The following is a 53,909-nucleotide window of genomic DNA, read 5'->3' as shown; positions in this document are numbered from 1 at the left end:
GTGAGCCTGCTCGCGATTGCGGATTAACATTCAACAGATTTGTTGACTGACCCACCGCTATCGCGAGCAGGCTCACTCCTACAAAGGTTTTGTGTGGACTCAGGCTTCCGGAGTTTGCTCGGCCAGGGCGACGGCGCGGAACATCGCGCGGCGTTTGTTCAGGGTTTCTTCCCATTCCAGTGCCGGCACCGAGTCGGCGACGATGCCGCCACCGGCCTGCACGTGCAGTTCGCCGTTCTTGATCACTGCGGTGCGAATGGCAATCGCGGTGTCCATGTTGCCGTTCCAGGCGAAGTAACCGACCGCGCCGCCATACACACCACGCTTGACCGGTTCCAGTTCGTCGATGATTTCCATCGCACGAATTTTCGGTGCACCGGACAAGGTGCCAGCCGGCAGAATCGCCCGCAGTGCGTCCATCGCCGTCAGCCCCTGTTTCAACTGGCCGGTAACGTTGGAGACGATGTGCATCACGTTGGAATAACGCTCGATGACCATCTTCTCGGTGAGTTTCACCGAACCGATTTCCGAAACGCGACCGGTGTCGTTACGACCCAGATCGATCAGCATCAAGTGCTCGGCGATCTCTTTGTCGTCCGACAGCAGATCTTCTTCCAGCGCCACATCGGCTTCTTCGGTCGCGCCGCGTGGGCGAGTACCGGCAATCGGGCGCACGGTGATCAGGTTGTCTTCGACGCGCACCAGCACTTCCGGCGAACTGCCGACGACATGGAAATCACCGAAGTTGAAAAAGTACATGTACGGCGTCGGGTTGAAGCAACGCAGGGCGCGGTACAGATCGATCGGTGCAGCCTTGAAGTCGATCGACATGCGCTGCGACGGCACGACCTGCATACAGTCACCGGCCAGGATGTATTCCTTGATGGTGTCGACGGCTTTTTCGTAATCGTCCTGAGTGAAACTCGAACGGAACACCGGATCAGCCGATTGCTGTTTGCTGAAGTCCAGACCACGGCGCGGGGTGATCGGCTGGCGCAGTTGCTCGAGCAATTCCTGCAAACGTGCCTGACCTTGTTCGAAGGCATCGGCCTGCGCAGGGTCGGCGAGGACGATCGCGTGCATCTTGCCGGCGAGGTTATCGAACACCACAACAGCGTCGGAAACCATCAGCAGAATGTCCGGCACGCCCAGCGGATCCGGGTTCGGGCACTTGCCTAGACGCTTCTCGACGTAGCGCACGCAGTCGTAACCGAAGTAACCGACCAGACCACCGTTGAAGCGCGGCAGACCAGCGATGGTCGGCACGTTGTAGCGCGCCTTGAAGGTTTCGACGAAGGCCAACGGGTCTTCAACATCGTGGCTTTCGGTTTCAACGCCATCAACGGTGATGCTGACGTGATGATCGTGAACGCGCATGACCGTGCGGCATGGCAGACCGATGATCGAGTAACGGCCCCACTTCTCGCCGCCCTGCACCGATTCGAGCAGGTAAGAGTTGGGCTGGTCGGCCAGTTTCAGGTAGATCGACAGCGGCGTGTCGAAGTCGGCCAGGGTTTCGCAGGCCAACGGGATGCGGTTGTAGCCGTCAGCGGCCAAGCGCAGGAATTCTTCGCGGATCATAAGGTGCCTCGTGGTGTGAGGGGCAAATCAGTCAGGTATGCAAACGCGCCGGCAGGCCGGCCAGGAACAAGTCAGGCGCGCCAACGCCAGCGGGCCAGGGCCTTGATGACTTTCATCCAGAGTTTGCGAGTGACCACCACGATGGCGTTTCCAGAAGGGGATTGAGAAGCGTCGGGCAACGTTATCTCAGCGGCCGTAACGAGGCAACCGGGAATTAGCTTGCGCAGATCGTCGATCACCAGTGCCGGCGATTCTTCGGCAATCGGCCGGCCATGGTTGTAGCCATAACTCAGCGCCACGCATTTGACCCCCGCCGCTTTCGCCGCCAGCACATCGCTGCGCGAGTCGCCGACGAACAACGATTGCGAGGCCGGGATGTTGGCCATTTTCATCACGAAGAACAGCGCCGCCGGATCAGGCTTCTTCTGCGGCAAGGTATCGCCGCCGATGATCCACTTGAAATAGCGGCCGATCTTCATCTGATCCAGCAGCGGCGCGACGAAACGCTCGGGCTTGTTGGTGATCAGCGCCATGGCTACGCCTTGTTTGTGCAGCCATTTGAGGGTGTCGCGCACGCCGGGATAGACCACGGTCAGCTCATGGCTGGCGCCGTAAGCTTCCATGAACACATCCAGCGCTTGCTCGGCCTCGACGTCATCCACCGTCGAATGATCGATGCCACCGGCCAGAGCGCGGCGCACCAGCACTGGCGCGCCGTTGCCTACCCACTCGCGCACCGCTTCGATGCCCGCAGGCTGGCGGCCGAGGGAGAGCAGCATGGTGTCCACCGCCGCTGCCAGGTCTGGAACCGAGTCGATCAGCGTGCCATCCAGATCGAACATCACCAGCCGTGGCAGTTTTCCCGGGAACAGCTGCTCAAACCCGCTCATGGGCGCGCCAGCGCCAGTTCGGAACGCATCTTGTCGATGACTTCCTGATAGTTCGGGGCATTGAAGATTGCCGAGCCGGCGACAAAGGTGTCAGCGCCAGCCGCGGCGATTTCGCGGATGTTGTTGACGTTGACGCCGCCGTCGATTTCCAGACGGATATCACGGCCCGAGGCATCGATGATCGCCCGCGCTTCGCGCAGCTTGTCGAGGGTGCCAGGAATGAATTTCTGCCCGCCGAAGCCCGGGTTAACGCTCATCAGCAAGACCATGTCGACCTTGTCGATCACGTATTTGAGCACGTCCAGCGGGGTCGCCGGGTTGAACACCAGACCGGATTTGCAGCCGCCTTCACGGATCAGTTGCAGCGAACGATCAACGTGCAGCGTGGCTTCCGGGTGGAAGGTGATGTAGGTCGCGCCGGCTTCGATGAAGTCGCCAACGATACGATCCACCGGGCTGACCATCAGGTGCGCGTCGATCGGCGCGGTGACGCCGTACTTGCGCAACGCGGCGCAGACCATCGGACCGATGGTCAGGTTAGGCACGTAGTGGTTGTCCATGACGTCGAAGTGGACGAAGTCGGCGCCAGCGGCGAGAACGTTGTCCACTTCCTCGCCGAGGCGGGCGAAGTCGGCGGAGAGAATCGACGGAGCAATTACGAAGGGCTGCATGACGCACCTTTTCTGAGCTAAATCACGATGGCGCGCATTGTAGCCTCATGCATTGCTGCGCGCACCGTGACCGCGATGATCAGTACGCCGCTCGGTAGATCTTCTCGATATCGACGGCGCTTAACTTGCGCGGGTTGTTGCGCATCAAGCGTTCGATGCCCGCGGCTTCTGCCGCCATGGCCGGGATCGCCTCTTCCGGGACACCAAAACTGCGCAGGCCCGCAGGAATTTCCACCGCTGTGCACAAATCGGTCATCGCCTGCACGGCTTTGTCGGCGGCTTCGGCGGCACTCAGATGAGCGGTCTTCACCCCCATGGCTTCGGCAATATCCTGCATCCGTTCGAGGCAGGCCATCTTGTTCCAGGTCATGACATACGGCAGCAGCAAGGCATTACTCACGCCATGGGCGATGTTGAAACGCCCGCCCAGCGGATACGCCAGCGCATGCACCGCGCCGACCCCGGCATTACCGAACGCCATGCCGGCCATCAGGCTGGCAGTAGCCATGTCTTCGCGGGCTTGCAGGTTGGCGCCGTTGGCGTAGGCCTTGGGCAGGGCTTTGGCGATCAGTTTGATCGCGCCGATGGCGAGGGAATCGGTGATCGGCGAGGCGTTCACCGACAAATAGGATTCGATGGCGTGCACCAACGCATCGACGCCACTGGCGGCGGTGACGCTGCGTGGGCAAGTCAGGGTCATTTGCGGGCTGACCAGCGCGACGTCCGGCAAGAGATAGTCGCTGACGATGCCTTTCTTCAGCTGCGCGACTTTGTCCGAGAGAATTGCGACGTTGGTGACTTCAGAACCAGTGCCGGCGGTGGTCGGGATGGCGATCAGCGGCGGGCCTTTGCGCGGCACCTGGTCGACGCCGAACAGATCTTCCAGCGCGCCGTGGTAACCGGCATAGGCGGCAACACTTTTGGCGATGTCGATGGCACTGCCGCCGCCGAGGCCGATCAAGCCGTCGTGTCCACCTTCGCGGTAAACGCGCATGCAGTCTTCGACGATGGCGATTTCCGGGTCGGGCAGGACGCGGTCGAAAATCTCGTACTCGCGCCCGCCCAATTGGCACAGCGCCAGCTCGACGGTGCCGGATTTGACCAGCGCGGCGTCGGTGACGATCAGTGGGTTGTCGATGTCGAGGCGTGTGAGTTCGGCGGCCAGTTGCTCGATGGCGGCAGCGCCGGTGATCAGTTTGTGAGCGATTTTGAACTGGGACAGACTCATCGTGCGCAGCCTCTTATAGATGTGGGAGCTGGGCACAAGATTAGCTGGGGATTTGGGGTTGTCTGCTATTCAGGTCATGAATAACCCAGTCGCGAGGACGGTACTCCCTGATTGTTCCCACGCTCTGCGTGGGAATACAGCCGGGGACGCTCTGCGTCCCATCCTCGAGCGGGAACGCGGAGCGTCCCGAGAGGCATTCCCACGCAGAGCGTGGGAACGATCAGCGTCAGACCTGAGCAGTACGCAGTTTTTCGCTGCGCCCACGCAACCATTCCAGGGTCAGCAGCAGAATGACCGAGAACGCGATCAGCAACGTCGCTGCAGCGGCAATCGTCGGGCTGAGGTTTTCGCGAATCCCGCTGAACATCTGCCGAGGCAATGTCGCCTGCTCAGGCCCCGCAAGAAACAACGTCACCACCACCTCATCAAACGATGTCGCAAAGGCGAACAGCGCCCCGGAAATCACCCCCGGCGCAATCAGCGGCAAGGTCACCCGACGGAATGCGGTCAACGGCGATGCACCCAGACTCGCCGCCGCCCGCACCAGATTGTGATTGAACCCCTGCAACGTCGCCGACACGGTGATGATCACAAACGGCACACCCAGCACCGCGTGCACCACGATCAGCGAGAAGAAGCTGTTGCCCAGGCCCAATGGCGCGAAGAACAGATAACTCGCCACACCAATGATCACCACCGGCACCACCATCGGTGAAATCACCAGCGCCATTACCAGCGCTTTGCCGGGAAAGTCGCCGCGAGTCAGGCCAATCGCCGCCAGCGTACCGAAGATCATCGCCAGCACCGTCGCCGCCGGAGCAACGATGATGCTGTTCTTCAGCGCGCGCATCCATTCCGCCGAGGCGAAGAAGTCGTGATACCACTGCAGCGAAAAGCCCTGCAGCGGGTACACCAGAAAACTCCCCGAGTTGAACGACAGTGGGATGATCACCAGCACCGGCAGAATCAGGAACAACAGAATCAGGCCGCAGAGGATCCGCAGGCTGTAGAACCACACCCGTTCGATGGGCGACATGTAAGGACTCAGCATCTCGAATTCCCCTTAGCTCAGGCGCAGGCGACTGGCGCCCACCAACCAGCTGTAAATCAGATAAAGCACCACGGTCGCCAGCAGCAACAGCCCGCCCAGCGCGGTGGCCATGCCCCAATTGATGCTGGTGTTGGTGTAGAAGGCGACGAAGTAGCTGACCATTTGATCGTTCGGGCTGCCGAGCAGCGCCGGGGTGATGTAGTAGCCGATGGCGAGGATGAACACCAGCAGACAACCGGCGCCGACACCGGCGTAGGTCTGCGGGAAGTACACCCGCCAGAAACTGGCGAACGGGTGGCAGCCGAGGGAAATCGCCGCACGCATGTAGGTCGGCGAGATGCCTTTCATCACGCTGTAGATCGGCAGGATCATGAACGGCAGCAGGATGTGCACCATCGAGATGTATACGCCGGTGCGGTTGAACACCAGTTCCAGCGGCTTATCGATGATGCCCATGGCCATCAGGCCGCTGTTGATCAGACCGCCCGATTGCAGCAGCACGATCCACGCCGCGACGCGCACCAGAATCGATGTCCAGAACGGCAGCAGCACCAGAATCATCAGCAGGTTACTTTGCCGCGATGGCAGGTTCGCCAGCAGATACGCTAGTGGATAGGCGAGCACCAGGCAGATCACGGTGATCACCAGGCCCATCCAGAAGGTGCGGGCGAAGATGTCGAGGTAAATCGCCTGATCCGGGGTGGCCGGGGCGATTTCGCCGAGGTCGTCGATGCGGTGATCGACCGCCGCCAGCAGGTAATACGGGGTGATGCTGCTGGTGTTGCGTTTGACCGCTTGCCAATAGGCCGGGTCGCCCCAGCGCTCATCGAGGCCTTCGAGGGCTTCTTTATAAGAGGCCGGTTCGCTGGCGAAGGGCAGCGCCCGGGCAGTTTTGGTCAGCAGGCTGCGATAGCCGGCCAACTCCATGTTCAAGCGCTTGGACAGATCGCCCAGCGTCTGGTTTTTGCGTGCTTCGGCGAGGTCTTCGCCAGCGGCTTTGTAGACCGGTTCAGCGGGCAGGCCACGGCCGTCCCAACTGGCGATGGCCGCCACAGTGCGCGGCATGCCGCCGACCACTTCGGGGTTGCCAACACTTTTGTAGAGCAGCGCCACGATCGGCACCAGAAACACCAGCAACAGAAACAGCACCAACGGCGCAATCAGCGCTTGAGCCTTCCAGCGGTTGACCCGCTCGGCGCGCTTGAGCTTCTGCTTCAAGGTGGGGCTGTTGCCCTCGTTCAGGGGAACGGCGATGGCCATGACGTACTCCGCAAATCTTTGATCGTTACAGAGGTGGCAAACCACCTTTGTTATTGATAGCTACACATGATCGTTCCCACGCTCCGCGTGGAAATGAATCCAGTGACGCTCTGCGTCACACAGGGACGCGGAGCGTCCCGGGCGGCATTCCCACGCAGAGCGTGGGAACGATCATCCGGAAAGGCGTCGGCCCGTATGCTCGGTTACTTCGCAGCCCAGGAGTTGAAGCGCTGCTCCAGTTGCTCGCCGTTGTCAGCCCAGAAGCTGACGTCGATCTGCACCTGGTTGGCGATGTTTTCCGGGGTGGTCGGCATGTCTTTCAGGACATCCTTGGCCAGCAGCGGTACGGCTTGGGTGTTGGCCGGGCCGTAGGCGATGTTTTCCGAGTAGGTCTTCTGCTGCTGCGGCTGCACGGAGTAGGCGATGAATTTCTTCGCCGCTTCGGCACGCTTGGCGTCGAGACCTTTCGGGATCGCCCAGGCGTCGAAGTCGTAGATGCCACCGTTCCACACCACTTTCAGGTTGGATTCTTTCTGCACGGCAGCGATGCGACCGTTGTAGGCCGAGCTCATCACCACGTCACCGGAGGCGAGATACTGCGGTGGTTGTGCGCCGGCTTCCCACCATTGGATGTTCGGCTTCAGCTCATCAAGTTTCTTGAACGCACGATCCTGACCACCCTTGCTCGCCAGCTCTTTGTAGACGTCTTTCGGCGCCACACCATCGGCCATCAAAGCGAATTCGAGGGTGTACTTGGCGCCTTTGCGCAGGCCACGCTTGCCCGGGAATTTCTTGGTGTCCCAGAAATCGGCCCAGCTGGTTGGCGCGGTTTTCAGCTTGTCGGCGTTGTAAGCCAGTACGGTCGACCAAACGAAGAAGCCCACGCCGCATGGCTGAATCGCGCCTTTGACGTAGTCTTCGGTCTTGCCGAACAGTGCCGGGTCGAGTTGTTCGAACATGTCTTCGTCGCAACCACGGGACAGTTCTGGCGATTCAACTTCCACCAAGTCCCACGACACGCTCTTGGTGTCGACCATGGCTTTGACTTTGGCCATTTCGCCGTTGTATTCGCCAGCGACGATCTTGCCGTTGCCCGCCGCTTCCCACGGTGCGTAGAAGGCTTTGACTTGCGCCGCCTTGTTCGCCCCGCCAAACGACACCACGGTCAAATCCGGGCCAGCGGCCATTGCGCTTGCCGCACCCATCAGGCCCAGGGTCAGGGCGGTGAACTTCAGGGATCTCAACATTTATTGTTCTCTCCACGTGCAGGGTTGGTGTTGGTATTGCCGGGGCGATTAATGCGCCTCTAGAAGTGGGTCGAGAGCACGTACGTGCTCGACCTGCCAGCCAAGCGGAACCACGTCACCGACGGCGAGCGCAGGATCGAGCTCGGCAATCGGTTGTTTCACGAAGAAGTCGGTCTTGCCGCAGACTTCCAGGCGCACCCGGACGTGGTCGCCCAGATAGATGAATTCCGCCACCCTCCCTGAGAAGCGGTTGACGCATTGATCGCTCGAACCGTTGAGGCTGACGCGCTCCGGACGGATCGACAGGGTCACCGGCTCGCCGGTCTGGCCGACGTTGACCGCCAGCGCCTCGACCTTTTCGCCACGGCCCAACTCGACCACGCAACGCTCGCCGCTCTGGCTGAGCAAGCGGCCGTTGAGCCGGTTGTTCTCGCCGATGAAGTTGGCGACGAAGGTGTTTTTCGGTTCTTCGTAAAGGGTGCGGGGCGGCGCAATCTGCTGGATTTCGCCTTGGTGGAATACCGCGACGCGGTCGGACATGGTCAGCGCTTCGCCCTGATCGTGGGTCACGTAGACCACGGTCACACCGAGGCGCTGGTGCAGGTGTTTGATTTCCATCTGCATGTGTTCACGCAATTGTTTGTCGAGGGCACCGAGGGGTTCGTCCATCAGCACCAGTTGCGGTTCGAACACCAGCGCACGGGCCAGTGCCACCCGTTGCTGCTGGCCACCGGACAACTGCGCGGGGTAGCGGGAAGCGAATGCGTCGAGCTGAACCATGCTGAGGACTTTCTTCACGCGGTCGCTGACATCGCTTTTGTTCAGGCCACGCACCGTCAACGGGAACGCGAGGTTTTCGGCCACGGTCATGTGCGGGAACAGCGCGTAGTTCTGGAACACCATGCCGATGTCGCGCTTGTGCGGCGGCACGTTATTGATCGAGCGCCCGGCCAGCAGAATTTCGCCAGCGGTCGGCGTTTCGAAACCGGCGAGCATCATCAGGCTGGTGGTCTTGCCGGAACCGGACGGCCCGAGCAGGGTGAGGAATTCGCCTTTGCGAATGTCCAGGTTGAGGTCTTTGACGATCAGGTTCTCGCCGTCGTAGCTCTTCTGCACTCCACGAAAGCTGACCAGCACATCACTGGCCCCTGCGTTTGAATCGACCTGGCTCATACCCACACCTTTGTTGTTGATGACTGCTTGTGGATTAAGCCTAGTGGTTGCTGACAGGCGCGCAAATCGGGGCGCAGGAGAGAATCGCCTCAGCCGGATGGAAGGTTGGGGGTAGGGATTGCCCTACAACGATGGCGCTAATGGATACGGCAGTGGCGAGTGACAAGCTGCGAGCCGCAAGAACAAGCAAAAGCGCCTGTCGCTAATGGATATGCCTGCATTCTCAGGCTACACAGAGAACCCTGTGGGAGCTGGCTTGCCAGCGATAGCGGTGAGTCAGCCGACATCGATATGACTGACATGCCCTTATCGCTGGCAAGCCAGCTCCCACAGGTTTTTGCGGTGTGTTTAGAGGAGTTTGTGCTCCATCGCGTATTTGACCAGTTCGGCCAAGGAGGTGATGTTGAGCTTTTGCATCAGCCGCGCTTTGTGGGTGCTGATGGTTTTACTGCTCAGGGCCAATTGCTGGGCGATGTCGTTGACGTTGGCGCCCTGGGCCAGGCGCTCGAACACCGAAAATTCGCGTTCGGACAGCAACGAATGCAATGGCCGGGCATCGGTCAGGCCGACTTCGAAGACCATGCGGTCGGCCAGATCCGGATCGATGTAGCGCCCGCCCGCCGCGACTTTGCGGATCGCTGTGAGCAAGAGTGCCGGATCGCTGTCCTTGGTCGCGTAACCGGCGGCGCCAACCTTCAGCGCTCGCGCAGCCATCTGCGCTTCGTCGTGCATCGACAACACCAGAATCGCTGGCGGGTTGTTCAATGCACGGATGCGCGGGATCGCCTCCAGACCATTGACCCCGGGCATGGAGATGTCGAGCAGCACCACTTCGCACGGTACATGGCGCAGGGTTTCGAGCAGTTGTTCGCCATTGCTCGCCTCGCCCACCACTTGCAGATCCTTGGCCAGGCCGATCAATTGCTTGATGCCTTCGCGGACGATGGTGTGGTCTTCGGCTACCAGTACACGGATCAAATTTTTTCTCCAGACTTCAGGCAAACACTAATCCCTGTAGGAGTGAGCCTGCTCGCGATAGCGTCAGCTCAAACACCACAGACTTTCAGACCTCACTCACCGGCACCCGCACCACCAGACTGGTGCCCTCCCCCGGCTCACTCTCCAGCTCCAACCGCCCGCCCATGATCAGCACCCTCTCACGCATGCCGACCAATCCAAACGACGTTGGCCGACCGGTAGCGGCGACAAATCCTACGCCATCATCACTGACCGTCAGACACAATTCGTCGCCCGCAAGCTCCAGTGTCAGTTCCACAGTATGCGCCTGGGCATGGCGCATCACGTTGGTCAGCGCTTCCTGCAAAATCCGGAACAACCCGATGGCCTTGGCATCACTCAGCGCTGGTAAATTGTCCGGCACCTGCACCAGACACGGAATCTGTGTGCGCGCTTCAAATCGCCGCGCCTGCCACTCGATCGCCGACGCGATCCCGGCATCGAGAATCGGTGGGCGCAACGCCGTCGCGACATCCCGCACCAACTGGAACAACTGGGCGATCAGGCGCTTCATGCTGTTCAGCCGTTCGTTCAGACCGGGGTCGAGTTGCGCGTAGGCCAATTCGCACATTGATGTCTCCAGTTTCAGCACCGTGAGCATCTGCCCCAGTTCATCGTGAACCTCGCGGGCGATGCGCGCCTTCTCTTCTTCACGCACGCTCTCAAGGTGCGCCGACAGTTCACGCAGTTGCTCGCGCGACGCCGCCAGCTCCAGCTCGATGCGTTTGCTTTCGCTGATGTCCCAGACGATGCCGTCCCAGACGTAAGCGCCATCCTCGAGTTGCCGGGTAATCGCCTTGATCTCGGCCCAGCGCTGCTCGCCCTGACGGGTGAGGATTCGCCCCTGCCACGACCAGTCGCTGTCGGTGTCCAGCGCCTGATCTTGAGTGCGGTGATAACTGGCCTTGTCGTCCGGGTGCACCAGACTGCGCAGGCCCATGTCGCGATGGGCAATGGCGGCGGGCGCGTAGCCGACCAGACTTTCGCTGCCCTCGCTGATGTAGGCAAAGTCGATCTGCCCGGTCACTGGCGCCCGCTCCAAACGAAATACCAACCCCGGCACGTTGGCGGCGATGCCTTGCAGACGCGCCTCGCTTTCCTGCAACGCCGCCAATGCCCGACGGCGTTCGGTGACGTCGGTGAGGTACACCACCAGGTATTCGCTGTCGCGAAAGCGCAGGAAACTCAGCGACACATCCGCCGGCAAAACACTGCCATCGGCGCGCACGCAACTGGTCTCGAAACTCAGCGGCCCCTCTTCACTGGCCCGTGCGCGCTTCCACAAATTGAGCCAACGATCCATGTGCAGACCCGGCTCGAAATCGATCAGCGGTCGCTCGATCAACCCGCCCGCGGGATAACCGAGCATGACTTCGGCCGCACGGTTGGCGTAACGCACATGGCTGTCCCAATTGACCCAGAGGATGCCGACGGTGCTTTGATCGATAGAAAACTGTGTCAGCCGCAAAGCCTCTTCGCTGGCGGCGCGCAAGGCGATGTCTTCCCGCGCGGCGAGCAAGCGTTGTTCAAGGCTGTGCTGCTGACGCCGCTGCCAGAACACAATCGCCACGCAACTGAGCAGCATCACCGCGAACAACAGGCTGAGGTTCTGCCAGAACCCCGGTGACTCTGAGAGTCGCGGGTATTTCGGTTGCAGCCATTGATTGTGCAGTTGCTCCAGATCCTTGGCCGGGATTGCGCGCAAAGCACTCTGGACGATGCCGGCCAGTTCCGGCCAGTCGCGGCGCGAGGCGACCCGCAACAACTGCGGCAGTCCGATATCACCGACCACCACCAACTCGGCGAACTCCGGTTCTGCGGACAGGCGCCCGAGCTGCGCCTCATCGACCACCGCGTAAGCCGCCTGCTGACTCAACAGCAACTGCAGCGCCTGACGCTCCAGCGGCACGCCTTGCAGGTTCAGATGCGGATAGTTGCCACGCAGGTAATCGGCCGTGGTACTCGGCATGCGCACGGCCACGCGGGTTTGGCTGTCGAGTTTTTCCAGATCGACTACAGCGCCGGCTTTCTGATCGCTGACAATCAGTTGTGGCACGCGCATGTACGGATCGGAAAACTGCCACAGGCGCAGCGCGCTCGGGGTCTGGCTCAGGCCGGGAGCGATGTCGATTTCGCCGTCGCGCAGCGCCGTTTCCAGTTGCGCCAGGTCTTGAAAATTGCGCCAGCTCAGCTCGACATTGAGCGCCTTGGCCAGCAACTTCATCAACTCGACGTTGGCCCCCGACAGCCGCTGCAGGCGTCGATCGTAGGTTGCATACGGCGCCTGCAACACCAGTCCGACGCGCAATTCATCGTGCTGCGCCAGCCATTGCTGCTGGCTCGCCGACAGCTGCGCCGCGTGTGTCGGTGGCGCAGGCGCCGCCCAGCCCATCAAGGGAAACCACAAACAGCCGATAACCCACAGGCAGCAAAATCGCTTCATTGAAGTCTCATACACTGACAAATTCTGACCAACCCATTAGGCTGCCGGGATACTTTCTGGCCTGGAATAACCGATGCCCTCTGTCTACCGCCTGGCAATGCCAGCATTGTGCCTGTCGCTGCTCCTGCCTTGTGCGTTTTCCGTCGAAGCCGCCGATCCGGCACCTGCCGCCACGGCGGAAAAACCTGCCGAAGAAAAACCCGCCGAACGCCAGCCACTGCTTGAGCGTAGTCAGGAAGAGGCGGCCGCACTGGAACGCAAGGTCCCGGCGCAAGAACAGCAACAATTGCAGGCGGGCAGCGATACGTTCCTCGCTCTGTGGAAACCGGCCAACACCGCCGAACCCAAAGGCGCGGTGATCATCATCCCTGGCGCAGGCGAAACCGCTGACTGGCCGCAGGCAATCGGCCCCTTGCGGCGCAAACTGCCGGACGCCGAGTGGAGCAGCCTGAGTATCACCCTGCCCGACCTGCAAAGCGATGCCATCGCACCGCGCGTGATCGAGCCTGCCGCTGCGCCGAAAGCGCCGGAAACCGGCAGCAAGGATGCCACCACCGCGCAGCCGATCGAGCAGGCTGCCGGCGGTGAAGCCGAAGTGGCCGATCAGGTCGTTGCCGAGACTACCGAAGAACAAGCCAAGGCCGATGCCGAACGGATCTTCGCGCGCATCGATGCCGCGATCGGCTATGCCGAACAGCAGAGTGCACGGAGCATTGTCGTGCTCGGTCACGGCACCGGCGCTTACTGGGCCGCGCGGTATCTGAGCGAGAAGCAAACCGCGCAGATCGAAAAGTTTGTCATGGTCGATGCGCAGACACCTGCCAAGGCCAAGCCAGAATTGGTTGAACTGACGCCAACACTGAAGCTGCCGACTGCGGATATTTTCTACATGGACAAACCGCTGGATCGCAACGCAGCGCTGGAGCGCATGCAGGCGAGCAAGCGCTTGAAGACTTCGGCGTTCAGCCAGGTGGCGCTGCAGGCGTTGCCGGATAAAAAGGCTGAGCAGGAGCAATTGTTCCGCCGGGTGCGCGGCTGGTTGAATCCGCAGAACACCGACTGATAAAAGCAAAAGCAAAAGATCGCAGCCTTCGGCAACTCCTACAGGAAACGCATTCCAAGGTAGGAGCTGCCGAAGGCTGCGATCTTTTGATCTTCAACGGTCAGCGAAAATCCCGCCGCTCACGAACCAACGTGTAGGCATTGTGCAGCTCGCGGGTCTTCTCGGTCGCCTCGCGCACCTGCGCCGCCGTGGCGCCAGAGCCGGCAACCTTGTCCGGGTGATGGCGGCTCAACAGTCTTCGATAGGCCCGTTTGATCTGCGCCGGTTCGCTGGTCGCCGACACCCCAAGCAAGCGCATCGCCTCCTGATAACTCACCGCCGCACTGACGATCGGGCGCTTGCCTGGTTCGTAATCGCTGGCCAGCGCTTGCACCTGATGCGTCGTCCAGCCCAGCCATTTGCCCCACTGCGCCAGCAACTCGCGCTCGCTGACACCGGCGCGGCCATCGGCCCAAACCATTCGCCAACAGGCGCGCAAGACACCTTCGGCAGCATGCGGTTGCGCACTCAGACGCTTCAGATAACCACGCAGATTATCGCTGCCAGACTTGCCGCGATTGAACGCGGCAATCGCCCGACGCGTTGCCGGCTCACCCAGTTCCAGCGCACGCATCTCGTTGCGCGCTTGATGGATATGCCCGTCGGTAACCCGACCGTCGCTCTTGGCCAGACGCCCGAGCAGCACAAACAACAACTCGTCGTTGCGCAGCATCGGCCGTCCGCCGAGCTTTTCGCGCAAATGCCCCCAGCTCTGCAAATGCAGACGCCGATCCAGCGCCTGCCCCAACAATGCCCCAAGCATGGCCCCCGGAATGCTGGCAATGGCAAAACCCGCTCCGGCTCCAATCAGAGTCCCTGGCCACAACATGTCAGCGACTCGCTTCTATCAGGGTTTCGGCTTCAGCGAGACGCTCGTGGGTGCCGACATCCACCCAGTGGCCTTTCAAGCGCTCGCCAGTGACTTCACCGTCCGCCATGGCTTTGCGCAACAACGGCGCGAGTTTGAAAGCACCGTCCACACAACCATCGAACAGTTGCGGATGGAGCACGGCGATACCGCTGTAGGTCAGGGTTGCTGCGTCCGCGTGGCCATCGCTGACTTGACCGTCAAGCAGACAGAAGTCGCCGCTCGGGTGATGCGCAGGATTATCCGCCAGCACCAGATGCGCCAGACCATTGATCGGCTGGTGCAGCACGCTGAAGTCGTAATCGGTCCAGATATCACCGTTGACCACCAGAAACGCATCGTCACCGAGCAGCGGCAACGCACGGAAAATTCCGCCACCGGTTTCCAGTGGCTCGCCTTCCGGCGAGTACTCGATGGTTACGCCGAACTGCGAGCCATCGCCGAGATAATCTTCGATCTGCTGACCGAGCCACGCATGGTTGATGACGATCTCGTTAAAGCCGGCGGCCGCGAGGGCGCGCAGGTGATACTCGATCAACGGCACGCCGCCGGCACGCACCAGTGGTTTTGGAGTGGTCAGGGTCAGCGGGCGCATGCGCTCGCCTTTGCCTGCCGCCAGAATCATGGCCTTCATGCTGTTGCTCCACCCCGCAGGCTGGTGAACAGTGCTTGCAGCTCGGCCAGTTCAGGACGACGGGCGATCACTGCTTCTATATAGGAGAAGAATCGCGGCACGTCGGCCAGGTAACGCGGCTTGCCATCGCGGTGGCAGATGCGCGCGAAAATGCCGATCACTTTCAGGTGGCGCTGCACGCCCATCAGGTCGCTGGCGCGCAGGAAGTCTTCGAAGTCCGGCTGCACCGGAATATTCAGCGCCGAGGCTTGCTGCCAGTAATTTTCCAGCCAGCCGCGCACGCGCTCTTCAGGCCAGCTGAGGAAGGCGTCCTTGAACAGGCACGTCACGTCGTAGGTCACCGGGCCGTAAACGGCATCCTGGAAATCCAGCACGCCAGGGTTCGGCTCGCTGAGCATCAGGTTGCGCGGCATGTAGTCGCGATGCACAAGGACTTTCGGCTGAGCCAAAGCGCTGTCGATCAACAGATCGCTGACCTGTTGCCATTGTTGTTGCTGAGTCGAATCGAATTCGACGCCGAGTTCGCGTTTCACGTACCACTCGGGGAACAGTTCCAGTTCACGGCGCAGCAGTGCTACGTCGTAACTCGGCAACTGTGCAACCATCGGCAACTGCTGAAAAGCCAGCAGCGCTTGCAGGGCGTCACTGAACAATGCGTCGGCATTTTCGCCATCGATCACGTCCAGATAAGTCTTGTTGCCCAGGTCATTGAGCAAAAGAAATCCACGTTCGAGGTCTTCGGCATAAATTTTCGGCACATTTATTCCGGATTTCGCCAGCAAAAACGCGATATCCACGAACGGTTTGCAGTTTTCCTGTGGCGGTGGTGCATCCATTACGACGAAGCTGCGACCGGCGCCTTCCCAACGGAAGTAGCGACGGAAACTCGCGTCGCTGCTGGCCGCGGTCAACGTGGCCGGGGGCACGGCGCCCCAGCCCTGATCCGCGAACAGGATTGCCAACTGCTCATCGAGCCAAACTTTCAGGTGTTGCAAGCGTACATCTTGGTCAGGCATTGCAAGGGTCTCCGACGGCGCTAGCCGTCAAGCGGGTCATGCTTTATTATCCAGCATCTTTTTCAGACCATCGAGAGGCGTGCGGCCCACACCGCGGGCAGATGGCACGCAGGAAGCCCGGACTAATAAGATGGCATTGAAATCCCCCGCGTTTCGTAAAAAATTTCCGTTGTTGGTAACCGGCAGTCTGCTGGCTATGCAACCTCTGGCCAGTCAATTCGTTGTTGCCGCCGAGCAGTATGACTGCTCCGTCTCGGCTTCGGGTGGTTGGGCCTGTGCGCCCAAGTCAACCGCTGCAGCCTTGCCGCCACGTCCAGTGCATGACGGCAGTGCCGTCAGCGCCACCGGCGAGGCGGCGAGCGAGAACGGTGCGGCTGCCGACACAGCCCCTAAAACGGCACTGGTCACCGAAGCCAAGGGCCGTGGCCTGAAATCCCGTAGCGAAGACTTCAGTCACCTCGACTGGGTTCCGCGCGAGAAACTCACCGCCGCCCAATTGGCCGAGACCGGCCCGTATTGCTCGGGTGCCTACATCGAGCCGACTCGTCCTGGCATGAATGACAAGACGAACAAAAGCGATGCTCCTACCTTTATCGGCGCAAAAGCCTCGCGCTATAACACCGATGATCAAGTCGGCAAGCTGGCCGGTGACGTGGTCCTGCGTCAGGGCAGCATGCAGGTCGAGTCCGACGAGGCCAGCCTGTACCAGGCCGAGAGCCGCGCCGAACTCAATGGCGACGTGCGTATCCGTGACAACGGCGCGCTGATCGTCGGCGACCACGCTGACGTGCAACTCGACACTGGTGAAGCCAAGGTCGACAACGCCGAGTACGTGATGCACAAATCGCGCATCCGCGGTAACGCGCTGTACGCCAAGCGCGCCGAGAACGCGATCATCCGCTTGAAGGACGGCACATACACCACGTGCGAACCGAACAGCAACGCCTGGCAGCTCAAGGGCAACAACATCACCTTGAACCCGGCCACCGGCTTCGGTACCGCGACCAACGTGACGCTGCGCGTAAAAGACATTCCTATCCTTTACACGCCGTACATCTACTTCCCGATCGACGACCGTCGTCAGTCGGGCTTCCTGCCGCCGACCATCGGCACCGGCAGCGACACCGGCTTCATGCTGGTAACCCCGTACTACTTCAACCTGGCGCCGAACTACGATGCCACGTTGTATCCGCGTTACATGAGCAAGCGCGGCATGCTGGTCGAAGGCGAATTCCGTTACCTGACCAAGTCGAGTGAAGGTCAGTTCGGCGCCGCGTATCTGAACGACGAAGATACTGATCGCAGCAAGCAGACCGATTACGAAAAAAACCGCTACATGTACAACTGGCAGCACAAGGGCGGCCTGGACTCGCGTGTACTCACTCAGGTTGACTACACCAAGATCAGCGATCCTTACTACTTCCAGGATCTGACCACTGATCAGATCGGCGTGAAGAGCGAAGATTTTGTCAATCAGCAGGGTTCGGTGACCTATCGTGGTGATAACTACACCGCGCGCCTGAACGCCCAGCAGTACCAACTGGCTACCGTTTCGAACATCACTCCGTACGGCCGACTGCCGCAGATCACCTTCAACGGTAGTCTGCCGTATCATCCGGAAGGTCTGAGATTCGATTACGAGACCGAGCTGGTTCGCTTTGACCGTGACCTGGAAAACGGCACCTTCACCGACGAAGATGGCAACATTTCGCCTCGTCTGGACACCAACGTTGTGGGCTTGGCCCGCGCTAACGGTGATCGTCTGAATCTGAAGCCGGGCGTCAGCCTGCCGATGAACTGGACGTATGGCTTCCTGAAGCCATCCCTGAAGTATCAGTACACCCAGTACCAACTGGATCTGGACGGCACCGGCAAATCGCAGATCGATGCGATGACTGCCGAGCAGAAGAAACTCAACGGTGAGTTCGACAGCAGCCAGAACCGCGGCGTACCGATTGCCAGCATCGACAGCGGCCTGTACTTCGACCGCAACACGTCGTTCTTCGGCAAAAACTACCGCCAGACCCTGGAGCCTCGTCTGTTCTACCTCTATGTACCCGAGGTTGATCAGGAAGACATTCCAGTGTTCGACTCCAGCGAATACACCTTCAACTACGCTTCGCTGTTCCGTGACAACCGCTTCTCGGGCTCCGACCGTATCGGCGACGAGAACAAGCTGTCGCTGGGCGTGACCAGCCGCTGGATCGAAGATGACGGTTTCGAGCGTCAGCGCATCAGTGTCGGCCAGGCCTATTACTTCAAGAATCGTGAAGTGCAACTGCCAGGTATCGACGCCAAAACCCGTGACGACGCCAACGCGAATGTCTCGCCATACGCGCTGGAATACGAATACCGCTGGAACCGCGATTGGCGCACCACTGCCGACTACAACTGGGATCCGGACAGCCGCAGCCCGCGTTCCGGCAGTGCGATGTTCCACTATCAGCCTGAAGACAACCCGAACAAGGTCGTCAACCTCGGCTATCGCTATCGCAACGACCAGGTCCGTTACGACCAGAACACCGGTAAGTGGTCGGTGGGCGGTGGTGACTACGGCACCCCGGGCACCCCTGGCTATGTGAAGGACTACTACAAGATCCAGCAGCATGATTTCTCGGTCATCTGGCCGATCGTTCCACAGTGGAGCGCGATCAGCCGCTGGCAGTACGACTACAACCGCAACCGTACGCTGGAAGCCTTCGGTGGTTTCGAGTACGACAACTGCTGCTGGAAATTGCGCCTGATCAACCGTTACTGGGTTTCCTACGACGAATTCAGTCAGGAAGCTCCGCAAAACGAAAAAGGCGACCATGGCGTCTTCCTCCAAATTGTTCTGAAGGGACTCGGCGGCCTCACTGGCGCCAAGGTAGAGAGCTTCCTCGACAAAGGCATTCAAGGTTATCGTGAACGTGAAGACCAAGCTTTCTGATTGTCTGCGCCCGCTGATGCTGGGCGCGCTGTTCCTGGGTACGGCGGCCAACGCCGCCGTACAGTCCATCGATAAAGTGGTTGCCATCGTCGACAACGACGTGGTCATGCAGAGCCAGCTGGATCAACGTGTCCACGAAGTTCAGCAGACCATCGCCAAACGTGGCGGTGGCTCGCCACCTCCAGGCGTGCTGGATCAGCAGGTGCTTGAGCGCCTGATCGTCGAGAATCTGCAACTGCAGATCGGTGAACGTTCCGGCATCCGCATCACCGATGAAGAACTGAACCAGGCTGTCGGCACCATTGCTCAGCGCAACAACATGACGGTTGAGCAGTTTCGTGGTGCTCTGGCTCGTGACGGTCTGAACTATGACGACGCCCGTGATCAGATCAAGCGCGAAATGATCATCAGCCGTGTGCGTCAGCGCCGTGTGGCAGAACGCATTCAGGTATCGGAACAGGAAGTGAAGAACTTCCTCGCCTCCGACCTGGGCAAGATGCAACTGTCCGAAGAACTGCACCTGGCCAACATCCTGATCCCGACGCCGGAAAGCGCCAACTCTGATGCAATCCAGAGCGCTGCCCGTCAGGCCATGGAGGTTTACCAGCAGCTCAAGCAGGGCGCTGACTTCGGTCAAATGGCCGTTGCCAAGTCCGGCAGCGACAACGCCCTGGAAGGCGGCGACATGGGCTGGCGTAAAGCCGCTCAATTGCCACCGCCGTTCGACCGTGAGCTGAGCAGCATGGCTGTCGGCGACATCACTCAACCTGCACGCACGCCGGGTGGCTTCATCATTCTGAAGCTGCTGGCAAAACGTGGTGGCGAAGCGCAGATGCGTGACGAAGTGCATGTACGCCACATCCTGGTCAAGCCGAGTCCGATCCGCGACGAAGCCAAAACTCAGGCGCTGGTGCAATCGCTGTACGAACGCATACTGGCCGGTGAAGACTTTGCCGAATTGGCGAAAAACTTCTCCGAAGACCCAGGCTCGGCCCTCAACGGCGGCGACCTGAACTGGATCGACCCGAATGCACTGGTGCCGGAATTCCGCGAAGTGATGGCCAAGACCCCACAAGGTCAGCTGTCCAAGCCATTCCAGACCCAATATGGCTGGCACGTTCTCGAAGTCCTTGGCCGCCGCGCCACCGACAGCACCGAACAAGCCCGCGAGCAGCAAGCCATGACCGTACTGCGTAACCGCAAATACGACGAAGAGCTGCAAACCTGGCTGCGTCAGATCCGTGACGAAGCGTATGTAGAGATCAAACTCCCTGGTGCAGACCAGGCAGCGCAGTGAAACCCCAGCGTTTCGCGCTGACACCCGGCGAACCAGCCGGCATCGGTCCCGACCTGTGCCTGCTGCTCGCCTCGCAAGCCCAGCCGCATCCCCTGATTGCCATCACCAGCCGCGACCTGCTCAAAGAGCGGGCCGCGCAGCTGGGGCTGGCCGTCAATCTGCTGGATGTCGGCCCGAATCACTGGCCGGACGCCCCGGCGCCCGCCAACAGCCTGTATGTCTGGGATACTCCGCTCAGCGCCCCCGTGGTTGCTGGGCAACTGGACAAGGCCAATGCCGCTTTCGTCCTTGAAACCCTGACTCGCGCCGGCAACGGCTGCCTGAACGGCGACTTCGCCGCGATGATCACAGCCCCGGTGCACAAGGGCGTGATCAACGAGTCAGGCATCGCGTTCTCCGGGCACACGGAATTCCTGGCTGACCTGACCCACACCGCACAGGTCGTGATGATGCTGGCGACACGCGGTTTGCGCGTCGCACTGGTCACCACTCACCTGCCCCTGCGTGACATCGCCGATGCGATCACGCCAGAACGGCTGGAGCGGGTCACACGGATTCTGCACAGCGATCTGCAAAACAAATTCGGCATCGCTCAGCCACGCATCCTCGTCTGCGGGCTCAACCCGCACGCGGGTGAAGGCGGACACCTGGGCCATGAAGAAATCGACATCATAGAACCCACCTTAGAGCGCCTGCGCGGCGAGGGCATGGACCTTCGTGGCCCGCTGCCTGCCGACACTCTGTTTACCCCAAAATATCTGGAGCACTGCGACGCAGTGCTGGCGATGTACCACGACCAGGGCTTGCCCGTGCTTAAGTACAAAGGCTTCGGCGCTGCCGTCAACGTGACCCTGGGTTTGCCGATCATCCGCACGTCGGTCGACCATGGCACTGCCCTGGACCTGGCTGGCAGCGGCAAGATCGACACCGGCAGCCTGCAAGTCGCCCTGGAAACCGCCTACCAGATGGCCGAGACCCGTTTATGACCGAGCAATACCAACACAAGGCGCGCAAACGCTTTGGCCAGAACTTCCTGCACGATGCTGGCGTTATCGACCGCATCCTGCGCTCCATCAGCGCCAAGTCCGAAGACCGCCTGCTGGAAATCGGCCCGGGCCAGGGCGCACTGACTGCCGGCCTGCTCAATTCCGGCGCGCAGCTCGACGTGGTGGAACTGGACAAGGATCTGATCCCGATTCTCAACCAGCAGTTTGCCGGCAAGAGCAACTTCAACCTGCATCAGGGCGATGCATTGAAGTTTGACTTCAATACGCTCAACGCCGCACCGAACAGCCTGCGTGTGGTCGGCAACCTGCCGTACAACATCTCCACGCCACTGATTTTTCACCTGCTGAACAACGCTGGCATCATTCGCGACATGCACTTCATGCTGCAGAAAGAGGTGGTCGAGCGTCTCGCTGCGGGTCCTGGTGGTGGTGACTGGGGTCGCCTGTCGATCATGGTTCAATACCATTGCCGCGTGGAACACCTGTTCAACGTCGGCCCGGGCGCGTTCAATCCGCCGCCGAAAGTCGACTCGGCCATCGTGCGGCTGGTGCCTCACGCTGTGCTGCCGCACCCGGCCAAGGATCACAAGTTGCTGGAGCGCGTAGTGCGCGAGGCATTCAACCAACGCCGCAAGACCCTGCGCAACACGCTCAAGCAACTGCTGAGCAATGCCGAGATCGAAGCAGCCGGCGTCGATGGCAGTCTGCGTCCGGAACAACTGGATCTGGCCGCGTTCGTGCGCCTGGCCGACCAGCTCGCCATTCAGGTCCCGGCCTCCCCTGCCGCTGACTGACAAACGATCAACGCTATCGGGCAGGACGCCACTCTGGTTTACTGCCCGATACTTGCCTAGACTGATTCCCCATCAGCTACGCCCCGCGTTCCGCTTCGTTTAAGGCCTTTTGCATGTCCGATTCCCGTTACCAGGTCGATGTCAGTGTCGTTACCCGCTATCTGGCAGACCAATCGCAACCCGAGCACGACCGCTTCGCTTTCACCTACACCATCACCGTGCAGAACAATGGTGAGCAGCCCGCGCGCCTGATGTCGCGACACTGGGTGATCACCGATGGCGACGGCCACGTGGAAGAGGTGCGCGGTGCCGGGGTAGTCGGTCAGCAACCGTTGATCGACGCCGGCCAGAGCCACACCTACAGCAGCGGCACGGTGATGACCACCAAGGTCGGCACCATGCAGGGCACCTACGAAATGGTCGCCACCGATGGCAAACACTTCGACGCCGTCATCAAACCTTTCCGCCTCGCCGTACCCGGAGCCTTGCACTGATGGCGACGTATGCCGTCGGCGACCTGCAGGGCTGCCTCGAACCGCTGAAATGCCTGCTCAAGCAAGTGGCGTTCGACCCCAAGCTCGATCGCCTGTGGCTGGTCGGTGATCTGGTCAACCGTGGCCCGCAATCACTGGAAACACTGCGCTTTCTGTATGGCATGCGTGAATCGCTGGTCTGCGTGCTCGGCAACCATGACCTGCACCTGCTGGCAGCGGCAAAAAATATCGAGCGTTTGAAGAAGTCGGACACCTTGCGTGAGATTCTCGAGGCACCGGACAGCGCCGAGCTGCTCGAATGGGTACGCCAGCAAAAGCTGATGCATTACGATGAAACTCGCGACGTCGCCATGGTGCATGCCGGTATTCCGCCGCAATGGTCGCTGAACCGCGCGTTGAAGTGCGCCGCCGAAGTCGAATCTGCCCTGCGCGACGACAATCTGTTCCCCGCCTACCTCGACGGCATGTACGGCAACGATCCGGCGAAATGGGACAACGATCTCAAAGGTGTGACCCGCTTGCGCGTCATCACCAACTATTTCACGCGCATGCGTTTCTGCACCGCCGAAGGCAAACTCGACCTCAAAAGCAAGGAAGGCCTAGATACCGCACCAGCCGGTTACAAACCCTGGTTCCAGCACAAAGAACGCAAGACCAAGGGCCTGCGCATCATCTTTGGTCACTGGGCGGCACTCGAAGGCAATATCCACGAGCCGGGCATTTCCGCGCTGGACACCGGTTGTGTCTGGGGCGGCAGCCTGACCCTGATGAACGTCGACAGCGGCGAACGCCTGTCGTGCAAATGCGACGATCACGGCGGACTCGCCCCAACCGTCGCACCATTTATCCCCGAAACTTCGCCAGCCAACGCACCGCGTTAAACTGCGCATTAAAAGCCGAGCAACAGGAACCCGCCATGAGCGAATTCAAACGAATCCCCCCTGAACAGGCCCAAGCCCTACGTGAACAAGGCGCGGTCGTCGTCGACGTTCGCGACCCGGCGACTTTCGCCGCCCTGCACATCAGCGGCTCGAAGCATCTGGACAATCACTCGCTGCATGCCTTCATCCAGGGCGCAGACCTTGATGCACCGACCGTGGTCGTCTGTTACCACGGCAACTCCAGTCAGGGCGCTGCGGCCTATCTGATCAGCCAAGGCTTTTCCGACGTCTACAGCATGGACGGCGGCTTCGAGCTGTGGCGTTCGACTTATCCTGCGGAAACCGCCCAAGGCACCGCCGAATAATTTTTTTGCAACGCGCAGGCCCCGGCTGCCGTGGGCCTGCGCGGGCAGACGAACGGTCTTGCCACAACTAATTACGTATCTCGCCTTTACCTCCCGAATTCCCAACTATCCTTAAGCCCAGGCCATCCAAAACAGGGGAGAGCCGGTACACCGGCGCACGGGTCATCGGGAGTGACTTTCGCGATTGTCGATCGTGGAAGTGTTCTGGGGGGTAAACAAACAGCTGCCAAAACGGTTGTTTGCCAGCATCGACTGAGTGATCCGGCGTCGGCTCCACGTATCGAGCGAGGTGACGTCATGAGTATCTTTAGCCACTTCCAACAACGCTTCGAGTCCACACGCCAGGAAGAACTCTCGCTGCAAGAGTACCTGGAGCTGTGCAAGAAAGACCGTAGCGCCTACGTTTCCGCCGCTGAGCGTCTATTGCTGGCGATCGGCGAACCGGAACTGCTCGACACCTCGACCAACTCGAGGCTGTCCCGCATCTTCTCCAACAAGGTGATCCGCCGCTATCCGGCCTTTGAAGACTTCCACGGGATGGAAGAATGCATCGACCAGATCGTCTCGTATTTCCGCCACGCCGCCCAAGGCCTGGAAGAGAAGAAACAGATCCTCTATCTGCTCGGCCCCGTCGGTGGCGGTAAATCGTCTTTGGCCGAGAAGCTGAAACAGCTGATCGAGAAAGTGCCCTTCTACGCGATCAAGGGCTCGCCTGTGTTCGAGTCGCCGCTGGGTCTGTTCAACGCCACCGAAGATGGCGCGATCCTCGAAGAAGACTTCGGTATCCCACGGCGCTACCTGAACACCATCATGTCGCCATGGGCAACCAAACGCCTGGCCGAGTTCGGCGGCGACATCAGTCAGTTCCGCGTGGTCAAACTGTACCCGTCGATCCTCAACCAGATCGCCGTGGCCAAAACCGAACCAGGCGACGAGAACAACCAGGACATCTCGGCGCTGGTCGGTAAAGTCGACATCCGCAAACTCGAGGAATACCCACAGAACGACGCCGACGCCTACAGCTACTCCGGTGCGCTGTGCCGGGCCAACCAAGGCCTGATGGAATTCGTCGAAATGTTCAAGGCACCGATCAAGGTGCTGCACCCATTGCTGACCGCCACTCAGGAAGGCAACTACAACAGTACCGAAGGTCTTGGCGCGATTCCGTTCACCGGGATCCTGCTCGCCCACTCCAACGAATCGGAATGGCACACCTTCCGCAACAACAAGAACAACGAAGCGTTTATCGACCGGATCTACATCGTCAAAGTGCCGTATTGCCTGCGTGTCAGCGACGAAGTGAAGATCTACGACAAACTGCTCTTCAACAGTTCTCTGGCCAAGGCCCATTGCGCGCCTGACACCCTGAAAATGCTGGCGCAGTTCACTGTGCTGTCACGCCTCAAGGAGCCGGAAAACTCCAATATCTATTCGAAGATGCGCGTCTACGACGGCGAAAACCTCAAAGACACCGATCCGAAAGCCAAGTCGATTCAGGAATACCGCGACTCGGCGGGCGTCGACGAAGGCATGAACGGTCTGTCGACCCGCTTCGCGTTCAAGATCCTGTCCAAGGTTTTCAACTTCGATCCGCATGAAATCGCCGCCAACCCGGTGCACCTGCTCTACGTGCTGGAACAGCAGATCGAACAGGAACAATTCCAGGCCGAAACCCGCGAGCGCTATCTGCGCTACCTGAAGGAATATCTGGCTCCGCGTTATATCGAGTTCATCGGCAAAGAGATCCAGACTGCCTACCTCGAGTCTTACAGCGAATACGGCCAGAACATCTTCGATCGCTACGTGCTGTATGCGGACTTCTGGATTCAGGATCAGGAATACCGCGATCCGGAAACCGGCGAGATCCTCAACCGCGTCGCGCTGAACGAAGAACTGGAGAAAATCGAAAAACCCGCCGGCATCAGCAATCCGAAGGATTTCCGCAACGAAATCGTCAACTTCGTCCTGCGCGCCCGGGCCAACAACAACGGCAAGAACCCGACCTGGCTCAGCTACGAAAAACTGCGCGTGGTCATCGAGAAGAAAATGTTCTCGAACACTGAAGATCTGCTGCCAGTCATCAGCTTCAACGCCAAGGCCAGCAAGGAGGATCAACAGAAGCACAACGACTTCGTCACTCGAATGGTCGAACGCGGCTACACCGACAAACAGGTACGGCTTCTTTCCGAATGGTACCTACGGGTACGGAAGTCGCAGTGAAGCAGCTGCAAGCTTCTAGCTACAAGCTGCAAGAACAAAGCGCGTAACCCAGTGATGCCCGGGAAACTGCTTTTACTTGCAGCTTGAAGCTCACAACTTGAAGCTGCCCGGAGGGCTTCCTATGAGTTATGTGATCGACCGACGTCTGAATGGCAAGAACAAGAGCACGGTAAACCGCCAGCGCTTTCTGCGGCGTTACCGTGACCACATCAAGAAGGCCGTCGAAGAGGCGGTCAGCCGGCGCTCCATTACCGATATGGAGCACGGCGAACAGATCAGTATTCCCGGTCGCGACATCGACGAACCGGTGCTTCACCATGGCCGCGGGGGCAAGCAGACCGTGGTTCATCCCGGCAACAAGGAATTCACCGCCGGCGAACATATTGCCCGACCACCGGGCGGTGGCGGCGGACGTGGTCCCGGCAAGGCCGGTAACTCCGGCGAGGGCATGGATGAATTCGTCTTCCAGATCACTCAGGAAGAATTCCTCGAATTCATGTTCGAAGACCTCGAACTGCCCAACCTGGTCAAACGCAATCTCAGCGGCACCGACACCTTCAAAACCGTGCGCGCGGGTATCAGTAACGAAGGCAACCCTTCGCGCATCAATATCATCCGCACCTTGCGCTCGGCGCATGCACGGCGCATCGCCCTGTCCGGCAGCAGCCGGGCGAAACTGCGCGAAGTCAAAGAAGAACTCGAACGACTGAGACGCGAAGAGCCAGACAATTTCGGCGATATTCAGGAACTTGAGGCAGAAGTTGAGAAACTCAGCGCGCGCATCCATCGCGTGCCGTTCCTCGATACGTTCGACCTGAAATACAACTTGCTGATCAAACAACCGAACCCAAGCTCGAAAGCCGTGATGTTCTGCCTGATGGACGTTTCCGGCTCCATGACCCAGGCGACCAAGGACATCGCCAAACGCTTTTTCATCCTGTTGTACCTGTTCTTGAAACGGAACTACGACAAGATCGACGTGGTGTTCATCCGCCACCACACCAGCGCCCGGGAAGTCGACGAAGAGGAGTTTTTCTATTCGCGGGAAACCGGTGGCACCATCGTCTCCAGCGCGCTGAAGCTGATGCAGGAGATCATGGCCGAGCGCTATCCGAGCAACGAGTGGAACATCTATGCGGCCCAGGCTTCGGACGGTGATAACTGGAACGACGACTCGCCTATATGCCGCGACATCCTGATCAATCAGATCATGCCGTTTGTGCAGTACTACACTTACGTGGAGATCACCCCGCGCGAACATCAGGCCTTGTGGTACGAGTACGAACGCATCGCCGAAGCCTTTTCTGACACTTTTGCCCAGCAGCAACTGGTCTCGGCCGGGGATATCTATCCGGTCTTCCGTGAACTCTTCCAGCGCAGGTTAGTGACATGACCGCCAAAGAGCAGAAGCGCCAACCCATTTCCACCGGCTCCGAATGGACGTTCGAGCTGATCCAGACCTACGACCGCGAAATTGCCCGTATCGCGGCCGGCTATGCGCTGGACACCTATCCCAACCAGATCGAAGTGATCACCGCCGAGCAGATGATGGACGCCTATGCCTCGGTGGGCATGCCGCTGGGTTACCACCACTGGTCCTACGGCAAACACTTCCTCAGCACAGAAAAATCCTACAGTCGCGGGCAGATGGGCCTGGCGTACGAGATCGTGATCAACTCGGATCCGTGCATCGCCTACCTGATGGAAGAAAACACCATCTGCATGCAGGCGCTGGTGGTGGCGCACGCCTGCTATGGCCATAACAGTTTCTTCAAGGGCAATTACCTGTTCCGCACTTGGACCGATGCCAGTTCGATCATCGATTACCTGGTGTTTGCCAAGCAGTACATCATGCAGTGCGAGGAACGCCACGGCATTGATGCCGTGGAAGATTTGCTCGATTCCTGCCATGCGCTGATGAACTACGGGGTCGACCGCTACAAGCGTCCGTACCCGATTTCCGCCGAAGAGGAACGCCGGCGGCAGAAGGATCGCGAAGAACACATGCAGAAGCAGATCAACGATCTGTGGCGCACCATTCCCAAAGGCGCGGACAAATACAGCGATAAGGACAACGCGCGATTCCCGGCCGAGCCGCAGGAAAACATTCTCTACTTCATCGAGAAGCACGCGCCGTTGCTGGAGCCCTGGCAGCGCGAGATCGTGCGCATCGTACGCAAGATCGCCCAGTACTTTTATCCGCAGCGTCAGACCCAAGTGATGAACGAAGGCTGGGCGACGTTCTGGCACTACACGCTGATGAACGACCTGTACGACGAGGGCCTGGTCACCGACGGCTTCATGATGGAGTTCCTGACGTCGCACACCAGCGTGGTGTTTCAGCCAGGTTTCGACAGCCCCTATTACAGCGGCATTAACCCCTATGCGTTGGGCTTCGCCATGTACCGCGACATTCGGCGCATGTGTGAAGAGCCAACCGAAGAGGATCGCCACTGGTTCCCGGAAATCGCCGGGACCGACTGGCTGTCGACCATCAAATTCGCCATGAGCAGCTTCAAGGACGAGAGTTTCATCCTGCAATATCTGTCGCCAAAAGTGATCCGCGATCTGAAACTGTTCAGCATCATGGATGACGACCAGAAGGATGACTTGTTGGTGCCAGCGATTCATGACGAACCCGGTTACCGGATCATCCGCGAGACCCTGGCCGCGCAATACAACCTCGGCAACCGCGAACCGAACGTGCAGATCTATAGCATCGATCGGCGCGGAGATCGCTCGTTGACCCTGCGCCATCAGCAACATGACCGCAAACCGTTGGGCGATTCCACCGAAGAAGTACTCAAACACCTGCATCGATTGTGGGGCTTCGACATTCACCTGGAAACCCTGCAGGGCGACCAGATCATGAAAACCCATCACGTTCCGCCACGCAGTGAACACAGCGAAGGGGATTATGGTCGACTGGACCTCGCCGTCATTCATCTTTGAAACGCTTCTGGCCTCCGAAAGTCCGACGCAAGGGTTATCCTGTCGGGCTAACGGAGGTTTTTTATGCAGATTTTCAAGGTTGGCGGTGCGGTTCGTGATCGCTTGCTGGGCAAACCGGTCACTGATATCGACTGGGTGGTTGTTGGGGCGACGACCGAGGAAATGCTCGCCCAGGGTTATCGCCCGGTGGGGTCGGACTTTCCGGTGTTTCTGCACCCCAAAAGCGGCGAGGAATACGCCCTCGCCCGCACCGAACGCAAGAGCGGTCGCGGTTATGGCGGCTTTACCTTTCACGCCAGCCCCGAAGTCACGCTTGAAGAAGATCTGATTCGCCGCGACCTGACCATCAATGCCATGGCCGAGGACGATCAGCAGAATCTGACCGACCCCTACCACGGCCAACGCGATCTGGAAGCCCGGATTCTGCGTCACGTTTCCCCGGCGTTCGCCGAAGATCCCCTGCGCGTACTGCGCGTTGCCCGCTTTGCTGCCCGCTATGCCGGACTGGGTTTTACCGTCGCGCCGGAAACGCTGGAGCTGATGCGTCAGCTCAGCGAATCCGGTGAGCTGGAAGCGTTGACCGCTGAGCGCAGCTGGAAAGAAATCTCCCGTGCACTGCTGGAAGATCAGCCGCAGGTATTCATTCAGGTGCTTCGCGATTGTGGCGCACTGAAAGTGTTGATGCCGGAAGTGGATGCGCTGTTCGGAGTGCCGCAACCCGAGGCGCATCACCCGGAAATCGACACCGGTCTGCACACTCTTAGCGTGCTGGAGCAATCAGCGCTGCACCAACAACCGCTGACCGTACGCTGGGCCTGCCTGCTGCATGACCTCGGTAAAGGTCTGACCCCGGAAGAAGAGTGGCCTCGGCATATTGCCCATGAGCACACCGGACTGAAGCTGATCAAAGCGGTCAACGAACGCTTCAAAGCGCCGAAGGATTGTCAGGAATTGGCCTTGCTCGTCGGCAAGTACCACACCCACGGGCACCGTGCCCTGGAGTTGAAGGCTTCGACGTTGCTGGAATTGTTGCAGAGCTTTGATGTGTATCGCCGGCCACAGCGCTTTGAAGAGTTTATCGCTGCGTGCGAAATGGACGCCCGAGGGCGCAAAGGGCTGGAACAGCGAAGTTATCCACAGGCGGATTATTTGCGCGGCGCTGCCAAGGTTGCGCGGGAAGTCGCGGTGCAACCGTTGCTGGAGAAGGGATTCAAGGGGCCGGAGCTGGGTGAGGCGCTAAAGCGTGAGCGGCTAAAGGCTTTGAAGTCTTACAAAGAGAACGCCTGAAGCAAGATCAAAAGATCGTCCGATCGCGGCCCGAGCCTGCGGCAGCTCCTACATGGGATTAAGTGTTTTCCTGTAGGAGCTGCCGAAGGCTGCGATCTTTTGCTTTAAAGATTCGACGGCGTGAGCTGCTGCCCGCGCCACTCGAACGCTACTGGCGCCAACACCTGCTCAATCTGCGCCTCTGCCCACAACGTCGCGAAGCTTTTTCCCACACCCGGATGCACGCGATCCGGCGCAATCAGCGACAACGGCCACAGCACAAAGGCGTTTTTCAGAATTTCTGCACGCGGCAACACCAGTCCGTCGAAATTGCCTGCCAGATCGCCATACAACAACACGTCGATATCCAGCGGCAGGCCTTTGCGATCCGGGGCATAGCGCCCGTTATCCGCTTCAATGAGTTTCAAGCGCCGATCCAGCTCTACCAACGGCAGGTCAGTAAACGCCGACACCACAAAGTTGAAGAATGGCCCGCTCTTGATCCCCACCGGCTGACTTTCGAACACCGCCGAACAGCGGATATCCACCAGAAACGTCGCCAATGCATCGAGACCTGCGCGCAAGTGGGTTTCGCGTTCGATATTGCTACCGAGCCCGAGATAGACCTGAGTCAGCGACATCCGCGCTCGATCTCCACACCCACGCCGCCCTTGGCAGCCGGCACCGCGCCTGGCTTGGTCAACTTCAGGCGTACCCACGTGATATTGAATTCGCTCATCAGCACTTCGACCAGACGCTCAGCGAACGTCTCGACCAGTTGAAACTGCGCCTGTTCGGCAAACGCCTGAATTCGCGTGGAAACACTGGCGTAATCGAGCGCCAGGGTCAGGTCGTCACCGGCCGCGGCCGGGCGATTGTCCCAGGCGAAGCTCAGATCAAGACGCAGGCACTGTCGGATGCCGCGCTCCCAGTCGTAGGCACCGATCACGGTATCGACTTCCAGGCCCTCGATAAACACTCTGTCCAAGCACTTCTCTCCGCTGCACGACAAGGGCGCAATGCGCCGTTAGAATCAGGGCGTCCTCGCCCGGAATAGTTAGCATGTTTTGGTTACTGGCGACTCTCGCCTACCTGCTCGGCTCGCTGTCCTTTGCCATTTTGCTCAGCCGCCTGACCGGTAATCCGGACCCGCGAATGAGTGGTTCGGGCAATGCCGGCGCCACCAACATGCTGCGCCTGGCCGGTCGCAAACTGGCGATCCTGACCCTGCTCGGTGATCTGTGCAAAGGCCTGGTGCCGGTGCTGATTGCCTCGGCGGCAGGCCTTTCGCTGCAAGATCAGGCGTGGATCGGCGTGTGCGCCGTAATCGGTCACCTGTTCCCGCTGTATTTCCGCTTCCGTGGCGGCAAAGGTGTCGCCACCGCTGCCGGCATGCTGCTGGGTCTGTATCCGCCCGCCGCACTATTGGCTATTTGTGCCTGGCTGCTGACGTTCTACCTGACCCGCACCAGCTCACTGGCGGCGCTGATCGCCACGCCCCTGACCCTGCCATTGCTGGCCTGGCGAGAACCGGAGGCGCTGCTGCCGATGAGCGCACTGACCTTGCTGATCGTCTGGCGTCACCGCGGCAATCTACGCGACCTGTTTGCCGGGCGCGAACGGCATTTTTAAATGCCCGATTATTACAACGCCGACAACTGCTCCATCGGCCAGCGCGCCTGCACGCTGATCGCCAGACTTTCCTGCTGACCGGCCTGCAAACGCTGGCAACCGGCAAACGCGATCATCGCGCCGTTGTCGGTGCAGAATTCGGGACGGGCGTAAAACACATCGCCCTTCATGTCGCCGAGCATCTTCTCCAGCGAAACCCGCAGAGCCTTGTTGGCACTGACGCCGCCAGCGATCACTAGACGCTTCATACCTGCCTGTTTCAGGGCACGCTTGCACTTGATGGTCAAAGTCTCCACCACGGCCTGCTGGAACGCCAGCGCGATGTCGCAACGGGCTTGCTCGTTGTCGTCCCCGGCGCTGACGCACTGCTGCCAGGCGTTGAGAGCAGAGGTTTTCAGACCACTGAAGCTGAATTGCAGACCTGGGCGATCACACATCGGACGCGGAAAGGTGAAACGTCCGGCGATACCCTTCTCTGCCAGCTTGGCGATTTCCGGGCCGCCCGGATAATTGAGGCCCATCATCTTCGCGGTTTTGTCGAACGCTTCGCCGGCGGCATCATCGAGTGTCTCGCCGAGCAAGGTGTATTGGCCGATGCCATCGACCTGAACCAGCTGCGTATGACCACCGGAGACCAACAAAGCGACGAACGGGGATTGCGGCGGAGTTGGCTCCAGCATCGGCGCGAGCAAATGCCCTTCCATGTGGTGCACGCCAAGCGCCGGAATGCCCCAGGCAAACGCGAGAGCCTGAGCGCAGGAAGCACCGACCAGCAACGCGCCAACAAGGCCAGGACCCGCGGTATAGGCGATTGCATCGATCTCGGTGGGCACACAGTCAGCCTCGGCCAACACCTGACGAATCAAGGGCAGCATGCGTTTGACGTGGTCACGCGAGGCGAGCTCCGGCACCACGCCGCCATAGGCACGGTGCAGGTCGATCTGGCTGAACAGTGCGTCGGCCAGCAGGCCGCGCTCGCTGTCATATAATGCGACACCGGTTTCGTCGCAGGAGGTTTCTAATCCCAGTACTAGCATGGGTTTGCGCCTTGTTTAGGCTGAATTCGAAGGCGCGCATTCTAGTCGCCGCGTGATGCCCCGACCAGCGGTTTTCGATCAGAGGCTTTGCATTCCGAGCGATGAGGGGTTAACATCCGCAACCCTTAAAAACCGACGTCTTCAAGTGCTCTTTGGCTGCGAGGATGTTGACCCCGGTAATGAATGAAGGTAGCTCTGGATGCCAGCCGTCAAAGTTAAAGAGAACGAACCCTTCGACGTAGCTCTGCGTCGTTTCAAGCGCTCCTGCGAAAAAGCCGGTGTACTGGCTGAAGTTCGTAGCCGCGAATTTTACGAGAAGCCAACTTCTGAGCGTAAGCGCAAAGCAGCAGCCGCTGTTAAGCGTCACGCCAAGAAAGTTCAGCGCGAACAGCGCCGCGCCGTTCGTCTGTACTAATACACAGACGTTCGTAGCAAGCTTCTTGCCTAAGCCCGGCTCTCAGCCGGGCTAATGGCATTTGCGTAAAACGCTTGATGCTTCACCGTCGAAGCCGCACACGCGACCGAGACAAATCTGCTTTACGCGTCAGACCTGGCTCTTTTGCCAGCGGTGCACGTCTTTTCTGACGAGCCTTTCAAGGCTACTGACGAGCACACCCACTGATTCCTCTCACGACGATCAGCCCAAGGCACCTGCATGCGTGCCCGCTTTATTGAGCTATCCGAGGCCCTCAACCGGCCGTCAGCGGATTCAGCGCAACACTTTCAAATAGTCGAAGACTGATGAGTACTAACGTCAGTGGATTTTCGGCAGATACACTTCCCGACAGCGATTACGCAGACGACACCGGTCGAGCCGCACCTTTTGCGTGCTTCCTACAATGACCCGCGTCCGCCAGCCTTTCGCATCGGACTTATTGCAGCGCAGACGACGAGAATGCCATGGCCGGGCTGATTCCCCAGAGCTTCATTGACGACCTGCTGAACCGCACCGACATCGTCGATGTGGTCAGTTCGCGCGTGCAATTGAAGAAGGCCGGCAAGAACTACACCGCCTGTTGCCCGTTTCACAAAGAAAAAACCCCGTCGTTCAGCGTCAGCCCCGACAAGCAGTTCTATTACTGCTTCGGCTGCGGCGCCGGCGGTAATGCCCTCGGCTTTCTCATGGATCACGACAACCTGGATTTTCCCCAGGCCGTCGAGGATCTGGCAAAAGCCGCCGGCATGGAAATTCCTCGCGAAGAAAGTGGCCGCCCGCACAAACCGCGCCAGCCGACCGATTCGCCGCTGTATCCGTTGCTCACCGCGGCCGCCGACTTTTACCGGCAAGCCCTCAAGAGCCATCCATCGCGCAAAGCTGCAGTGGATTACCTCAAGGGCCGCGGCCTGACCGGCGAGATCGCCCGGGATTTTGGCCTCGGCTTCGCACCGCCGGGCTGGGACAACCTGTTCAAGCACTTGAGCAGTGACACCCTTCAGCAAAAAGCCATGATCGACGCTGGTCTGCTGATCGAGAACGCCGAAACCGGCAAACGCTATGACCGCTTCCGCGATCGCGTGATGTTCCCGATCCGCGACACTCGTGGGCGCATCATCGCCTTCGGTGGTCGCGTACTCGGTGACGACAAGCCGAAATACCTGAACTCACCGGAAACCCCGGTATTCCATAAAGGCCAGGAACTCTACGGCCTCTATGAAGCGCGCAAGAACAACCGCAACCTTGACGAAATCATCGTCGTCGAAGGTTATATGGACGTCATCGCCCTCGCCCAGCAAGGCTTGAAGAATGCCGTCGCGACATTGGGCACCGCGACCAGCGAAGAGCACTTGAAGCGTCTGTTCCGCGTAGTGCCGAACGTATTGTTCTGTTTCGACGGCGATCAGGCCGGTCGCAATGCCGCGTGGCGCGCGCTGGAAGCAACTCTTTCCAGCCTGCAGGACGGACGCCGTGCGCGCTTCCTGTTTCTGCCCGAAGGCGAAGACCCGGACACTTTGGTACGCGCCGAAGGCACTGATGCCTTCAAAGCCCGAATCAATCAGCACGCTCAGCCGCTGGCCGATTATTTCTTCCAGCAACTGACGGAAGAGTCCGACCCGCGCTCGCTTGAGGGCAAGGCGCACATGGCCACCCTCGCAGCACCGTTGATCGACAAAGTGCCGGGCGCCAACCTGCGCATCCTGATGCGTCAACGCCTGAGCGAAATCACCGGCCTGAGCAGTGAAACCGTCAGTCAGCTGGCGCAAAGTGCGCCCCAGGAAGCGCCGCCCGCCTACGATCCGGGCATTGATTACGACGCAATGCCGGACTACAGCGACTACCATCAGCCGCAGGCACAGGACATGTATGTGCCGCAGCAAGAGTGGACGCCGAAGAAACCCGGCGCCGGCGGCAAGAAGTGGGACAAGAAGCCTTGGGATAAAAACGGCAACCGTGGCGGCGATCGGGAACAACAACGCCCACGCACGCCGATCGGCGTCGAATCGCCGACCCTGACTGCCCTGCGCACATTGCTGCATCACCCGCAATTGGCCGAGCGCGTCGAGGACGCCGGGCACATTGCCGATGAAAATCAGACCAATGCCCAGCTGCTTGTGGCACTGCTCGAAGCCGTACAGAAGAATCCCAAGCTAAACTCATTTCAGTTGATCGCGCGATGGCACGGCACTGAACAGGGTCGCTTGCTCAAGGCACTGGCAGAAAAGGAGTGGCTGATTGACGGAGAAAACCTTGAACAACAGTTTTTCGACACCATTACTAGCTTGTCAGCCCGCCAACGCGAGCGAAATCTTGAACAGTTACTCAGGAAAGCCCGTCAGAGCGAACTGAGTATTGAAGAGAAAAATCAACTGCGCGACCTTCTAAGTCGCAATGTTTCCGCATCAAACCCGACCTCAACTGGCGCGTGAGGTCATAGCTCAGGTATAATCCTCGGCTTGTTTTTTGCCCGCCAAGACCTTCAGTGGATAGGGTGTTATGTCCGGAAAAGCGCAACAGCAGTCTCGTATTATTGAGTTGATCAAACTGGGTCGTGAGCAGAAGTATCTGACTTACGCCGAGGTCAACGACCACCTGCCCGAGGATATTTCAGATCCTGAGCAGGTGGAAGACATCATCCGCATGATTAACGACATGGGGATCCCCGTACACGAGAGTGCTCCGGATGCGGACGCCCTTATGTTGGCCGACGCCGATACCGACGAGGCCGCTGCGGAAGAAGCAGCCGCTGCGTTGGCAGCGGTGGAGACCGATATCGGTCGCACCACTGACCCGGTGCGCATGTACATGCGTGAAATGGGTACGGTCGAGCTTCTGACTCGTGAAGGCGAAATCGAAATCGCCAAGCGGATCGAAGAGGGCATCCGTGAAGTGATGAGCGCTATAGCGCACTTCCCTGGCACGGTTGACCATATTCTCTCCGAATACACCCGCGTCACCACCGAAGGTGGTCGCCTGTCCGACGTCCTGAGCGGTTATATCGACCCGGACGACGGCATTGCGCCGCCTGCGGCAGAAGTGCCGCCGCCAATCGATCCGAAAGCGCCGAAAGCCGAAGACGATGACGCGGAAGATGAAGCCGATTCTTCCGATGACGAAGAAGAAGCCGAAAGCGGCCCGGATCCGGTCATCGCTGCCCAGCGCTTCGGCGCCGTGGCTGATCAGATGGAAGTCACCCGCAAGGCCCTGAAAAAGCACGGTCGCAGCAACAAGGCAGCGATTGCCGAATTGCTCGCACTGGCCGAGCTGTTCATGCCGATCAAACTGGTTCCGAAGCAATTCGAAGGCCTGGTCGAGCGTGTTCGCGGTGCCCTGGATCGTCTGCGTCAGCAAGAGCGCGCGATCATGCAACTGTGCGTACGTGATGCACGTATGCCACGCGCCGATTTCCTGCGTCAGTTCCCGGGCAATGAAGTCGACGAAAGCTGGTCCGACGCCCTGGCCAAAGGCAAGAGCAAGTACGCCGAAGCCATCGGTCGCGTGCAGCCGGACATCCTCCGTTGCCAGCAGAAACTGATCGCGCTCGAAACCGAGACCGGTCTGACCATCGCTGAAATCAAGGACATCAACCGTCGCATGTCGATCGGTGAGGCCAAGGCCCGCCGCGCGAAGAAAGAGATGGTTGAAGCCAACTTGCGTCTGGTGATCTCGATCGCCAAGAAGTACACCAACCGCGGCCTGCAATTCCTCGATCTGATCCAGGAAGGCAACATCGGTCTGATGAAAGCGGTGGACAAGTTCGAATACCGTCGTGGTTACAAGTTCTCGACTTATGCCACCTGGTGGATCCGTCAGGCGATCACTCGCTCGATCGCCGACCAGGCCCGCACCATCCGTATTCCGGTGCACATGATCGAGACGATCAACAAGCTCAACCGTATTTCCCGGCAGATGTTGCAGGAAATGGGTCGCGAACCGACCCCGGAAGAGCTGGGCGAACGCATGGAAATGCCTGAGGACAAAATCCGCAAGGTATTGAAGATCGCTAAAGAGCCGATCTCCATGGAAACGCCGATCGGTGATGACGAAGACTCCCATCTGGGTGACTTCATCGAAGACTCGACGATGCAGTCGCCAATCGATGTCGCCACTGTTGAGAGCCTGAAAGAAGCGACTCGCGAAGTGCTGTCCGGCCTCACTGCACGTGAAGCCAAAGTACTGCGCATGCGTTTCGGTATCGACATGAACACCGACCACACACTCGAAGAAGTGGGCAAACAGTTTGACGTAACGCGTGAGCGGATCCGTCAGATCGAAGCCAAGGCGTTGCGCAAGCTGCGCCACCCGACGCGAAGCGAGCATCTGCGCTCCTTCCTCGACGAGTGATACCAGAACCCCCGGCCCAGGCCGGGGGTTTTGTTTTTATGGCAGATTAAATTCCCCGCACCACCCTCCCCGCTGCTTACCCCGTCTACACTCGAAACAATCATCCCCGAGCCATAACGAGAGCGTTATGCCCAGATTGGCGTCCGTGCTTTTTTTGCTGTCACTGATGATCTGGACCGCAACGGCTAACGCGCTGACTCTGACCGATGAAGAACGTAGCTGGCTGGCGGCTCACCCGGACTTGCGCTTGGGTGTCGACGCGTCGTGGCCGCCGTTCGAGTACCGCGACGATCAGAATCGCTATCAAGGATTGGCGGCCGACTACATCGACGTCATCCGCCAGCGTCTGGCGATCAAATTGACGCCGATCGAACCCGTGAGCTGGACAGTAGTGCTGGAGCAAGTAAAAACCGGCAAGATCGACCTGTTGCCCGGGATCATGTCCACCCCGGAGCGCCAGAATTACCTGTCATTCACCCGCCCCTATCTCGACTTCCCGATCGTCATCCTTGCCCACGTCGGTGGCGCGCAACCGCGCAAACTGGATGATCTCTACGGCCTGAAGATTGCCGTGGTAGAAAACTACGCGCCCCACGAACTGCTGCGCACTCATCACCCCGATCTCAATCTGGTGGCCATGCCCAATGTCAGCTCGGCGTTGCAAGCCTTGGCGACAGATGAAGTGGACGCCGTGGTTGGCGACCTCGCCTCCAGCGTCTGGAGCCTGCGCCAGCTCAAGCTCGATGGCTTATACGTGAGCGGCGAAACCCCATATCGCTATCAACTGGCAATGGCTGTGCCCCGCGACAACAAGGTTCTGGTGGGGATTCTCGACAAAGTCCTCGCCGACATGAGCCCGGATGAGATCAGCAGTATTCAGGAACACTGGGTCGGCAATGTCCTCGATCACCGGACATTCTGGTCAGACTTACTGATCTATGGGCTGCCGGGCCTTTTATTGCTGGTCACCATCCTGGCCGTGGTGATCCGCATCAACCGCCGCCTGAGTTCGGAAATCGCCCGCCGCATAGACCTCGAACAGGAACTGCGCAGCAGCGAATATCACTACCGCGGTCTGGTGGAAAGTCTGTCGGCCATCGCCTGGGAAGCGCGCATGAGCGACTTCACCTATAGCTATGTGTCGCCCCACGCCGAAGACCTGCTCGGTTATCCACAATCCCATTGGCTGATTCCAGGCTTCTGGCACAACATCATTCATCCGGCGGACCTGACCCGCACGCAGAGTTATTGCAAAGAAGCGCTGCGCGAGGGCCGCGATCATATTGTCGATTATCGTGTGATCACCGCCGATGGCCGTTGCCTGTGGGTGCGCGACATCGTCAGCCTGATCGAGCACGGTCATGAGCCGGTGATGCGCGGTCTGATGATCGATATCAGTGAAATCAAGCGCACCGAAGAAGCCCTGCGGCTGTCGGAGCAGAAGTTTGCTTCGGTATTTCAGCAATGCCCGGACATCCTGGTCATCGCGCGGCTGTCTGACGGATGTTTGCTGGAGGTCAACGAAGCCTTTGAAGAGCAGATTGGCCTGAGAGCCGAAGAAGTCATTGGTCAAACCGCCACTAACCTGAATATCTGGGGCATTCCCGGTGTCGGCCCAGGGCTGTTGCAGCGTTTGCAGGCCGGCAGCATTCGTAACCTGGAAATGCCCTTTCGCCGCAACAACGGCCAGTTGTTCACCGGCCTGATTTCCGCCGAGCCATTCGATCTCGACACCACGCCCGCATTGGTGGTCGTGGTGCGCGACATCACCCAGCTCAAGGAAACCCAACAACAATTGCAGACTTCCGAAGAGAAGTTTGCCAAGGCCTTCCATGCCTCGCCGGACGGCTTGCTGCTGTCGCGGCAGAGCGATGGTTTGCTGCTGGAGGTCAACGAAGGCTTCAGCCGCATCACCGGTTTCAACAGTGCGATGTCGGTGGATCGTTCGGCGCTGGACCTGGGTATCTGGGTCAACCTCAACGAGCGCAAACAGATGCTCGATCTGCTGCACCGTGACGGTTTCGTCCGCGACTTCACCTGCCATATCCGTCGCAGCGACGGGCAGATTCGCCTCTGCGAAGTCTCCAGCCGTCCGCTGCCGATCGGCGAAGAAGACTGCATGCTGACCATCGCCCGCGACATCACCGAACGGCATCTGATGCAGGAAAAACTGCAACAAGCCGCGACCGTTTTCGAAAGCACCGCCGAAGGCGTGTTGATCACCGACACTCAGCAGCACATCAGCGCGGTCAACCGCGCCTTCACCGAGATCACTGGCTACAGCGAAAGCGAAGCCCTCGGCCACACCCCGCGCTTGCTCGCTTCCGGCCTGCACGACAGCGCTTTTTACGCGGCGATGTGGCACCAGTTGACCGACGAAGGCCACTGGCAGGGCGAGATTTCCAATCGGCGCAAGAACGGCGAGCTGTACCCGAGCTGGCTGACCATCAGCGCCGTGCGCAACCGCGACAAGTTCATCACCCACTTCGTCGCAGTGTTTGCCGACATTTCCAGCCTCAAGCACGCGCAGGCCAAGCTCGATTATCAGGCTCACCACGACCCGCTGACCGGCCTGCCCAATCGCACGTTGTTCGAAAGCCGCTTGCTCACTGCACTCAACAATCAGCAGGAAAACGGCGGCCAGGGCGCCGTGCTGTTCCTCGATCTCGACCGCTTCAAGCACATCAACGACAGCCTCGGCCATCCGGTTGGTGATCTTCTGCTTAAAGGCATCGCCGTGCGTTTGAAAGAACAGCTTCGTGACATCGACACTGTGGCGCGACTCGGCGGCGATGAATTCATCATCCTGCTGCCCGGCCTGCAACAGGCCAGCGATGCCGACAACATCGCCAGCAAACTGCTCAATTGCTTCGGGGCGCCGTTCCAGGCTGGCGAACATGAGTTTTTCATCAGCGCCAGTATCGGCACCAGCCTCTACCCGCGTGATGGCTGTGACGTCGCCACGCTGGTGAAAAACGCCGACGCGGCGATGTACCGCTCCAAGGCCAAGGGCCGTAACCGCGTCGAGAGCTACACCCGCGACCTCACCGCCCAAGCGAGCGAACGCGTGGCACTGGAGCACGAGCTGCGTCGGGCCATCGAGCGCGATGAATTGTTTCTCTACTACCAGCCAAAAATCAGTCTGGAGGACCACAGCCTGGTCGGTGCCGAAGCATTGATCCGCTGGCGTCACCCGACCTTTGGCGACGTGCCGCCAGAACACTTCATTCCGCTGGCCGAAGAGAACGGCATGATCTTGCAGATCGGCGACTGGGTGCTGGAGACCGCGTGCCGACAGATGTTCGAATGGAATCAGGTCTACGACAGCCTCGGCCCGCTCTCGGTGAACCTCGCCGGCGCGCAACTGCGCCAGCCCAATCTGCTCGGACGCATCGAACAACTGCTCAAGGACAACCGTCTCCAACCGGACTTACTGCAACTGGAAATTACCGAGAATTTCATCATGAGTCAGGCCGAAGAAGCGCTGGCCGTGCTGCACCAACTCAAACACCTCGGCGTGCAACTGGCTATCGACGACTTCGGCACCGGCTATTCCTCACTCAGTTACCTCAAGCGCCTGCCGCTCGACATCCTCAAAATTGACCAGTCCTTCGTCCGCGGACTGCCCGACGATCCTCACGATGCAGCGATTGTCCGCGCCATCATCGCCCTCGGCCGGAGCATGCAATTCACCGTGATCGCCGAGGGGGTGGAAACCCAGGCGCAACAGCAATTCCTCGCCGCCGAAGGCTGCGAACAGATCCAGGGCTACATCGTCAGCCTGCCGCTGCCACCGGAAGAATTCGCCGCAACGTTTCTGCGTGTAACCGTATCGGATTTTTCGGATAGCACAGCCGAGAAACCGTCGCTATAATCCGCGACCTACTGAGGGCCTATAGCTCAGTTGGTTAGAGCAGAGGACTCATAATCCTTTGGTCCACGGTTCAAGTCCGTGTGGGCCCACCAAATTGAAAGCCGCGCTAAATGCGCGGCTTTTTCTTGGGCGAGTGGTTGGGGTTTCAGTGTTGGCGAGCGCAATGTCCGCAAGACTTCCCCGAAGGCTGTAGGCAAGTTCCGAAGCGCGTTTCGAGGAATACAGCCGCAAGGTCTGTAGGAACATTCCGAACTCATGTTTTCTCCACTTCTCCCGCCTTGTTGACCGTTTCTACCGACGAGTAATCTCCGGACGCCACCGCCCGTCCAGGATTGTTTTTATGCTCGTGAATGCTGCGTCACTGATAAAGAAAGCAGCCGACCAGCCAACCTGGATCGACTTTGCTTTACCTGATCTGAGAATGTTATCGAGGGAGCTTCGCTCAGCCGCAATCGAAGAAGTCAAAAGGGCTGACGACGCCGACGGCGCCCTCAAAATCCTCTTGGATCACTTGGGGTTCGTCGACGAGTCAGTACTGGCCGTCACTATCCTCACACCTATTGGAAACGTTGCAGTCATGAGAGACAAACTGGCTCACATAGTCGAGAAACGTCCAGACTCCCGAGAGCGCTATGTTCGACATGCAATCGATACGCTCACGGGACCTTTCGAAGTATGGAAAGTCCTTTACGATAATGGCGGCTTCCGAATGGCATTCATCAACGCCTATGAGGCAAAGAACGACATGCTTGTGGTGGTCGATATGCGTAACGGGCATGTCCTCTGGAACTTCATGCACGCTCCGGCAAGAGCGATGAACAAGCACCGCCAAGGCGAGCTTTTATACAAGAGGTACATTCTTGAAGACAAAGAAAAGGGCAGCCATTCGGCTGCCCTTGATGTTTGAATCCTGATATTTGCATCCTCAGGAAATGGGATGAAGAGGTCTCACCTTACACCGATGTTGCAGCATCGCTGAGGTACCTACATCCGCTAATGCCCTGCAAGGCAGCAGATTTCGCGCTCTTGCTGGCATTCTTGATAAATAGGCCAGGCAAGTCAAATCAAATATGCGATGTATTGTTTCAGCTCAACGATAGCGTCGACACTTGGGTGAACCGTTCAAACATCGCCTGTAAGCGCGCTGCTAACAGTGTCTGTAATATGCGCAACTCACCGCCCCCACACACCATGGAGCCAGCCCTTGCCAGACACCCGCCCGCCCGCGCTCGATGAAATCGATCGTCAGCTAATCGCTGCCCTGCAGATCAACGCCCGCGAAAGCGTGGCGATGCTTGCCCGGCAATTAGGCATTGCGCGTACCACGGTGACCTCGCGGCTGGCGCGCCTGGAAAAGGCCAAGGTGATTACTGGTTATGGCGTGCGTTTGGGTCAGCGGGTGGTCGATGGCGGCTTGCAGGCCTACGTCGGGATCAAGGTGCAGCCGCGTTCCGGCAAAGAGGTGGTGCGCCGGTTGGGTGCCATGGCGCAGGTGCAGCAGTTGTGTGCGGTGAGTGGCGAGTTTGATTATGTGGCATGGTTGCGCACCGATTCGCCGGAGCAGCTGGATCAGTTGCTGGATCAGATTGGCAGCGTGGATGGGGTGGAGAAGACGACGACTTCGATTATTTTGAGTAGCAAGATTGATCGGGGGCAGCCGGTTTGAATTTTCTCACCGGGATTTCTCGGTGAATGTGAATGCCTCTTCGCGGGCAAGCCCGCTCCTCCAGTGATCGAAGTGGAGTTTAAGATTGTCGTTATGCACAACTTAATAGCAAAACGACGACACTTTGCGTCTTATTAACGTGTTCCACGCTCCCTAGAATGGCTGGCATCTTTTCCTATACTCAGACGCGCATCCCGCGTCGGGTCGCCAGCAAGGTCAGCCATGAACAAGAACAATCGCCATCCTGCAGACGGTAAGAAACCAGTCACCATTTTCGGCCCGGACTTTCCGTTCGCGTTCGACGACTGGATCGAACACCCCGCCGGTCTCGGCATTATTCCTGAACACAATCACGGCGCTGAAGTGGCGATTGTCGGCGCAGGCATTGCGGGTCTGGTGGCGGCTTACGAGTTGATGAAACTCGGTTTGAAACCGGTGGTTTATGAGGCGTCGAAGCTCGGCGGTCGTCTGCGCTCGCAAGCCTTCAACGGCACTGATGGCATCGTCGCTGAACTCGGCGGCATGCGTTTTCCGGTGTCTTCTACCGCGTTCTATCACTACGTCGACAAGCTCGGCCTTGAGACCAAACCTTTCCCGAACCCACTCACACCTGCCTCCGGCAGCACCGTGATCGATCTGGAAGGCAAAACCCATTACGCACAGAAACTGGCGGATCTTCCTGCACTGTTCCAGGAAGTGGCTGACGCCTGGGCGGATGCGCTGGAGGCTGGCTCGCAGTTCGCCGATATCCAGCAAGCCATCCGCGACCGCGATGTGCCGCGCCTTAAAGAGCTGTGGAATACCTTGGTGCCGCTGTGGGACGACCGCACCTTCTATGACTTCGTCGCCACCTCGGAAGCCTTCGCCAAGCTGTCGTTCCATCACCGCGAAGTGTTCGGCCAGGTCGGTTTCGGCACCGGCGGCTGGGACTCGGACTTCCCCAATTCGATGCTGGAAATCTTTCGCGTGGTCATGACCAACTGCGATGACCATCAACACTTGGTGGTCGGCGGCGTCGAGCAGGTGCCGCAAGGTATCTGGCGCCATGTGCCGGAGCGCTGCGTGCACTGGCCCGAGGGCACCAGCCTGAAATCCCTGCATCGCGGTGCGCCGCGTTCCGGCGTGAAGAAAATCGCCCATGCACCGGATGGCCGCTTTGCTGTCACCGACAACAATGGCGATACCCGCGAATACGCCGCCGTGCTGACCACTTGCCAGAGCTGGCTGCTGACCACGCAGATCGAATGCGACGAAACCCTGTTCTCACAGAAAATGTGGATGGCGCTGGATCGCACCCGCTATATGCAATCGTCGAAGACGTTCGTGATGGTCGACCGACCGTTCTGGAAGGACAAAGATCCAGAAACCGGTAGTGACTTGATGAGCATGACCCTCACCGATCGCCTGACCCGTGGCACTTACCTGTTCGACAACGGCGACGACAAACCGGGGGTGATTTGCCTGTCGTACTCGTGGATGAGCGATGCGTTGAAGATGCTCCCGCATCCCGTGGAAAAACGCGTCGAGCTGGCGTTGAATGCGTTGAAAAAGATCTACCCGAAAGTCGACATCGCCGCGCGAATCATCGGCGACCCGATCACCGTGTCGTGGGAAGCTGACCCATACTTCCTCGGTGCTTTCAAAGGCGCCCTGCCCGGCCACTATCGCTACAACCAACGCATGTATGCGCACTTCATGCAGGACGAGATGCCAGCCGAGCAGCGCGGAATTTTCATCGCCGGCGACGACGTTTCGTGGACGCCGGCATGGGTCGAAGGCGCGGTGCAGACCTCGCTCAACGCGGTGTGGGGGATCATGAAACATTTCGGTGGCTCGACACATAAAGCGAACCCGGGCCCCGGTGATGTGTTCAAAGACATCGGCCCTATCGCCCTGCCCGAGTAAGAGGAATCCCTGATGCGTGTAGCCCTTTACCAATGTCCACCGCTGCCACTGGAGCCCGCCGCCAACCTGCAACGCCTGCATCAAGTGGCGATGGAGGCCAAGGGCGCCGACCTGTTGGTGCTGCCGGAGATGTTCATGACTGGCTACAACATTGGCGCCGAAGCGGTCAGCACCCAGGCCGAGGTCTACAACGGTGAATGGGCGCAGCAGATCGGTCGGATCGCCAAGGCGGCCGGTCTGGCGATTGTTTACGGCTATCCGGAACGCACCGCCGACGGGCAGATCTACAACGCCGTGCAGTTGATCGATTCCCACGGCGAGCGCCTGTGCAATTACCGCAAGACACATCTGTTCGGTGATCTGGATCGCTCGATGTTCAGCCCTGGCGACGATGATTTCCCCATCGTCGAACTCAACGGCTGGAAGCTAGGGTTCCTGATCTGTTACGACCTGGAATTTCCGGAAAACACCCGGCGTCTGGCCCTCGCCGGCGCTGAGCTGATTCTGGTGCCGACGGCGAACATGATCCCGTTCGATTTTGTCGCCGACGTCACCGTGCGCTCCCGTGCCTTCGAAAACCAGTGCTACGTCGCCTACGCCAACTATTGCGGCAGTGAAGGCGAGATTCACTATTGCGGGCAAAGCAGCCTCGCCGCGCCGGATGGCAGCCGCATCGCACAGGCCGGGCTCGACGAAGCGCTGATCATCGGCGAACTCGATCGACAGTTGATGCTCGACTCCCGCGCCGCCAATCACTACCTCAGCGATCGCCGTCCCGAGCTTTACGGCGCGCTCAACCAGCGCTAATCCGCTAGCATTGGCACTTCACTGTTCTGGAAGTGCCCATGCCTGCGCCGACTCACCCCCGCTCTCACACCGAAACCCTGGCCAATGGCTTGCGCGTGACCCTGCGTCATGTGCCTGGTCTGAAGCGCAGCGCCGCTGCTTTGCGCGTGGCTGCCGGTAGCCATGACGTGCCGCTGACGTGGCCGGGACTGGCGCATTTCCTTGAGCATTTGCTGTTTCTCGGCACCGAGCGTTTTCCTACGGGCGAAGGGCTCATGGCCTACGTGCAAGGTCACGGTGGCCAGGTGAATGCCAGCACGCGTGAACGCACCACTGACTTTTTCTTCGAGTTGCCGACGCGTTCGTTCAGCGGTGGGCTGGAGCGTCTGTCAGACATGCTCGCCAAGCCCCGTATGAATCCGGACGATCAGTTGCGCGAAAGGGAAGTGTTGCAGGCAGAATTTGTCGCCTGGTCGCAGGATCCTGCAGCGCAACGGCAGTTTGCTATGTACGAAGGACTACCGGCAGAGCATCCATTACGCGGGTTTCATGCGGGCAATCGGGACAGCCTGAAAGTGGAAAGTCCGGCGTTTCAACAAGCGTTGAAAGGGTTCCACCAGCAGTTTTATCAGACCGGGCAGATGACGCTGAGCCTGGTCGGGCCGCAAACGCTGGAAGAACTGAAAGCGCTGGCCGAGCAATTCGCGTCAGTGTTGCCTGTTGGGGATAAAATTGCGCAGGCAGCACCTCTTCCGCTGACGGTGAAAAGTTATCAACAGGTCGATGAACAGCGCAGCCATTTGTTGTTTGCCTTTGATGCATTGCCCGAGTCGTCCAACGAGGCTTTGGCGTTTCTTTGCCATTACCTGAACAGCACCAAGCCCGGCGGATTGCTGGCGTATTTGCAGGGGCAAAAACTGGCGGATGGATTGAGCGCTGCGCCGGTTTATCAGTTTGCCGGCCAAGCGTTGTTGCATCTGCAATTCACTGCACCGCCCGGATCGTTAAACACCCTTCATGAACAACTGCTCGATTGGCTGAGTTTCTTTGCTCGGCAGGATTGGGCGCCTCTGGGCGAGGAATACGCGGTTCTGCATCAACGTCAGCAACAAGTCAGTGGCGCGCTGCAACTGGCGCGTATCGACAGTGAGCAGATGGAAACCGGTCTGTCGGGTTCTGGTGTTGAAGCCCTTACACAGATCCTCCGCGAAATCGGCACTGTGGATAACTTCAGCGAGCACTGGCACATGCCTGCTGCCAACCCCTTCCTGCGATCAAGCGAGCCGCTGGCCAACGCCGGACTGATTCGCGGCCAGACCAGCGCCCACCGGGGCCTGCGCACATTCGCTCAGGATCGCTCCCGTGGCCGACGCGATCGTTCGCCGATGCAATTCAGCCAGGCGTTGCCGGACAGCGGCGATGAAGGCGCGATCTATCTGCGTTGGCAGGTGGAATCCGCCGCCAGCATCGATCTGCAGAGCACGCTGCAACGCAGTCTTAAACAAACCGGGCAAGACGCGCGTGAGGCTGGGGTCGATCTGTCTTTCAGCACCACCGGCAATCAATGGCTGTTGAAGCTCACCGGCCTGCAGGAGCCCATGCCCAGCGTCCTCGAGCACGCGCTGAAATGTCTGACGCAAATTGACGCGGATTCACCGCGCAGCGAGCCGGAAACGCCGCTGATCGCCATCCGCCAATTGCTCAAAGCGCTGCCAGAACATGTTCTGCAACCCGCCGATATAGTCGACGACGCCAAACACCTGTGGACAACTTCGCGCTGGGACGGCCTCGCTTTGGGCCTCAACCAACAAACACAATCTGCCATGGGTCTGGCCCTGAGCCGTATTCCCGGTATTCCGGACAATCAGTTGCCCGCACCGACGGCGATCACCGCGCAAAAGCAGTGGCGCCACATCGACACCGCCTCCAGCGAACATGCCTTGCTGCTGTTCTGCCCAATCGCCAGCAGCGACATTGCCGACGAAGCGGCGTGGCGAATGCTCGCGCAACTGTGCCAGACACCGTTCTATCAACGTTTGCGCGTCGAGTTGCAATTGGGCTATGCCGTGTTCAGTGCATTGCGTCAGATACAGGGCCAGACCGGTCTCCTGTTCGGTGTGCAATCGCCAAGTGCCAAACCTGTGGAGCTGCTGGAGCACATCCAGCAATTTCTCAACGGCATCCCGGCCCTGATCGAACAGCTGGATGACGCCAGCCTCAGCCAGCAACGGCAAAACCTCGCTGATCAATTCGATGACACCAATCTGTCCAGCAAAGACGCCGCCGAACTGTTCTGGCAGGCCAGACTCGCGGGCCACTCGTCGGATTATCTTGAGCAGTTGATTGCGACCATGCGAACACTGGATCGCCAAGCGTTGCTCAGCGCGGCACAACGCTTGATCAACGCAGAGGGCGGCTGGCTCTGCCTCGCCAGCGATTCAGCCGCTGAAAGCGCGTGGCAAGCGACAAATTGATCATTACCGAGGCTGCAACGAGCTTTCTCAAAGATTCACGGGCATTTACCCGGAAATTTTGAGTAACATAGCAGCCTAACTATTTGGAACATCTTTGCGCTGCCGTGGACTATAACTATGGACAGCGCTATCCCACCAACCTGAGGAGACACACCATGTCCTGGACAAAACCGGCTTACACCGACCTGCGTATCGGCTTCGAAGTCACCATGTACTTCGCCAGCCGCTGAGTTCTGCTTACGTAGAATTGCAGTGCAACGCCTCGGCTCGCCGGGGCGTTTTATTTTCCGCGTTGAAATAATGGAGTGTTCATGTTCGTCCAGATTCTGGGTTCGGCCGCTGGCGGCGGTTTTCCGCAGTGGAACTGCAACTGCGTCAACTGCGCAGGCTTTCGCGACGGCAGCCTGAATGCCAAGGCCCGTACCCAATCGTCCATCGCGATTTCCGATGATGGCGTGAACTGGGTGTTGTGCAACGCCTCGCCGGATATTCGCGCGCAGCTGCAAAGCTTCGCCCCGATGCAACCGGGTCGCGCTCTGCGTGACACCGGCATCAGCGCGATCATCCTGATGGACAGCCAGATCGACCACACCACCGGTTTGCTCAGCCTGCGCGAAGGCTGCCCGCATCAGGTCTGGTGCACGGACATGGTTCACGAAGACCTGAGCACCGGTTTTCCGCTGTTCAAGATGCTCACCCACTGGAATGGCGGGCTGGACTGGAACCGCATCGAACTCGACCAAAGTTTCACCGTGGCCGCATGCCCGAACCTGCGTTTCACTCCGCTGCCGCTGCGTAGCGCCGCGCCACCGTACTCGCCGCACCGTTTCGATCCGCATCCGGGCGACAACATCGGCCTGATCGTTGAAGATCTGAATACTGGCGGCAAACTGTTTTATGCGCCGGGTCTGGGCAAGGTCGATGCGCCGTTGCTGGAAATCATGGCCGGCAGCGATTGCCTGTTGGTCGATGGCACGATGTGGGATGACGATGAGATGCAGCGCCGTGGCGTCGGCACCCGCACCGGTCGCGAGATGGGCCATCTCGCACAGAATGGCCCTGGCGGCATGCTGGAAGTGCTGGAGCAGTTGCCCGAGCAGCGCAAAGTGCTTATCCACATCAACAACACCAACCCGATTCTCGACGAGGATTCGCCGGAGCGTGCCGAGTTGGCGCGGCGTGATGTTGAAGTGGCGTTCGATGGTATGAGTATTGTGCTGTAACTGATGGCCCCAACGCTGGCAAGCCAGCTCCCACAAGGTTCTGTGGCGTACACAAAACCTGTGGGAGCTGGCTTGCCAGCGATGACGTCCTGACAGACACCACAGAATCCAACGGTTGGTCCCGGAGAACAGACATGACTGACACGCCAATGTCCCCCGCCGAATTCGAAGCGGCCCTGCGCGCCAAGGGCGCCTACTACCACATCTACCACCCCTATCACGTGGCGATGTACGAAGGCCGCGCCACTCGCGAGCAGATTCAGGGCTGGGTCGCCAACCGTTTCTACTATCAGGTGAACATTCCCCTGAAAGACGCGGCGATCCTCGCCAACTGTCCAGACCGCGAAATCCGCCGCGAGTGGATCCAGCGCCTGCTCGACCACGACGGCGCCCCCGGTGAAGACGGCGGCATCGAAGCTTGGCTGCGTCTGGGCCAAGCGGTCGGCCTCGACCCGGATCAACTGCGCTCCCAGGAACTGGTGCTGCCCGGCGTACGTTTCGCCGTCGACGCCTACGTCAACTTTGCCCGCCGCGCCAGTTGGCAGGAAGCCGCCAGCAGCTCGCTGACCGAACTGTTCGCGCCGCAGATCCACCAATCGCGCCTCGACAGTTGGCCGCAGCATTACCCGTGGATCGACCCGGCCGGTTACGAATACTTCCGCACCCGCCTCGGTCAGGCGAGACGCGATGTCGAGCACGGTCTGGCGATCACGCTTGAGCACTACAAGACCCGCGAAGGCCAGGAGCGCATGCTGGAAATTCTCCAGTTCAAACTGGACATTCTTTGGAGCATGCTCGATGCCATGAGCATGGCCTACGAACTGAACCGCCCGCCGTATCACAGCGTGACCGAACAACGCGTCTGGCATAAAGGAATCACCTTATGAGTTTCGACCGCAGCAAAGTCCCGACCTGGCGCCCTGGCTACCGCTTCCAGTACGAACCGGCGCAGAAAGGCCATGTGCTGCTCTATCCCGAAGGCATGATCAAACTCAACGAAACCGCTGCGTTGATCGGCGGCTTGATCGACGGCGAACGGGATGTCGCGGCGATCATCGCCCAACTCGATGAGCAGTTCCCCGGCGTGCCCGAACTCGGTGACGACATCGAGCAATTCATGGAGGTTGCCCGTGCGCAGCACTGGATCGAACTTGCCTGATACGTCGGTGCAAGTACCGCCAAAACCTGAAATCGGCCTGCCGCTGTGGTTGCTCGCCGAGCTGACCTACCGCTGCCCGCTGCAATGCCCGTACTGCTCCAATCCGCTGGATTTCGCCGAGCAGGGCAAAGAACTCAGCACCGAGCAATGGATCAAGGTCTTCCGCGAGGCGCGGGAGATGGGTGCGGCGCAGTTGGGCTTTTCCGGTGGCGAGCCGCTGGTGCGCCAGGATCTCGCCGAGCTGATTCATGAAGCGCGGCAATTGGGTTTCTACACCAACCTGATTACCTCCGGCATTGGTCTGACCGAGCAGAAAATCAGCGACTTCAAAAAAGCCGGTCTCGATCACATCCAGATCAGTTTCCAGGCCAGCGATGAGCAAGTGAACAACCTGCTCGCCGGCTCGAAAAAGGCCTTTGCGCAGAAGCTGGAAATGGCCCGTGCGGTGAAGGCCCACGGCTATCCGATGGTGCTGAACTTCGTCACCCATCGGCACAACATCGACAAGATCGACCGCATTATCGAGCTGTGCATCGCGCTTGAAGCCGACTTCGTCGAGCTCGCCACTTGCCAGTTCTACGGTTGGGCACAGCTCAATCGTGTCGGCCTGTTGCCGACCAAAGAACAACTGGTGCGTGCCGAGCGCATCACCAATGAATACCGCGCGAAACTGGAAGCCGAAGGGCATCCGTGCAAGCTGATTTTCGTCACCCCGGATTACTACGAAGAACGCCCAAAAGCCTGCATGAACGGCTGGGGCAGTATCTTTCTGACGGTCACCCCGGACGGCACCGCCCTGCCCTGCCATGGCGCCCGGCAGCTGCCGGTACAATTTCCCAATGTGCGCGATCACAGCATGCAGCACATCTGGTACGACTCGTTCGGCTTCAATCGCTTCCGTGGTTACGACTGGATGCCCGAGCCGTGCCGCTCCTGCGACGAGAAAGAAAAAGACTTCGGCGGCTGCCGCTGCCAGGCGTTCATGCTCACCGGTGATGCGAGCAACGCTGACCCGGTGTGCAGCAAATCCGAACACCACGGCGTGATTCTCAAGGCCCGCGAAGAAGCCGAGACCGCCACCCAGACCATCGAACAATTGGCCTTCCGCAATGAACGAAACTCGCGCCTCATCGCCAAGGGCTGAGCCTTTCAGCGCCTCGCAAGCCGTCGCTGCCGGGACGGATTTCGCCGAATTGCAGCTCGGCGCCAACGGGTTGTTCTGGAATGAATATCGCCCGGAAGATGCCGCATGCCGGATCTGGCATTGGCGCGATGGCGTGGCGAAATGTCTGACACCGAATGGCTTCAGCGTGCGCAGTCGCGTGTACGAATATGGCGGTGGCGCGTTTTGTCTGACACCGGACGGGGTGGTTTTCGTCGCGGAGGCGGATCAGCAGTTGTACCGCCAGACGTTGGATGGCGAGCCCGAGGCGCTGACGTCGGGCGAGTGCCGTTATGGCGATCTGCATTTTGCGTTCGGCCAGGTGCTGGCGGTTGAAGAACAACGCGATCAGCATCGGCTGGTAGCGATAGATCTGGCTGACGGCGCGCGGCATTTGTTGGCTGAGGGCGCGGACTTTTACGCTGCGCCCACCCTCAGCCCGGATGGCCAGCGTTTGGCCTGGATCGAGTGGAGCCGACCGCATCAGCCATGGACTGCAACGCGATTGATGGTCGCTGACGGTGATTTTTCTGCGCCCCGTTGCGTGGCGGGCGACCAGATTGAGGAGTCGATTCAACAGCCGCGATTCGATGCCGAAGGTCGTTTGTACTGCCTGACTGACCGCGGCGGTTTCTGGCAGCCGTGGGTTGATACTCTCGACGGTTTGCAACCATTGCCCGCTGCGCTGGCCGATCATGCACCGGCGCCGTGGCAACTCGGCGGCTGCACCTGGTTGCCTGTTGAGGGTCTGTTTTTAGCCAGTTGGAGCGAAGGTGGTTTTGGCCGTCTGACGTTTGGCGATGAAGATTTCACTGGCGACTACAGCCGCTTCCGCCACTTGGCGCTGGATGAGCAAAACATCTACTGCATCGCCGCCTCGCCGATCAGTCCTTCGGCGGTTATCACCATTGATCGAGCTACACGCGAAGTGAAAGTGCTGGCCGGTGGCGTGGCTCCGTTGCCCGCTGAACGTATCAGCCGTCCGCAAACGCTTTGTTACCCGAGCGGTTCGGGCCAGGCTCACGGGTTCTTTTATCCCGCCATGAGCGGTGAGACGAAACCGCCGCTGGTGGTGTTCATCCACGGCGGTCCGACCTCGGCGTGCTACCCGATGCTCGACCCACGCATTCAATACTGGACGCAACGCGGCTTCGCCGTCGCTGATCTCAACTATCGCGGCAGCAGCGGTTATGGCCGCGAATACCGTCAGGCTTTGCATTTGAGCTGGGGTGAAGTGGATGTCGAGGATGCTTGCGCGGTGGTCGCCTATCTCGCCGAGCAGGGTTTGATCGACGGTGATCGCGCGTTCATTCGGGGCGGCAGCGCGGGCGGCTACACCACGTTGTGTGCGCTGGCGTTCCAGCAAGTCTTCCGCGCCGGCGCCAGTCTCTACGGCGTCAGCGACCCGGTTGCGCTCGCCCGGGCGACGCACAAGTTCGAAGGGGATTACCTGGACTGGCTGATCGGTGATCCCGAAAAAGACGCCGAACGCTATGCCGCACGCACGCCGTTACTGCACGCGAGCAATATCCGCGTACCGGTGATTTTCTTTCAAGGCGAACTGGATGCTGTGGTCGTCCCGCAACAGACCCGCGACATGGTCGCGGCGTTGGAGCAGAACGGCATCCCGGTCGAAGCACACTACTACCCCGAAGAACGCCACGGCTTCCGCCGTGCGGCCAATCAGGCGCATGCGTTGGAGCAGGAGTGGAAATTCTATCGACGGGTAATGGGATTTGCAGACTGAAACCCTCTCCCTGTAGGAGCTGCGGCACGCTGCGATCTTTTGATCCTGATCCTCGAATTAAAATCAAAAGATCGCAGC

44 protein-coding genes and 1 tRNA gene are annotated in these 53,909 nt (G+C 59.4%); 29 read left to right on the top strand and 16 right to left on the bottom strand.

The genetic code is table 11. The features are described 5' to 3' along the window. Positions 1 to 99: 99 nt before the first annotated feature. The 10 genes from trpE to EJA71_RS00180 form a co-directional block, all read right to left on the bottom strand. Entirely contained in the window at positions 100 to 1,581 is a 1,482-nt protein-coding gene (trpE, locus tag EJA71_RS00225; protein WP_158953279.1) for an anthranilate synthase component I, read from the bottom strand. Between the two features lie 71 nt (positions 1,582 to 1,652). After that, positions 1,653 to 2,471 (bottom strand): phosphoglycolate phosphatase, encoded by an 819-nt coding sequence (locus EJA71_RS00220; protein ID WP_158953277.1) that lies wholly within the window; start codon positions 2,469 to 2,471, stop codon positions 1,653 to 1,655. After that, entirely contained in the window at positions 2,468 to 3,142 is a 675-nt protein-coding gene (gene rpe, locus EJA71_RS00215) for a ribulose-phosphate 3-epimerase (protein WP_007918813.1), read from the bottom strand. Before rpe ends, EJA71_RS00220 begins: the two co-directional genes overlap by 4 nt. 79 nt (positions 3,143 to 3,221) lie before the next feature. Continuing rightward, positions 3,222 to 4,370 (bottom strand): iron-containing alcohol dehydrogenase, encoded by a 1,149-nt coding sequence (locus EJA71_RS00210; RefSeq protein ID WP_158953275.1) that lies wholly within the window; start codon positions 4,368 to 4,370, stop codon positions 3,222 to 3,224. Between the two features lie 226 nt (positions 4,371 to 4,596). After that, entirely contained in the window at positions 4,597 to 5,421 is an 825-nt protein-coding gene (locus EJA71_RS00205; protein ID WP_008084123.1) for an ABC transporter permease, read from the bottom strand. Between the two features lie 12 nt (positions 5,422 to 5,433). Then, entirely contained in the window at positions 5,434 to 6,681 is a 1,248-nt protein-coding gene (locus tag EJA71_RS00200; protein ID WP_158953273.1) for an ABC transporter permease, read from the bottom strand. A gap of 203 nt (positions 6,682 to 6,884) precedes the next feature. Then, the gene (locus EJA71_RS00195) at positions 6,885 to 7,928 is read right to left on the bottom strand and encodes an ABC transporter substrate-binding protein (RefSeq protein ID WP_016983607.1); all 1,044 of its coding nucleotides are present in this window, start codon (positions 7,926 to 7,928) and stop codon (positions 6,885 to 6,887) included. 48 nt (positions 7,929 to 7,976) lie between these two features. After that, complete coding sequence (locus tag EJA71_RS00190) at positions 7,977 to 9,101, bottom strand: ABC transporter ATP-binding protein (protein WP_158953271.1); 1,125 nt, start codon at positions 9,099 to 9,101, stop codon at positions 7,977 to 7,979. Between the two features lie 348 nt (positions 9,102 to 9,449). Further along, positions 9,450 to 10,079, bottom strand: coding sequence for a response regulator transcription factor (locus EJA71_RS00185; RefSeq protein ID WP_008085218.1), 630 nt, complete (start codon positions 10,077 to 10,079; stop codon positions 9,450 to 9,452). An 85-nt stretch (positions 10,080 to 10,164) separates the two neighbouring features. Further along, positions 10,165 to 12,561: a PAS domain S-box protein gene (locus EJA71_RS00180; RefSeq protein ID WP_158953269.1), complete on the bottom strand. Its 2,397-nt coding sequence runs from the start codon at positions 12,559 to 12,561 to the stop codon at positions 10,165 to 10,167. Positions 12,562 to 12,634: 73 nt separating this feature from the next. Between EJA71_RS00180 and EJA71_RS00175 the strand changes: the two genes are divergently transcribed. Continuing rightward, on the top strand, positions 12,635 to 13,624 hold the full coding sequence (locus EJA71_RS00175) for an alpha/beta hydrolase family protein (RefSeq protein ID WP_158953267.1): 990 nt from the start codon (positions 12,635 to 12,637) through the stop codon (positions 13,622 to 13,624). A gap of 100 nt (positions 13,625 to 13,724) precedes the next feature. Here EJA71_RS00175 and EJA71_RS00170 read toward each other — a convergent pair whose 3' ends face one another. The 3 genes from EJA71_RS00170 to EJA71_RS00160 are packed head-to-tail and all read right to left on the bottom strand — an operon-like array spanning position 13,725 to position 16,181. Then, the gene (locus EJA71_RS00170) at positions 13,725 to 14,492 is read right to left on the bottom strand and encodes a DnaJ domain-containing protein (protein ID WP_158953265.1); all 768 of its coding nucleotides are present in this window, start codon (positions 14,490 to 14,492) and stop codon (positions 13,725 to 13,727) included. A gap of 1 nt (position 14,493) precedes the next feature. Beyond that, positions 14,494 to 15,165 carry an N-acetylmuramate alpha-1-phosphate uridylyltransferase MurU gene (gene murU, locus EJA71_RS00165; protein ID WP_158953263.1) on the bottom strand — a complete coding sequence of 224 codons (672 nt, stop codon included), beginning with the start codon at positions 15,163 to 15,165 and terminating at the stop codon, positions 14,494 to 14,496. Next, entirely contained in the window at positions 15,162 to 16,181 is a 1,020-nt protein-coding gene (locus tag EJA71_RS00160; protein WP_158953261.1) for an aminoglycoside phosphotransferase family protein, read from the bottom strand. The genes murU and EJA71_RS00160 overlap by 4 nt, the downstream gene beginning before the upstream one ends. A gap of 130 nt (positions 16,182 to 16,311) precedes the next feature. Here EJA71_RS00160 and EJA71_RS00155 point away from each other — a divergent pair, with 130 nt between their 5' ends. The 11 genes from EJA71_RS00155 to EJA71_RS00105 all read left to right on the top strand — a co-directional run bounded on the left by EJA71_RS00155 (position 16,312) and on the right by EJA71_RS00105 (position 30,407). Beyond that, the gene (locus EJA71_RS00155; protein ID WP_158953259.1) at positions 16,312 to 19,110 is read left to right on the top strand and encodes an LPS-assembly protein LptD; all 2,799 of its coding nucleotides are present in this window, start codon (positions 16,312 to 16,314) and stop codon (positions 19,108 to 19,110) included. Further along, positions 19,085 to 20,407, top strand: a complete 1,323-nt coding sequence (gene surA / locus EJA71_RS00150; protein WP_178113630.1) for a peptidylprolyl isomerase SurA — start codon at positions 19,085 to 19,087, stop codon at positions 20,405 to 20,407. Before EJA71_RS00155 ends, surA begins: the two co-directional genes overlap by 26 nt. After that, positions 20,404 to 21,393 carry a 4-hydroxythreonine-4-phosphate dehydrogenase PdxA gene (gene pdxA / locus EJA71_RS00145; RefSeq protein WP_158953255.1) on the top strand — a complete coding sequence of 330 codons (990 nt, stop codon included), beginning with the start codon at positions 20,404 to 20,406 and terminating at the stop codon, positions 21,391 to 21,393. The genes surA and pdxA overlap by 4 nt, the downstream gene beginning before the upstream one ends. Beyond that, positions 21,390 to 22,208, top strand: coding sequence for a 16S rRNA (adenine(1518)-N(6)/adenine(1519)-N(6))-dimethyltransferase RsmA (rsmA, locus tag EJA71_RS00140; protein WP_102900136.1), 819 nt, complete (start codon positions 21,390 to 21,392; stop codon positions 22,206 to 22,208). Before pdxA ends, rsmA begins: the two co-directional genes overlap by 4 nt. 113 nt (positions 22,209 to 22,321) lie before the next feature. Continuing rightward, positions 22,322 to 22,702, top strand: a complete 381-nt coding sequence (apaG, locus tag EJA71_RS00135; RefSeq protein ID WP_158953253.1) for a Co2+/Mg2+ efflux protein ApaG — start codon at positions 22,322 to 22,324, stop codon at positions 22,700 to 22,702. Next, positions 22,702 to 23,583 (top strand): symmetrical bis(5'-nucleosyl)-tetraphosphatase, encoded by an 882-nt coding sequence (locus tag EJA71_RS00130; RefSeq protein ID WP_158953251.1) that lies wholly within the window; start codon positions 22,702 to 22,704, stop codon positions 23,581 to 23,583. The genes apaG and EJA71_RS00130 overlap by 1 nt, the downstream gene beginning before the upstream one ends. A gap of 35 nt (positions 23,584 to 23,618) precedes the next feature. Continuing rightward, positions 23,619 to 23,948, top strand: coding sequence for a thiosulfate sulfurtransferase GlpE (gene glpE / locus EJA71_RS00125; protein WP_158953249.1), 330 nt, complete (start codon positions 23,619 to 23,621; stop codon positions 23,946 to 23,948). Positions 23,949 to 24,245: 297 nt separating this feature from the next. Further along, entirely contained in the window at positions 24,246 to 26,168 is a 1,923-nt protein-coding gene (locus EJA71_RS00120; RefSeq protein ID WP_007910115.1) for a PrkA family serine protein kinase, read from the top strand. Positions 26,169 to 26,289: 121 nt separating this feature from the next. Next, a complete protein-coding gene (locus tag EJA71_RS00115) occupies positions 26,290 to 27,561 on the top strand; it encodes a YeaH/YhbH family protein (protein WP_158953247.1) in 1,272 nt (423 codons plus the stop codon). Next, a complete protein-coding gene (locus tag EJA71_RS00110) occupies positions 27,558 to 29,120 on the top strand; it encodes a SpoVR family protein (RefSeq protein ID WP_158953245.1) in 1,563 nt (520 codons plus the stop codon). The genes EJA71_RS00115 and EJA71_RS00110 overlap by 4 nt, the downstream gene beginning before the upstream one ends. Before the next feature lie 63 nt (positions 29,121 to 29,183). Beyond that, positions 29,184 to 30,407, top strand: a complete 1,224-nt coding sequence (locus tag EJA71_RS00105; protein WP_158953243.1) for a multifunctional CCA addition/repair protein — start codon at positions 29,184 to 29,186, stop codon at positions 30,405 to 30,407. A gap of 104 nt (positions 30,408 to 30,511) precedes the next feature. Here EJA71_RS00105 and folK read toward each other — a convergent pair whose 3' ends face one another. Both folK and folB read right to left on the bottom strand, forming a co-directional pair. Next, on the bottom strand, positions 30,512 to 31,027 hold the full coding sequence (gene folK / locus EJA71_RS00100) for a 2-amino-4-hydroxy-6-hydroxymethyldihydropteridine diphosphokinase (protein WP_158953241.1): 516 nt from the start codon (positions 31,025 to 31,027) through the stop codon (positions 30,512 to 30,514). Further along, complete coding sequence (gene folB / locus EJA71_RS00095; protein WP_158953239.1) at positions 31,018 to 31,374, bottom strand: dihydroneopterin aldolase; 357 nt, start codon at positions 31,372 to 31,374, stop codon at positions 31,018 to 31,020. The genes folK and folB overlap by 10 nt, the downstream gene beginning before the upstream one ends. Before the next feature lie 74 nt (positions 31,375 to 31,448). Here folB and plsY point away from each other — a divergent pair, with 74 nt between their 5' ends. After that, positions 31,449 to 32,018 carry a glycerol-3-phosphate 1-O-acyltransferase PlsY gene (plsY, locus tag EJA71_RS00090; protein ID WP_158953237.1) on the top strand — a complete coding sequence of 190 codons (570 nt, stop codon included), beginning with the start codon at positions 31,449 to 31,451 and terminating at the stop codon, positions 32,016 to 32,018. An 11-nt stretch (positions 32,019 to 32,029) separates the two neighbouring features. Here plsY and tsaD read toward each other — a convergent pair whose 3' ends face one another. Further along, entirely contained in the window at positions 32,030 to 33,055 is a 1,026-nt protein-coding gene (gene tsaD / locus EJA71_RS00085) for a tRNA (adenosine(37)-N6)-threonylcarbamoyltransferase complex transferase subunit TsaD (protein ID WP_158953235.1), read from the bottom strand. A 199-nt stretch (positions 33,056 to 33,254) separates the two neighbouring features. On the opposite strand from tsaD, the gene rpsU reads away from it, so the two are divergent. The 16 genes from rpsU (at position 33,255) to EJA71_RS00005 (ending at position 53,831) form a co-directional block, all read left to right on the top strand. Continuing rightward, positions 33,255 to 33,470 carry a 30S ribosomal protein S21 gene (gene rpsU, locus EJA71_RS00080; RefSeq protein ID WP_002551877.1) on the top strand — a complete coding sequence of 72 codons (216 nt, stop codon included), beginning with the start codon at positions 33,255 to 33,257 and terminating at the stop codon, positions 33,468 to 33,470. A gap of 485 nt (positions 33,471 to 33,955) precedes the next feature. Beyond that, the gene (dnaG, locus tag EJA71_RS00075) at positions 33,956 to 35,920 is read left to right on the top strand and encodes a DNA primase (RefSeq protein WP_158953233.1); all 1,965 of its coding nucleotides are present in this window, start codon (positions 33,956 to 33,958) and stop codon (positions 35,918 to 35,920) included. 67 nt (positions 35,921 to 35,987) lie between these two features. Further along, on the top strand, positions 35,988 to 37,835 hold the full coding sequence (rpoD, locus tag EJA71_RS00070) for an RNA polymerase sigma factor RpoD (protein ID WP_158953231.1): 1,848 nt from the start codon (positions 35,988 to 35,990) through the stop codon (positions 37,833 to 37,835). A gap of 127 nt (positions 37,836 to 37,962) precedes the next feature. Next, complete coding sequence (locus tag EJA71_RS00065; protein WP_158953229.1) at positions 37,963 to 41,709, top strand: bifunctional diguanylate cyclase/phosphodiesterase; 3,747 nt, start codon at positions 37,963 to 37,965, stop codon at positions 41,707 to 41,709. 15 nt (positions 41,710 to 41,724) lie between these two features. Beyond that, positions 41,725 to 41,801 (top strand) — tRNA-Ile (locus EJA71_RS00060). Positions 41,802 to 42,049: 248 nt separating this feature from the next. Beyond that, entirely contained in the window at positions 42,050 to 42,616 is a 567-nt protein-coding gene (locus EJA71_RS00055; protein WP_158953227.1) for a PBECR2 nuclease fold domain-containing protein, read from the top strand. A 297-nt stretch (positions 42,617 to 42,913) separates the two neighbouring features. Further along, entirely contained in the window at positions 42,914 to 43,375 is a 462-nt protein-coding gene (locus tag EJA71_RS00050; RefSeq protein WP_158953225.1) for an Lrp/AsnC family transcriptional regulator, read from the top strand. A gap of 222 nt (positions 43,376 to 43,597) precedes the next feature. Further along, entirely contained in the window at positions 43,598 to 45,280 is a 1,683-nt protein-coding gene (locus EJA71_RS00045; RefSeq protein WP_158953223.1) for an NAD(P)/FAD-dependent oxidoreductase, read from the top strand. Positions 45,281 to 45,292: 12 nt separating this feature from the next. Next, on the top strand, positions 45,293 to 46,087 hold the full coding sequence (locus EJA71_RS00040; RefSeq protein ID WP_158953221.1) for a carbon-nitrogen hydrolase family protein: 795 nt from the start codon (positions 45,293 to 45,295) through the stop codon (positions 46,085 to 46,087). 38 nt (positions 46,088 to 46,125) lie between these two features. Continuing rightward, a complete protein-coding gene (gene pqqF, locus EJA71_RS00035) occupies positions 46,126 to 48,540 on the top strand; it encodes a pyrroloquinoline quinone biosynthesis protein PqqF (RefSeq protein ID WP_158953219.1) in 2,415 nt (804 codons plus the stop codon). Between the two features lie 155 nt (positions 48,541 to 48,695). Further along, on the top strand, positions 48,696 to 48,770 hold the full coding sequence (gene pqqA / locus EJA71_RS00030; protein WP_003422658.1) for a pyrroloquinoline quinone precursor peptide PqqA: 75 nt from the start codon (positions 48,696 to 48,698) through the stop codon (positions 48,768 to 48,770). Positions 48,771 to 48,851: 81 nt separating this feature from the next. After that, a complete protein-coding gene (gene pqqB, locus EJA71_RS00025) occupies positions 48,852 to 49,763 on the top strand; it encodes a pyrroloquinoline quinone biosynthesis protein PqqB (RefSeq protein WP_047303785.1) in 912 nt (303 codons plus the stop codon). A gap of 134 nt (positions 49,764 to 49,897) precedes the next feature. Continuing rightward, positions 49,898 to 50,650, top strand: a complete 753-nt coding sequence (gene pqqC, locus EJA71_RS00020) for a pyrroloquinoline-quinone synthase PqqC (protein ID WP_064365278.1) — start codon at positions 49,898 to 49,900, stop codon at positions 50,648 to 50,650. Further along, positions 50,647 to 50,922 (top strand): pyrroloquinoline quinone biosynthesis peptide chaperone PqqD, encoded by a 276-nt coding sequence (gene pqqD, locus EJA71_RS00015; protein WP_158953217.1) that lies wholly within the window; start codon positions 50,647 to 50,649, stop codon positions 50,920 to 50,922. The genes pqqC and pqqD overlap by 4 nt, the downstream gene beginning before the upstream one ends. Next, positions 50,894 to 52,066, top strand: a complete 1,173-nt coding sequence (gene pqqE, locus EJA71_RS00010) for a pyrroloquinoline quinone biosynthesis protein PqqE (RefSeq protein ID WP_158953215.1) — start codon at positions 50,894 to 50,896, stop codon at positions 52,064 to 52,066. Before pqqD ends, pqqE begins: the two co-directional genes overlap by 29 nt. Then, positions 52,032 to 53,831: a S9 family peptidase gene (locus EJA71_RS00005; RefSeq protein ID WP_158953213.1), complete on the top strand. Its 1,800-nt coding sequence runs from the start codon at positions 52,032 to 52,034 to the stop codon at positions 53,829 to 53,831. Before pqqE ends, EJA71_RS00005 begins: the two co-directional genes overlap by 35 nt. Positions 53,832 to 53,909 lie beyond the last annotated feature (78 nt).

This window comes from Pseudomonas sp. PB106, assembly GCF_009764645.1.
Classification (GTDB): Bacteria; Pseudomonadota; Gammaproteobacteria; order Pseudomonadales; family Pseudomonadaceae; genus Aquipseudomonas.
Note: the sequence above shows the minus strand (reverse complement) of the source record. Positions and strands in the feature narration are given on the sequence as shown.

Bases quoted from the DNA above. Each gene is read 5' to 3' on its own strand.
- trpE (WP_158953279.1), bottom strand. From the start codon at position 1,581: ATGATCCGCGAAGAATTCCTGCGCTTGGCCGCTGACGGCTACAACCGC.
- EJA71_RS00220 (WP_158953277.1), bottom strand. From the start codon at position 2,471: ATGAGCGGGTTTGAGCAGCTGTTCCCGGGAAAACTGCCACGGCTGGTG.
- rpe (WP_007918813.1), bottom strand. From the start codon at position 3,142: ATGCAGCCCTTCGTAATTGCTCCGTCGATTCTCTCCGCCGACTTCGCC.
- EJA71_RS00210 (WP_158953275.1), bottom strand. From the start codon at position 4,370: ATGAGTCTGTCCCAGTTCAAAATCGCTCACAAACTGATCACCGGCGCT.
- EJA71_RS00205 (WP_008084123.1), bottom strand. From the start codon at position 5,421: ATGCTGAGTCCTTACATGTCGCCCATCGAACGGGTGTGGTTCTACAGC.
- EJA71_RS00200 (WP_158953273.1), bottom strand. From the start codon at position 6,681: ATGGCCATCGCCGTTCCCCTGAACGAGGGCAACAGCCCCACCTTGAAG.
- EJA71_RS00195 (WP_016983607.1), bottom strand. From the start codon at position 7,928: ATGTTGAGATCCCTGAAGTTCACCGCCCTGACCCTGGGCCTGATGGGT.
- EJA71_RS00190 (WP_158953271.1), bottom strand. From the start codon at position 9,101: ATGAGCCAGGTCGATTCAAACGCAGGGGCCAGTGATGTGCTGGTCAGC.
- EJA71_RS00180 (WP_158953269.1), bottom strand. From the start codon at position 12,561: ATGAAGCGATTTTGCTGCCTGTGGGTTATCGGCTGTTTGTGGTTTCCC.
- EJA71_RS00175 (WP_158953267.1), top strand. From the start codon at position 12,635: ATGCCCTCTGTCTACCGCCTGGCAATGCCAGCATTGTGCCTGTCGCTG.
- EJA71_RS00170 (WP_158953265.1), bottom strand. From the start codon at position 14,492: ATGTTGTGGCCAGGGACTCTGATTGGAGCCGGAGCGGGTTTTGCCATT.
- murU (WP_158953263.1), bottom strand. From the start codon at position 15,165: ATGAAGGCCATGATTCTGGCGGCAGGCAAAGGCGAGCGCATGCGCCCG.
- EJA71_RS00160 (WP_158953261.1), bottom strand. From the start codon at position 16,181: ATGCCTGACCAAGATGTACGCTTGCAACACCTGAAAGTTTGGCTCGAT.
- EJA71_RS00155 (WP_158953259.1), top strand. From the start codon at position 16,312: ATGGCATTGAAATCCCCCGCGTTTCGTAAAAAATTTCCGTTGTTGGTA.
- rsmA (WP_102900136.1), top strand. From the start codon at position 21,390: ATGACCGAGCAATACCAACACAAGGCGCGCAAACGCTTTGGCCAGAAC.
- apaG (WP_158953253.1), top strand. From the start codon at position 22,322: ATGTCCGATTCCCGTTACCAGGTCGATGTCAGTGTCGTTACCCGCTAT.
- EJA71_RS00130 (WP_158953251.1), top strand. From the start codon at position 22,702: ATGGCGACGTATGCCGTCGGCGACCTGCAGGGCTGCCTCGAACCGCTG.
- glpE (WP_158953249.1), top strand. From the start codon at position 23,619: ATGAGCGAATTCAAACGAATCCCCCCTGAACAGGCCCAAGCCCTACGT.
- EJA71_RS00120 (WP_007910115.1), top strand. From the start codon at position 24,246: ATGAGTATCTTTAGCCACTTCCAACAACGCTTCGAGTCCACACGCCAG.
- EJA71_RS00115 (WP_158953247.1), top strand. From the start codon at position 26,290: ATGAGTTATGTGATCGACCGACGTCTGAATGGCAAGAACAAGAGCACG.
- EJA71_RS00110 (WP_158953245.1), top strand. From the start codon at position 27,558: ATGACCGCCAAAGAGCAGAAGCGCCAACCCATTTCCACCGGCTCCGAA.
- EJA71_RS00105 (WP_158953243.1), top strand. From the start codon at position 29,184: ATGCAGATTTTCAAGGTTGGCGGTGCGGTTCGTGATCGCTTGCTGGGC.
- folK (WP_158953241.1), bottom strand. From the start codon at position 31,027: ATGTCGCTGACTCAGGTCTATCTCGGGCTCGGTAGCAATATCGAACGC.
- plsY (WP_158953237.1), top strand. From the start codon at position 31,449: ATGTTTTGGTTACTGGCGACTCTCGCCTACCTGCTCGGCTCGCTGTCC.
- tsaD (WP_158953235.1), bottom strand. From the start codon at position 33,055: ATGCTAGTACTGGGATTAGAAACCTCCTGCGACGAAACCGGTGTCGCA.
- rpsU (WP_002551877.1), top strand. From the start codon at position 33,255: ATGCCAGCCGTCAAAGTTAAAGAGAACGAACCCTTCGACGTAGCTCTG.
- dnaG (WP_158953233.1), top strand. From the start codon at position 33,956: ATGGCCGGGCTGATTCCCCAGAGCTTCATTGACGACCTGCTGAACCGC.
- rpoD (WP_158953231.1), top strand. From the start codon at position 35,988: ATGTCCGGAAAAGCGCAACAGCAGTCTCGTATTATTGAGTTGATCAAA.
- EJA71_RS00065 (WP_158953229.1), top strand. From the start codon at position 37,963: ATGCCCAGATTGGCGTCCGTGCTTTTTTTGCTGTCACTGATGATCTGG.
- EJA71_RS00055 (WP_158953227.1), top strand. From the start codon at position 42,050: ATGCTCGTGAATGCTGCGTCACTGATAAAGAAAGCAGCCGACCAGCCA.
- EJA71_RS00045 (WP_158953223.1), top strand. From the start codon at position 43,598: ATGAACAAGAACAATCGCCATCCTGCAGACGGTAAGAAACCAGTCACC.
- EJA71_RS00040 (WP_158953221.1), top strand. From the start codon at position 45,293: ATGCGTGTAGCCCTTTACCAATGTCCACCGCTGCCACTGGAGCCCGCC.
- pqqF (WP_158953219.1), top strand. From the start codon at position 46,126: ATGCCTGCGCCGACTCACCCCCGCTCTCACACCGAAACCCTGGCCAAT.
- pqqB (WP_047303785.1), top strand. From the start codon at position 48,852: ATGTTCGTCCAGATTCTGGGTTCGGCCGCTGGCGGCGGTTTTCCGCAG.
- pqqC (WP_064365278.1), top strand. From the start codon at position 49,898: ATGACTGACACGCCAATGTCCCCCGCCGAATTCGAAGCGGCCCTGCGC.
- pqqD (WP_158953217.1), top strand. From the start codon at position 50,647: ATGAGTTTCGACCGCAGCAAAGTCCCGACCTGGCGCCCTGGCTACCGC.
- EJA71_RS00005 (WP_158953213.1), top strand. From the start codon at position 52,032: ATGAACGAAACTCGCGCCTCATCGCCAAGGGCTGAGCCTTTCAGCGCC.